This window comes from Undibacterium sp. TC4M20W, assembly GCF_049340245.1.
In the GTDB taxonomy this organism is placed as follows: Bacteria; Pseudomonadota; Gammaproteobacteria; order Burkholderiales; family Burkholderiaceae_D; genus Undibacterium.
Genome location: NZ_JBMPPI010000003.1, coordinates 173,014 through 230,684, shown reverse-complemented (window position 1 = coordinate 230,684; position 57,671 = coordinate 173,014). Strand labels below are relative to the sequence as shown.

At 48.7% G+C, this 57,671-nt stretch carries 53 protein-coding genes (2 of these 53 only partly in view); 17 read left to right on the top strand and 36 right to left on the bottom strand.

All coding sequences use genetic code 11. The features are described 5' to 3' along the window. The 7 genes from ispC to rpsB form a co-directional block, all read right to left on the bottom strand. On the bottom strand, positions 1 to 70 hold the beginning of the coding sequence (gene ispC, locus ACO0LL_RS05515) for a 1-deoxy-D-xylulose-5-phosphate reductoisomerase (RefSeq protein ID WP_422949878.1). 1,115 nt of this gene lie to the left of the window's left edge; 70 of the gene's 1,185 nt are visible here — the first part of the coding sequence; the start codon lies at positions 68 to 70; the stop codon falls past the left edge of the window. Between the two features lie 5 nt (positions 71 to 75). Next, the gene (locus ACO0LL_RS05510; protein ID WP_422949877.1) at positions 76 to 894 is read right to left on the bottom strand and encodes a phosphatidate cytidylyltransferase; all 819 of its coding nucleotides are present in this window, start codon (positions 892 to 894) and stop codon (positions 76 to 78) included. Continuing rightward, complete coding sequence (locus tag ACO0LL_RS05505; protein ID WP_422949876.1) at positions 894 to 1,673, bottom strand: isoprenyl transferase; 780 nt, start codon at positions 1,671 to 1,673, stop codon at positions 894 to 896. The genes ACO0LL_RS05510 and ACO0LL_RS05505 overlap by 1 nt, the downstream gene beginning before the upstream one ends. A gap of 34 nt (positions 1,674 to 1,707) precedes the next feature. Then, positions 1,708 to 2,268, bottom strand: a complete 561-nt coding sequence (gene frr, locus ACO0LL_RS05500) for a ribosome recycling factor (RefSeq protein ID WP_110253515.1) — start codon at positions 2,266 to 2,268, stop codon at positions 1,708 to 1,710. An 85-nt stretch (positions 2,269 to 2,353) separates the two neighbouring features. Further along, a complete protein-coding gene (gene pyrH / locus ACO0LL_RS05495; protein WP_422949875.1) occupies positions 2,354 to 3,070 on the bottom strand; it encodes a UMP kinase in 717 nt (238 codons plus the stop codon). Between the two features lie 257 nt (positions 3,071 to 3,327). Beyond that, positions 3,328 to 4,209, bottom strand: a complete 882-nt coding sequence (gene tsf / locus ACO0LL_RS05490; RefSeq protein ID WP_422949874.1) for a translation elongation factor Ts — start codon at positions 4,207 to 4,209, stop codon at positions 3,328 to 3,330. Positions 4,210 to 4,345: 136 nt separating this feature from the next. Beyond that, entirely contained in the window at positions 4,346 to 5,092 is a 747-nt protein-coding gene (gene rpsB, locus ACO0LL_RS05485; RefSeq protein ID WP_110253518.1) for a 30S ribosomal protein S2, read from the bottom strand. Between the two features lie 397 nt (positions 5,093 to 5,489). On the opposite strand from rpsB, the gene map reads away from it, so the two are divergent. The 3 genes from map to ACO0LL_RS05470 all read left to right on the top strand — a co-directional run bounded on the left by map (position 5,490) and on the right by ACO0LL_RS05470 (position 9,735). Further along, entirely contained in the window at positions 5,490 to 6,299 is an 810-nt protein-coding gene (gene map, locus ACO0LL_RS05480) for a type I methionyl aminopeptidase (RefSeq protein WP_422949873.1), read from the top strand. 49 nt (positions 6,300 to 6,348) lie between these two features. Then, entirely contained in the window at positions 6,349 to 8,901 is a 2,553-nt protein-coding gene (locus tag ACO0LL_RS05475; protein WP_422949872.1) for a [protein-PII] uridylyltransferase, read from the top strand. An 87-nt stretch (positions 8,902 to 8,988) separates the two neighbouring features. Further along, on the top strand, positions 8,989 to 9,735 hold the full coding sequence (locus tag ACO0LL_RS05470) for a pseudouridine synthase (RefSeq protein WP_422949871.1): 747 nt from the start codon (positions 8,989 to 8,991) through the stop codon (positions 9,733 to 9,735). A 75-nt stretch (positions 9,736 to 9,810) separates the two neighbouring features. On the opposite strand, the gene def is transcribed toward ACO0LL_RS05470, so the two are convergent. From def to smc, 5 genes are all read right to left on the bottom strand, one after another. Beyond that, positions 9,811 to 10,344, bottom strand: a complete 534-nt coding sequence (def, locus tag ACO0LL_RS05465; RefSeq protein WP_422949870.1) for a peptide deformylase — start codon at positions 10,342 to 10,344, stop codon at positions 9,811 to 9,813. A 73-nt stretch (positions 10,345 to 10,417) separates the two neighbouring features. After that, positions 10,418 to 11,296, bottom strand: a complete 879-nt coding sequence (galU, locus tag ACO0LL_RS05460; RefSeq protein WP_422949869.1) for a UTP--glucose-1-phosphate uridylyltransferase GalU — start codon at positions 11,294 to 11,296, stop codon at positions 10,418 to 10,420. A gap of 1 nt (position 11,297) precedes the next feature. Then, a complete protein-coding gene (gene ligA / locus ACO0LL_RS05455) occupies positions 11,298 to 13,355 on the bottom strand; it encodes an NAD-dependent DNA ligase LigA (protein ID WP_422949868.1) in 2,058 nt (685 codons plus the stop codon). A 12-nt stretch (positions 13,356 to 13,367) separates the two neighbouring features. Then, positions 13,368 to 14,450: a cell division protein ZipA C-terminal FtsZ-binding domain-containing protein gene (locus tag ACO0LL_RS05450; protein ID WP_422949867.1), complete on the bottom strand. Its 1,083-nt coding sequence runs from the start codon at positions 14,448 to 14,450 to the stop codon at positions 13,368 to 13,370. After that, positions 14,447 to 17,971: a chromosome segregation protein SMC gene (gene smc, locus ACO0LL_RS05445; RefSeq protein WP_422949866.1), complete on the bottom strand. Its 3,525-nt coding sequence runs from the start codon at positions 17,969 to 17,971 to the stop codon at positions 14,447 to 14,449. The genes ACO0LL_RS05450 and smc overlap by 4 nt, the downstream gene beginning before the upstream one ends. Before the next feature lie 302 nt (positions 17,972 to 18,273). Between smc and dapC the strand changes: the two genes are divergently transcribed. From dapC to ACO0LL_RS05410, 7 genes are all read left to right on the top strand, one after another. After that, complete coding sequence (dapC, locus tag ACO0LL_RS05440) at positions 18,274 to 19,506, top strand: succinyldiaminopimelate transaminase (RefSeq protein ID WP_422949865.1); 1,233 nt, start codon at positions 18,274 to 18,276, stop codon at positions 19,504 to 19,506. An 80-nt stretch (positions 19,507 to 19,586) separates the two neighbouring features. After that, entirely contained in the window at positions 19,587 to 20,414 is an 828-nt protein-coding gene (gene dapD, locus ACO0LL_RS05435) for a 2,3,4,5-tetrahydropyridine-2,6-dicarboxylate N-succinyltransferase (protein ID WP_110253528.1), read from the top strand. A gap of 59 nt (positions 20,415 to 20,473) precedes the next feature. Then, on the top strand, positions 20,474 to 21,616 hold the full coding sequence (locus ACO0LL_RS05430; protein WP_422949864.1) for a PilT/PilU family type 4a pilus ATPase: 1,143 nt from the start codon (positions 20,474 to 20,476) through the stop codon (positions 21,614 to 21,616). 3 nt (positions 21,617 to 21,619) lie between these two features. Further along, complete coding sequence (locus ACO0LL_RS05425) at positions 21,620 to 21,991, top strand: ArsC family reductase (RefSeq protein ID WP_422949863.1); 372 nt, start codon at positions 21,620 to 21,622, stop codon at positions 21,989 to 21,991. Positions 21,992 to 21,993: 2 nt separating this feature from the next. Further along, positions 21,994 to 23,121 (top strand): succinyl-diaminopimelate desuccinylase, encoded by a 1,128-nt coding sequence (gene dapE, locus ACO0LL_RS05420; RefSeq protein WP_422949862.1) that lies wholly within the window; start codon positions 21,994 to 21,996, stop codon positions 23,119 to 23,121. A gap of 31 nt (positions 23,122 to 23,152) precedes the next feature. Continuing rightward, complete coding sequence (gene prmB, locus ACO0LL_RS05415; protein WP_422949861.1) at positions 23,153 to 24,055, top strand: 50S ribosomal protein L3 N(5)-glutamine methyltransferase; 903 nt, start codon at positions 23,153 to 23,155, stop codon at positions 24,053 to 24,055. 108 nt (positions 24,056 to 24,163) lie between these two features. Then, positions 24,164 to 26,149 carry an ATP-binding cassette domain-containing protein gene (locus tag ACO0LL_RS05410; protein WP_422949860.1) on the top strand — a complete coding sequence of 662 codons (1,986 nt, stop codon included), beginning with the start codon at positions 24,164 to 24,166 and terminating at the stop codon, positions 26,147 to 26,149. Between the two features lie 44 nt (positions 26,150 to 26,193). Here the strand turns inward: ACO0LL_RS05410 and ACO0LL_RS05405 are convergent, their stop codons facing one another. Beyond that, a complete protein-coding gene (locus ACO0LL_RS05405) occupies positions 26,194 to 27,000 on the bottom strand; it encodes a zinc-dependent peptidase (RefSeq protein ID WP_422949859.1) in 807 nt (268 codons plus the stop codon). Between the two features lie 209 nt (positions 27,001 to 27,209). Here ACO0LL_RS05405 and ACO0LL_RS05400 point away from each other — a divergent pair, with 209 nt between their 5' ends. Together ACO0LL_RS05400 and ACO0LL_RS05395 are read left to right on the top strand one after the other, a co-directional pair. Continuing rightward, a complete protein-coding gene (locus ACO0LL_RS05400) occupies positions 27,210 to 27,437 on the top strand; it encodes a DUF6500 family protein (protein ID WP_422949858.1) in 228 nt (75 codons plus the stop codon). Positions 27,438 to 27,525: 88 nt separating this feature from the next. Continuing rightward, entirely contained in the window at positions 27,526 to 28,641 is a 1,116-nt protein-coding gene (locus ACO0LL_RS05395; protein WP_422949857.1) for an NADH:flavin oxidoreductase/NADH oxidase, read from the top strand. A gap of 54 nt (positions 28,642 to 28,695) precedes the next feature. On the opposite strand, the gene ACO0LL_RS05390 is transcribed toward ACO0LL_RS05395, so the two are convergent. The 3 genes from ACO0LL_RS05390 to ACO0LL_RS05380 all read right to left on the bottom strand — a co-directional run bounded on the left by ACO0LL_RS05390 (position 28,696) and on the right by ACO0LL_RS05380 (position 32,688). Beyond that, a complete protein-coding gene (locus ACO0LL_RS05390; RefSeq protein WP_422949856.1) occupies positions 28,696 to 29,166 on the bottom strand; it encodes a DUF1870 family protein in 471 nt (156 codons plus the stop codon). Between the two features lie 45 nt (positions 29,167 to 29,211). Continuing rightward, the gene (locus ACO0LL_RS05385; RefSeq protein ID WP_422949855.1) at positions 29,212 to 31,884 is read right to left on the bottom strand and encodes a polysaccharide deacetylase family protein; all 2,673 of its coding nucleotides are present in this window, start codon (positions 31,882 to 31,884) and stop codon (positions 29,212 to 29,214) included. Between the two features lie 111 nt (positions 31,885 to 31,995). Then, the gene (locus ACO0LL_RS05380; RefSeq protein ID WP_422949854.1) at positions 31,996 to 32,688 is read right to left on the bottom strand and encodes a DNA alkylation repair protein; all 693 of its coding nucleotides are present in this window, start codon (positions 32,686 to 32,688) and stop codon (positions 31,996 to 31,998) included. Between the two features lie 186 nt (positions 32,689 to 32,874). Here ACO0LL_RS05380 and ACO0LL_RS05375 point away from each other — a divergent pair, with 186 nt between their 5' ends. Genes ACO0LL_RS05375 through ACO0LL_RS05365 form a run of 3 tightly spaced genes read left to right on the top strand, consistent with a single transcriptional unit; the run spans position 32,875 to position 36,800 of the window. Next, positions 32,875 to 34,965: a ferritin-like domain-containing protein gene (locus ACO0LL_RS05375; protein WP_422949853.1), complete on the top strand. Its 2,091-nt coding sequence runs from the start codon at positions 32,875 to 32,877 to the stop codon at positions 34,963 to 34,965. Between the two features lie 9 nt (positions 34,966 to 34,974). Further along, positions 34,975 to 35,913 (top strand): DUF692 domain-containing protein, encoded by a 939-nt coding sequence (locus ACO0LL_RS05370; protein WP_422949852.1) that lies wholly within the window; start codon positions 34,975 to 34,977, stop codon positions 35,911 to 35,913. Then, complete coding sequence (locus ACO0LL_RS05365) at positions 35,910 to 36,800, top strand: DNA-binding domain-containing protein (protein WP_422949851.1); 891 nt, start codon at positions 35,910 to 35,912, stop codon at positions 36,798 to 36,800. Before ACO0LL_RS05370 ends, ACO0LL_RS05365 begins: the two co-directional genes overlap by 4 nt. 25 nt (positions 36,801 to 36,825) lie before the next feature. On the opposite strand, the gene ACO0LL_RS05360 is transcribed toward ACO0LL_RS05365, so the two are convergent. The 4 genes from ACO0LL_RS05360 to ppsA all read right to left on the bottom strand — a co-directional run bounded on the left by ACO0LL_RS05360 (position 36,826) and on the right by ppsA (position 43,097). Then, complete coding sequence (locus tag ACO0LL_RS05360) at positions 36,826 to 38,769, bottom strand: SPFH domain-containing protein (protein WP_422949850.1); 1,944 nt, start codon at positions 38,767 to 38,769, stop codon at positions 36,826 to 36,828. A gap of 142 nt (positions 38,770 to 38,911) precedes the next feature. Next, complete coding sequence (locus ACO0LL_RS05355; RefSeq protein ID WP_422949849.1) at positions 38,912 to 39,862, bottom strand: SPFH domain-containing protein; 951 nt, start codon at positions 39,860 to 39,862, stop codon at positions 38,912 to 38,914. A gap of 60 nt (positions 39,863 to 39,922) precedes the next feature. Then, on the bottom strand, positions 39,923 to 40,357 hold the full coding sequence (locus tag ACO0LL_RS05350) for an NfeD family protein (protein WP_422949848.1): 435 nt from the start codon (positions 40,355 to 40,357) through the stop codon (positions 39,923 to 39,925). Positions 40,358 to 40,679: 322 nt separating this feature from the next. Continuing rightward, the gene (gene ppsA / locus ACO0LL_RS05345; protein WP_422949847.1) at positions 40,680 to 43,097 is read right to left on the bottom strand and encodes a phosphoenolpyruvate synthase; all 2,418 of its coding nucleotides are present in this window, start codon (positions 43,095 to 43,097) and stop codon (positions 40,680 to 40,682) included. 242 nt (positions 43,098 to 43,339) lie between these two features. On the opposite strand from ppsA, the gene ppsR reads away from it, so the two are divergent. After that, on the top strand, positions 43,340 to 44,188 hold the full coding sequence (gene ppsR / locus ACO0LL_RS05340) for a posphoenolpyruvate synthetase regulatory kinase/phosphorylase PpsR (RefSeq protein WP_422949846.1): 849 nt from the start codon (positions 43,340 to 43,342) through the stop codon (positions 44,186 to 44,188). On the opposite strand, the gene ACO0LL_RS05335 is transcribed toward ppsR, so the two are convergent. From ACO0LL_RS05335 to ACO0LL_RS05260, 16 genes are all read right to left on the bottom strand, one after another. Further along, positions 44,182 to 44,979, bottom strand: coding sequence for a TrmH family RNA methyltransferase (locus ACO0LL_RS05335; RefSeq protein WP_422949845.1), 798 nt, complete (start codon positions 44,977 to 44,979; stop codon positions 44,182 to 44,184). The genes ppsR and ACO0LL_RS05335 overlap by 7 nt on opposite strands. Beyond that, complete coding sequence (gene rnhB / locus ACO0LL_RS05330; RefSeq protein ID WP_422949844.1) at positions 44,980 to 45,585, bottom strand: ribonuclease HII; 606 nt, start codon at positions 45,583 to 45,585, stop codon at positions 44,980 to 44,982. Next, positions 45,578 to 45,829, bottom strand: a complete 252-nt coding sequence (locus ACO0LL_RS05325) for a glutaredoxin family protein (RefSeq protein WP_422949843.1) — start codon at positions 45,827 to 45,829, stop codon at positions 45,578 to 45,580. Before ACO0LL_RS05325 ends, rnhB begins: the two co-directional genes overlap by 8 nt. 143 nt (positions 45,830 to 45,972) lie before the next feature. After that, positions 45,973 to 47,457, bottom strand: coding sequence for a DegQ family serine endoprotease (locus ACO0LL_RS05320; protein WP_422949842.1), 1,485 nt, complete (start codon positions 47,455 to 47,457; stop codon positions 45,973 to 45,975). Positions 47,458 to 47,469: 12 nt separating this feature from the next. Beyond that, complete coding sequence (locus ACO0LL_RS05315; protein ID WP_422949841.1) at positions 47,470 to 48,486, bottom strand: MucB/RseB C-terminal domain-containing protein; 1,017 nt, start codon at positions 48,484 to 48,486, stop codon at positions 47,470 to 47,472. 2 nt (positions 48,487 to 48,488) lie between these two features. Then, entirely contained in the window at positions 48,489 to 49,157 is a 669-nt protein-coding gene (locus tag ACO0LL_RS05310; protein ID WP_422949840.1) for a sigma-E factor negative regulatory protein, read from the bottom strand. 75 nt (positions 49,158 to 49,232) lie between these two features. Next, positions 49,233 to 49,835 carry an RNA polymerase sigma factor RpoE gene (gene rpoE, locus ACO0LL_RS05305; RefSeq protein WP_422949839.1) on the bottom strand — a complete coding sequence of 201 codons (603 nt, stop codon included), beginning with the start codon at positions 49,833 to 49,835 and terminating at the stop codon, positions 49,233 to 49,235. A gap of 135 nt (positions 49,836 to 49,970) precedes the next feature. Then, entirely contained in the window at positions 49,971 to 50,489 is a 519-nt protein-coding gene (locus ACO0LL_RS05300) for a protein YgfX (protein WP_422949838.1), read from the bottom strand. A gap of 43 nt (positions 50,490 to 50,532) precedes the next feature. After that, positions 50,533 to 51,774: a beta-ketoacyl-ACP synthase II gene (fabF, locus tag ACO0LL_RS05295; protein ID WP_422949837.1), complete on the bottom strand. Its 1,242-nt coding sequence runs from the start codon at positions 51,772 to 51,774 to the stop codon at positions 50,533 to 50,535. Between the two features lie 33 nt (positions 51,775 to 51,807). Beyond that, positions 51,808 to 52,047 carry an acyl carrier protein gene (acpP, locus tag ACO0LL_RS05290; protein ID WP_110253556.1) on the bottom strand — a complete coding sequence of 80 codons (240 nt, stop codon included), beginning with the start codon at positions 52,045 to 52,047 and terminating at the stop codon, positions 51,808 to 51,810. 152 nt (positions 52,048 to 52,199) lie between these two features. Continuing rightward, a complete protein-coding gene (gene fabG / locus ACO0LL_RS05285; protein WP_422949836.1) occupies positions 52,200 to 52,952 on the bottom strand; it encodes a 3-oxoacyl-ACP reductase FabG in 753 nt (250 codons plus the stop codon). Further along, a complete protein-coding gene (fabD, locus tag ACO0LL_RS05280; RefSeq protein ID WP_422949835.1) occupies positions 52,949 to 53,890 on the bottom strand; it encodes an ACP S-malonyltransferase in 942 nt (313 codons plus the stop codon). Before fabD ends, fabG begins: the two co-directional genes overlap by 4 nt. 55 nt (positions 53,891 to 53,945) lie before the next feature. Then, positions 53,946 to 54,932 carry a beta-ketoacyl-ACP synthase III gene (locus ACO0LL_RS05275; RefSeq protein ID WP_422949834.1) on the bottom strand — a complete coding sequence of 329 codons (987 nt, stop codon included), beginning with the start codon at positions 54,930 to 54,932 and terminating at the stop codon, positions 53,946 to 53,948. Further along, the gene (gene plsX, locus ACO0LL_RS05270) at positions 54,929 to 56,023 is read right to left on the bottom strand and encodes a phosphate acyltransferase PlsX (RefSeq protein WP_422949833.1); all 1,095 of its coding nucleotides are present in this window, start codon (positions 56,021 to 56,023) and stop codon (positions 54,929 to 54,931) included. Before plsX ends, ACO0LL_RS05275 begins: the two co-directional genes overlap by 4 nt. Positions 56,024 to 56,288: 265 nt before the next feature. Continuing rightward, entirely contained in the window at positions 56,289 to 56,471 is a 183-nt protein-coding gene (gene rpmF / locus ACO0LL_RS05265) for a 50S ribosomal protein L32 (protein WP_008449924.1), read from the bottom strand. A 124-nt stretch (positions 56,472 to 56,595) separates the two neighbouring features. Further along, complete coding sequence (locus ACO0LL_RS05260) at positions 56,596 to 57,120, bottom strand: YceD family protein (protein ID WP_422949832.1); 525 nt, start codon at positions 57,118 to 57,120, stop codon at positions 56,596 to 56,598. Between the two features lie 116 nt (positions 57,121 to 57,236). Between ACO0LL_RS05260 and ACO0LL_RS05255 the strand changes: the two genes are divergently transcribed. Further along, positions 57,237 to 57,671, top strand: partial view of a Maf-like protein gene (locus tag ACO0LL_RS05255; protein WP_422949831.1) — the 5' portion only. 177 nt of this gene lie beyond the right edge of the window; only the first 435 of its 612 coding nucleotides appear in the window; it begins with the start codon at positions 57,237 to 57,239; the stop codon falls past the right edge of the window.

Here is a 57,671-nt window from a genome sequence, read left to right as displayed (position 1 = left end):
CCACATCCAAAGTCGATACGCCTATGGAGCCGGTAGAACCTAATATGCAAAGCTGTTGTTTTTTCTGCATGTATTTTATCGCCACAAATCTACCAGGGCTGCCAGGGGAAGCACAGGTATCAATGCATCTATCCTGTCAAGCACACCACCATGCCCGGGCAGGAGGTTGCTACTGTCTTTCATGCCGACGCGGCGTTTCAATGAAGATTCAAACAAATCGCCCACTACGCTTGCCGCAGTAATCAAAGTCATGGCGCCAACAAAGATGAGCCAGCCTTTTCTGGCAACTAATTGCGCAGTGAAAGTATTTTCCAAAGCAGGGACAAAGCTTGTCGCTGCCGCCAATAGCAATACGCAGATCCAACCACCGATAGCACCTTCCCACGATTTACCCGGAGAAATTGTGGGAGCGAGTTTGCGCTTGCCAAAAGTTTTACCAGAAAAATAGGCGCCAATGTCAGCAATCCAGACGATGGCCATGACCGAAAACAGATACATCGGTGAACGCTGAAAGAACACCGCAATCGCGATGAAGCAGGCAAAAATACTGATGCCATACAAAGTACTCAGCATGCCACTGGAAAAATTATGCGTTTCCGGCAAGCCCCTGGCTAGCGTGGGGACCAACCTTAAAGCCCAGAATGCCGTGCTCAGCGCAAACAGCAGAGGGTGAGAAAAGTCTGCCAGATGAAATAAACAGTAAATCAGCAAGCCAACCCAAAGCGCTGCCATGATGATAGGGCCGGGCTTTTTAAACAAGCGCTGGCATTCCCACATGGCAGCAGCAAAAAACACCACCGCCAGCACAGAGAAAGCATAAAAATTGGCCGAATACAGCACTGGCAACAAAATGGCCAGCAGAACCAGAGCAGTCAGGACACGGGTTTTAAGCATTACTTGCTTTCTTGCTGGGCAGATTGTTCTGACACCTGGGCACTGGTGCGTCCAAAGCGACGTTCACGGTTTTGATATGATGATATGGACAAATCCAGAGCAGCCGCATCAAAATCAGGCCAGAATGTATCGGTGAAATACAACTCACTATAAGCCAGTTGCCAGAGCAGAAAATTGGAAATGCGTGTTTCACCGCCGGTACGGATAAACAAATCTGGCTCAGGTGCATAGGCCATCGACAAATACGCAGCAAGCTGGTCTTCTGTTATTTCCTGATCAGCCTGCCCTGCAGCTCCCCGCTCTTTTTGCAGGCGATTCATGGCCTGCATGATGTCCCAGCGGCCACCGTAATTGGCACAGACCGTTACAGTCAGCCCCTGATTATTGGCGGTTTTTTCCTCTGCAGCAGCTATCATTTTCTGCAATTGCGGGTCAAAGCGAGTCAGATCACCGACCACTTTCAGGCGTATATTATTAGCGTGCATTTTCGCCACTTCTTTTTCAAGAGCGGTCACAAACAAACGCATCAATAGCGAAACCTCTTCAGCCGGCCTGCGCCAGTTTTCCGAACTGAAGGCAAAAAAGGTCAGGTAAGAAACACCGCGGCGGGCACAGGCTTCAACGATGCCCCTGACCGCTTCAACGCCCTTTACATGCCCGGCGACACGCGGCAAAAAACGCTTGGTTGCCCAGCGCCCGTTGCCGTCCATAATAATAGCGATATGTTTAGGAATTGCGCCAACTGCCGGAATTTCCTTGGTGGAACTTGTATGGGTCATGTAAATCCAGAATGTGTTGATACGCGGGCGACGACTATACTGTCAACACTTCTTTTTCTTTGTCAGCCAGCAGCTTATCGACTTCGGCAACAAACTTGTCCGTCAACTTCTGGATATCATCCTGCGCACGGCGCTCATCATCTTCAGAACATTCTTTCTCTTTCAGCAATTTCTTCAGAGACTCATTGGAGTCGCGGCGAATATTGCGGATAGCGATTTTGGCGCTTTCACCTTCAGTTTTAACCAGCTTGACCATTTCCTTACGGCGCTCTTCCGTCAGCGGTGGCGTTGGCACGCGTATCAGCTCGCCTTGCGAGGATGGATTCAAACCAAGATCAGCATCACGAATCGCTTTTTCAATTGCATTCAACATTTTCTTTTCCCAAGGCTGCACACCAATCGTGCGCGCATCGATCAAAGTCACATTGGCAACCTGAGTAATATGAGTAGGTGTACCGTAATAATCAACCTGGACATGATCCAGAATGCCGGTATGGGCACGGCCAGTGCGTACTTTAGACAAATCAGCCTTTAAAGTCTCGATGGACTTTTGCATACGCTGGTCAGAACTTTTCTTGATATCTGCTACGCTCATCGCGCTCTCCTGTACATCTGGGCACGAGCGACGGCTGCGGCCGCGCTCCTTGCCGAATTAATATGAAACAATCCGAAGTGCAGGATTATACGTGCACTAAGGTGCCTTCGTCTCCCCCCAAAATGACATTCTTCAATGCACCCGGTTTAATAATGGAAAATACCTTGATCGGCAGTTTCTGATCACGGCAAAGTGCAAAGGCAGTCGCATCCATGACTTGCAGATGACGGGCAATAGCCTCATCAAAAGAAATCGTTGTATAACGCGTTGCTGCAGGATCTTTTTTAGGGTCGGCTGTATAGACACCATCAACCTTGGTTGCCTTCAAGACGATTTCAGCGCCGATTTCCGAACCGCGCAAAGCAGCTGCAGTGTCGGTAGTAAAGAAAGGATTGCCTGTACCTGCAGCAAATACAATGACTTTACCTTCTTCCAGGTATTGCAAGGCTTTTGGGCGTACATAAGGCTCTACAACCTGGTCAATGGCGATAGCTGACATGACGCGCGAAGTCAGTCCGACCTGGCGCATGGCATCGGATAAAGCTAGGGCATTCATAACTGTCGCCAGCATACCCATGTAGTCTGCGGTTGCCCTGTCCATGCCTTGTGCACCAGGCGCAACGCCACGGAAGATATTGCCACCGCCAATAACGATGGCTAGCTCCACGCCCATTCTCGATACTTCGGCCACATCGGCCACCATGCGCTCTATCGTCGCACGATTAATGCCAAACGGATCATCGCCCATCAGGGCTTCGCCAGAGAGCTTCAAGAGCACACGCTTGTAAGCAGGTTTTGTCATGATAGGACTCCTTCTGGTAGTTTAAATAGTTTAAAAGAAATGCGTACTGGATGAAACAGCCTGGATAAGACTCTTCAATAACCATTTGATTTGTAAACTAGCCCGGTCAGGCAATACACAAAACAAATGGAGCACCACTCGCTCATAACACGCTCATATTTACACCTGAATACATAAATTTGATGCTCAGACACAAATACTTACAATCGCCAGATTTAAAAAAACGGGCCTTTCGGCCCGTTTTTTTATTTCGCCAATTACGCTTGTTTTGCTGCAGCCACTTGCGCGGCCACTTCAGCGGCGAAGTCATCTTGCTTCTTCTCAATGCCTTCACCAACAACAAACATGGTGAACGCTTTGACAGTTGTATTAACAGATTTCAACATCTGCTCAACTGTTTGCTTGTCATTCTTAACGAATGTTTGATTCAGCAAAGAAACTTCTTTCAGGAATTTCTGTACGGAACCTTCAACCATTTTTTCAGCGATATCTGCAGGCTTGCCAGATTCAGCTGCTTTCAGAGCTGCTACAGAGCGCTCTTTTTCGATCAGTTCAGCAGGCACCTGGTCAGAAGACAGGGATACTGGCTTCATCGCAGCGATATGCATTGCTACGTCTTTACCAACTTGCTCATCTGCGCCGTCAAATTCAACAACCACGCCGATACGTGTGCCATGCAGGTAAGAAACCAGTTTGGCAGTTGTGTCAAAGCGGACAAAACGACGGAAAGACATGTTTTCGCCGATTTTACCAACCAGTGCTGCGCGCACTTCTTCAACTGTCTTGCCATCCAGTGGCAATGCACCCAAAGCTGCGATATCAGCAGGATTGTGTTCAGCGATCAGTTTTGCACAAGTATTTGCCAGCGCCAGGAAATCATCATTCTTGGTCACGAAGTCTGTTTCGCAGTTAACTTCGATCAGGGAACCAACATTGCCGGAGATGTAGGATGCGACAACGCCTTCTGCCGTAATACGGGAAGATGCTTTAGAAGCCTTGCTACCCAGTTTTACACGCAGAATTTCTTCCGCACGGTCCATATCGCCTTCTGCTTCTGTCAGCGCTTTTTTGCATTCCATCATTGGCGCATCTGTTTTTGCGCGCAGTGCACCTACCAAAGCTGCTGTAATCGCTGCCATGTCATTCTCCTAGTTCAAAGGTGTTTAAAAAACACCGATATCAAATTTTGTTTAAAAAAAAGGGCGAACGACTGTTGCCCCATTTTTTGTTTCAAGCCGCCACTAGCAGCTTGAAACCATGTGCCAGAACAGGCAATTAAGCTTGTTCTACTTCTACAAACTCATCAGAACCTGGTTTAACAGCTTCCAAAACTTCGTTTACTGCGTTTGCACGGCCTTCCAGGATGGAATCGGCAACACCGCGAGCATACAAAGCGATTGCTTTGGAGGAGTCATCATTACCTGGGATGATGTATGCAACACCTTCTGGGGAGTGGTTGGTATCAACCACGCCGATAACCGGGATACCCAGTTTCGCTGCTTCAGTGATTGCACCTTTGTGGTAGCCAACGTCAACCACGAAAATTGCATCAGGAACGCCGCCCATATCCTTGATACCACCGATGGATTTTTGCAGCTTGATCATTTCGCGCTGGAACATCAGGGCTTCTTTTTTGGACAGTTTCTCAACAGAACCGTCTTCGATGGAAGCTTCCATGTCTTTCAGGCGTTTGATGGATGTTTTGACTGTTTTGAAGTTAGTCAACATACCACCCAACCAGCGTTGATCAACGAAAGGCATGCCAGCACGTTGTGCTTCTGCTGCGATGATGTCACGGGATTGACGCTTGGTGCCAACCATCAACACTGTGCCGCGATTGGAAGACAATTGACGGATGTACTTCATCGCGTCCTGGTACATTGCCAGTGTTTTTTCCAGGTTAACGATATGAATCTTGTTGCGATGGCCGAAGATGTACGGTGCCATTTTTGGATTCCAAAAACGGGTTTGGTGACCAAAGTGCACACCAGCTTCAAGCATTTCACGCATTGTTACAGACATAATAACTCCAGGGTTAGGTCTTGAATCCAGCCAGTGATCTGAGCGAATTAATATTTACTATTAATTTAAACGCTGCAAGACACCCTTTTCGACCGGATTCGATTGATAAAATATTAATTAGCAAGTATCGCATTTCTATACATCTACAAGCTAACCATCTATTCTACTATGAAAATCGCATTTCCCTCAAGTGCTGTCTTCAGCCGCATGGTATAGCAAGCATGTCAGGCCGATACGGCAGCGCCCTTCATGGACTATAATTCCGGTTCTGCAACACTTTCGCAATTTTACTCAAACCAAGATTTTAGCGGACAAGCAAACCTGAGCCTGGCCAGACATACGTAGGGGCCACGCCATTTGCTTGTTACGCAAATCCGGGTCAACGACAAGAAAACGTATGGAAGCTATTACTATCAAAACGCCGGAAGATATCGCCGGCATGCGCATCGCTGGCAAACTGGCTTCGGAAGTTCTCGATTACATCACGCCTTTCGTTAAAATTGGCGTGACAACTGGTGAACTAGACCGTTTATGTCACGAATTCATGACTAATGTGCAAGGCACCATCCCTGCCCCGCTGAATTACTGCCCGCCAGGCTATACACCTTATCCCAAAGCCATTTGCACATCGGTCAACGATGTTATTTGCCACGGCATACCGGGCGACAAGGTTCTCAAGGATGGCGACTCCGTCAATCTTGATATTACCGTCATCAAAGATGGCTACCATGGCGATACCAGCCGCATGTTCCTGATTGGCGAACCCAAGATCATGGCCAAACGTCTCAGCGAAATCACCTATGAATGTATGTGGCTGGGTATAGACAAGATCAAACCAGGTGCACACCTAGGTGATATCGGACACGTCATACAGCAGCATGCCGAAAGAGCTGGCTACAGCATAGTGCGCGAGTTTTGCGGCCATGGCATAGGCAAGATATTCCATGAAGCACCGCAAGTCATGCATTACGGCAAACCTGGCACCATGGAAAAACTTTTGCCCGGCATGATTTTTACGGTAGAGCCCATGGTCAATGTCGGCCGCCGCGAAATCAAGGAAATGCCGGATGGCTGGACCATCAAGACCAAGGACCGCAGTTTGTCAGCGCAATGGGAGCATACGGTGCTGGTGACGGAAACCGGTTATGAAGTACTGACTTTGTCGGCAGGCTACCCGCCTATTCCAGACTTCATCAAACTCGCTTAAATCAAACTTAAATCAAACTTAAATCAAACCCGATTAAGACCCTGGCCACATGCAGACACCGGCACTCTCTTTCAAGGAAGAACTGAAATCAGCGCAACTGATCGTCATCAATGCGTTCAAGGAGAATCACAAGGCAGAGCAACTGCTGCATGATTTGTGCCGCAATGTCGATCAGCAACTCAGTAAAATCTGGCGTCACTTTGAGTTTCCGAAAGAGGCAGCACTGGTCGCTGTAGGTGGCTACGGACGTGGTGAGCTTTTCCCCTACTCTGACGTTGATGTGTTGATACTATTGCAGGAAAGGCCTGATGCCGCCTTGCGAGAGAAGCTGGAAAAACTGGTGCAGCTGTTCTGGGACATAGGTCTTGATATTGGCCACAGCATACGTACCATTGATGAATGCCTGCAGGAATCTGCAGCTGACATCACAGTACAAACCAGCCTGCTGGAAGCACGCCTAGTTACGGGCAGCCGTAAATTATTCAAGGAAATGCAGCAACGCTATACGGAAGCCCTGCATCCACAAAAATTCTTCCAGGAAAAATTACTGGAACTACAACAGCGCCATGTCAAATACGAAGACACACCGTATAGTCTGGAGCCGAATTGCAAAGAGAGCCCGGGGGGACTCAGGGACTTGCAAGTCATACTCTGGGTGGCCAAGGCAGCCAATCTGGGTAACTCCTGGCGTGAACTGGCAGAGCGCGGCCTGATCACCGATGTCGAGGCGCGTCAGTTAAAGCGTAATGAGCGTGCCTTCAAGGATATACGCATACGGCTGCATATTTATGCAGGGCGCCGTGAAGACCGTTTGATTTTCGACGTGCAGACAGCAATAGCAGAAACCTTTGGGTTCAAGACCACAGAGTCAAGGCGCGCCAGCGAGCACTTGATGCAACGCTATTACTGGGCAGCCAAGGCAGTTACACAGCTAAATACGGTGTTGCTGCAAAACATAGAAGCCGTATTGTTTCCGCAACCCTCTGTGCCACGCCCCATCAATGAGCATTTCAATGAAGTAAATGGCTTCATCGACATTGCCAGGGACGATACCTTTGAAGCCAACCCATCGACCATACTGGAAGTATTTCTGGCAATGGCCAGACATGGAGAGCTCAAAGGCATGACGGCCAGGACCTTGCGTGCACTATGGCATGCACGCCTGTTGATCGATGCTGAGTTCCGTCACGATATTTTCAATCGATCATTGTTCCTGCAAATCCTGCAGTCGCCACAAGGGATTACTCATGCTCTGCGGCGCATGAACCAGATGAGTATCCTGGGGCGTTATTTGCCTAATTTCCGCCGCATCATCGGTCAGATGCAGCACGATCTGTTTCATGCCTATACAGTAGATCAGCACATCCTGATGGTAGTGCGCAATTTGCGTCGCTTCACCATGCCCGAGCATGCACATGAATACCCGTTTTGCAGTCAGTTGATGGCAAATTTCAATCAGCCATGGGTTTTGTACATCGCAGCCTTGTTCCATGATATTGCCAAGGGCCGTGGCGGCGATCATTCCATTCTTGGCATGGCTGATGCAAAAAAATTCTGTTATGACCATGGCCTCAGCAAAGCCAATACCGAGCTGATTATTTTCCTGGTACAAAACCATCTGACCATGTCGCATGTGGCGCAAAAGCAGGACTTGTCGGATCCGGACGTGATACAAAATTTTGCCAACATCGTCAAGGATGAACGCCACCTGACAGCACTGTATTTGCTGACGGTATCCGATATACGTGGCACCAGCCCCAAGGTTTGGAATGCGTGGAAAGGCAAACTGCTGGAAGACCTGTACCGCATGGCTTTACGGGTACTGGGTGGAGAAGCGCCGAGCAAGGACAGGGAGCTAAAAAATCGCCAGGAAGATGCGTTGAAAGCCTTGCGCCTGTATGGCCTGGCACCTGACGCGCATGAAAAATTCTGGCATCAACTTGATGTTGCTTATTTCCTGCGCCATGATGCATCTGATATCGCCTGGCAAACACGTGCTTTGCACGATCGCATCGATAGCCAGACACCTGTGGTGAAATGCCGCCTCTCACCTATCGGTGAAGGTTTGCAGATCACAGTCTATGTCAAAGACCAGCCTGACCTGTTTGCGCGCATTTGCAATTATTTTGACGGCAAGAACTTTGGCATTCTTGATGCAAAAATTCATACTAGCAAAAATGGCTATGCTCTGGATACTTTTCTGGTCATAGAACCGGCTTTTGCCAATAATTATCGTGACATCATTAATTTGATAGAGCACGAACTGACAGAGATACTGACGCGCCAGACTCCGCTTTCACCACCTAACCGTGGACGCCTGTCGCGCATGTCACGCACCTTCCCTATCGTGCCTACAGTCGATTTGCGGCCGGATGACCGTGGCCAGTATTATTTACTGTCGATCTCTGCAAATGACAGAAATGGCTTGTTATATGCCGTGGCAAATATCCTGACCAAGTATAAAATCAATTTGCATACAGCAAAGATCATGACCCTGGGCGAAAGGGTAGAAGATGTTTTCATCGTCGATGGCCAGGCCTTGCAAGGTGCACGCAGCCAGATACAGTTTGAAACCGACTTGCTGGATGCACTCAGAATTTAAACGCTGGCAACGCTATATTACAACCGAATAATCAACACCCTCGTCTGATCCGCAACTACTCTCAGGCGAGACTACTTTAAAAGCATCATGACTGAACTTGTAAGACTCTCCAAACGCATGTCCGAACTTGGCCTTTGCTCCCGCCGTGAGGCTGATGAATGGATAGCACGCGGCTGGGTCAGGGTTGATGGCAATGTCATCTCCGAACTGGGCAGCAAGGTATTACCGCATCAAAAAGTGACCGTGGAAAGACAGGCCGCGGCAGAGCAATCAAAACGCGTCACCGTCCTCATCAACAAGCCCGTTGGTTTCGTCAGTGGTCAGGCTGAAGATGGTTATACACCAGCAATCGCCTTGATCAAGCCAGAGAACCGCTGGGCGGAGGATGAAGTCGATACCCAGTTTCACCCTACCCAATTACGCAGTCTCGTGCCTGCTGGCCGGCTGGACATTGACTCCGTTGGTTTGCTGGTATTGACCCAGGATGGCCGCATCGCCAAGCACCTGATAGGTGAAACCACCGTGGTGGAAAAGGAATATCTGGTACGCGTGCAATACAGTAAACCTGGCCGCCTGCCAGATGCAGATTTACGTCGTCTGAATCATGGTCTGTCACTGGATGGCAAGAAACTACTGCCTGCCAAAGTCACCTGGCAAAATGAAGATCAGTTGAATTTCATCCTGCGTGAAGGTAAGAAGCGCCAGATCAGGCGCATGTGTGAAATGGTAGGTTTGAGAGTGATAGGCCTGAAACGCGTTCGCATAGGCAAGATCAAGCTGGGTAAATTACCAGAGGGGCAATGGCGCTACCTCCGGGAAGATGAGCAATTCTAATTAGCACTCTTTAGCACTCTTCAAAAAACAAAAGGGCAAGAATCGAAATTCTTGCCCTTTTGTTTTGAAATCAACTCAATCGTCGTCGTTAGGATCAAGCTCTGGAAACAAAACTTCAGTAAAACCAAATTGTGTCAGATCACGTATGCGCATGGGATACAAAATGCCATTCAGATGATCGCACTCATGTTGCACGACGCGGGCATGGAAGCCATCTACGTCACGTGAAATTCGTGTACCGAATTGATCATAGCCTTCATACCGCAGAGCACTCCAGCGCGGCACCAGGCCTCGCATGCCTGGCACAGACAAACATCCTTCCCATGCGTCATCAGTCTCTTCAGACAAGGGTGTCAGTACAGGATTGATGAGCACTGTCTCAGGCACAACAGGTGCATCAGGGTAGCGCGGATTATTTTTGAAGCCAAAAATCACCAGTTGTAAATTCACACCAATTTGCGGCGCTGCCAAACCAGCACCATTGGCGGCAATCATGGTCTCGAACATATCCCTGGTGAGCTCATGCAATTCTGGAGTATCAAACGCAGTGACTTGCTCGGCAACCCTTAACAGTCGTGGATCGCCCATTTTCAGGATAGGATGAATCATGGTGCACCAAATGTAATAAGAGTAAATGACTTAATGCAAATACGGCCAGTTTATAGCTGGCCGCAGAATTGCATTATTTATTCAGGGATTGCAGGAACTCGGTAAATTCTGCACTGGTTTCCTTGTGTTTCAAACCGAGAGCAACACTGGCTTTCAGATAGCCGAGCTTGGAGCCGCAGTCATAACGCGTCGCATTTGGGCGGAAGGCATAGACCGGGAAGTCTTTCAACATGGCAGCAATACCATCCGTCAATTGAATTTCACCACCGGAGCCCTTACCCAGGGTTTCCAGATAAGAGAAAATACGGCCAGACAAAATATAGCGACCAACCACCGCCAGAGTCGATGGGGCAACGTCAGGCATAGGCTTTTCTATTATGCCCTGCACTCTTTCGAGGCTCTCGGTATATGGTGTGCCACTGACAATACCATATTGACGGGTAAATTCACGGGGTACATTTTGTACTGCGATGATGCTGCCACCTTCGGCTTCGTACTGACGTGCCATCTGTGCCATGACAGATGGCTGACCTGCATCCGCGTCCATCAGATCATCTGCCAGCAAGACAGCAAAAGGATCATCGCCAATTACCGGACGGGCGCACAATACCGCATGGCCCAAACCCAGAGCTGCTGTCTGGCGGATATAAATGCAGTTGATGTTCTTGGGAATGACGTTCCTGACCAGATCCAGCAAGGCTTCTTTGCCTGCTGCTTCCAGTTCGCTTTCAAGCTCATAGGCTTTATCGAAATGATCTTCAATTGCACGCTTGTTGCGGCCAGTAATAAATACCATTTCTGTAATGCCTGCCTCAACTGCCTCTTCAACCGCATATTGAATCAGCGGCTTATCAACGATAGGCAACATCTCTTTAGGTTGTGCTTTCGTGGCAGGCAAGAATCGGCTACCCAGACCAGCTACGGGGAATACTGCTTTTGTAATTTTTCTCATTTCAGCTCCTGGAACAAAGTTGAAGCAATTCTGCTTCTGTCAATATAGTTAAACCCAATTCTTGCGCTTTTACCAGCTTGCTTCCCGCATCATCACCGGCAACCAGATAGCTGGTTTTTTTTGATACTGAACCTGAAACCTTGCCGCCCGCTTTTTCTATGATCTCTGTCGCCTGATCACGGCTTAGCGTAGGCAAGGTACCTGTCAATACCAGCGTCTTGCCAGCCAATACCTGCTCACCTTTTTCCTGGACTTCTATCTCCGGCCAATGTATGCCAGATGCCAGCAATTGCTCCACCAACTCCACATTAAGTGGATCAGAAAAGAAGCGGAGTATAGACTTGGCAACCACAGGGCCGACATCCGATACTTCCAGCAACTGCTCTTCCGTCGCTTTCATCAATGCATCCGTATTACCGAAATGCGCAGCCAGATCTTTTGCCGTAGATTCACCAACATGGCGTATACCCAGTGCATAGATAAAGCGCGGAAAACTGGTCAGTTTCGATGTTTCCAGCGCACTCAATACATTTTGCGCAGATTTCTCTGCCATGCGGTCCAGTTCAACCAGCGCGCGCAGACCAAGCTTATACAAATCTGCAGCAGTTGTAACGACATTCTTATCGACCAACTGATCAATGAGCTGCTCTCCTACACCATCAATATTCATTGCCTTACGTGAAGCAAAGTGCGACAGGCCACCCTTGCGTTGCGCAGTACATTTTATCCAGCCACCGCTGCAACGGGCAATCGCTTCATCTTCCGGCTTTTGTATGGGCGAGCCACAAATCGGGCATTCCACCGGCATGACAAACTGGCGCGAATCTGCCGGACGTTTTTCCAATATGCTGGCAACGACCTCAGGTATGACATCACCTGCGCGGCGTACAGAAACCGTGTCACCTATCCGTATATCCTTGCGCTGTATCTCTTCTTCATTGTGCAAGGTGGCGTTGGTTACAGTCACGCCACCAACAAAAACAGGGGCCAACCTGGCGACAGGTGTGATCGCCCCGGTTCTACCGACTTGCACTTCTATATCCAGTACAGAAGTTAAAGCTTCTTGCGCCGGGAATTTGTGAGCGATTGCAAAACGTGGCGCGCGTGATACAAAACCAAGCGACTGCTGGCTGGCAAAGTCATTGACTTTATAGACCACGCCATCAATCTCATAATCCAGGTTATCGCGCCTGGTTTGAATAGACTTGTAAAATTCCAGCAAACCAGATGCACCACTGACCAAGGCATTTTCTTCGCAGACAGGGATGCCTGCCTGTTTATACCAGTCCAGTAAAGCGCGATGAGAAGGAGGCATGCTCATGCCTTCCAGCAGGCCTATGCCATAGGCAAAAAAACGCAGGCTACGCTGAGCAGTAATTTTTGAATCAAGTTGACGCAGGCTGCCAGCAGCAGCATTACGCGGGTTGGCAAACTCTTTGGCACCCGCATCACGCTGGCGCTGATTGAGTTTTTCAAAATCGCGCTTGAACATCAATACTTCACCGCGCACATCCAGTATCTTTGGCGGATTGTCTACCCGCAAGCGCAAGGGGATGTTACGTATGGTGCGAATATTTTCGGTAACATCTTCGCCTGTGAAGCCATCGCCCCGCGTCGCTGCCTGCGTGAAAACGCCGTCGACATAGCGCAGATTAATGGCCAGGCCATCAAACTTCAAATCTATTGCATAGACAATTTCATTTTGAATATCCAGCCCTTCACGGGCGCGGCGGTCAAAATTGACGACATCATCATCTTCAAAGCCATTATTCAACGACAACATGGGCACAGCATGCTGCACCTGGCCAAATTCTGGCAACGGTGCCCCACCTACCCTGCTGGTGGGTGAATCGACGGTTTTTAATTCGGGATGGGTTTCTTCCAGCCGCTGAAGTTCTGAAAACAATCTGTCATATTCAGCATCGGGCACACTGGGATTATCCAGTACGTAATAGGCATGTGCATACCGGTTCAACTCTGTGCGCAAGTGTTCTGCTTGTGCCGCTAGTGTTGAAGTATCTGCCGCCTTGGCGGCAGCATCCAAAAGATCATTCTGCATGTCTGGAATAAATTAACTAAATAATCGCTGGGCACGCAAAGAACCAGCAGGAATCTGCGCCTCTGCCATTGCTGCATAAAATTCATGAACCTGGCCGGATATCTCATCGAGTGCCAATTTGGAAATGGGCTGATTGCCGTCATCCACGACTGTGCCACCCAGACGAGTCGCTAAAGAGCGTGCACAAGCTGCCATGGCACCAAAGCCATCGCGTGCAGGGGCAACACAAGGCACATCCAGCAACAGGGTCAGACGCGAAGTCATGGTCTCGCTGACGCTGACATTGGTCGATAAAGTGAACAGACTGCCACCATCGCCATCAGGCATCATCAAACGACCATCAGGACGCTGATCAAAGCCCATTTTCTCCAATGCTGCGAGCAAAGTATTCAAGGCCCATGGTGCACCGTTGGCAGCGATATTCACGCTCAGCTGTGCGTCATGCTCGGCGACGAATTGATGCAATTCGCGGGCGTTGACCATGACCTTGTTCATATCCGGGATATCCGGGTGTGCACTGAGATTGTCAGCAATCGCCCGCAGTTTCATGATGAATTCAGAATATTCCAATTCATTCAAAGGGCCATTGCGGCTGACCATTTGCACGCCTGCAAACAGGCAGGTGTAAGCCCCACCAACGGCAATCACATCGCGCTCACCGCTGTGGCTTTGGCCTATGAAATGCACGGGTTTTTTACCCACATATTTAAGGTCTGCAATTTCTGCCAGAATTTTTTCACCACGTACCGGTGTTTCAAACTCCAATGGAATCACGCAATCGATTAATTCATCAACTGGCAATTCCTTATCCTGTATTGCTACTGGGGCTTCCATTTCAGTGGCAGTATCTGCATGCATGGGCTCATGATGTTGCGGCACATCGTCAACAGGCTGCACATCGCCATCCAGGCTAGGCTCATGCCTGACTATGGATTCAGCGGGCGCATCAGGATTCATAAGGACATCATCATGTCCATCGCCAAATGCATTTTCAACAGTTTTCTTGGCTTTGTATTCTTGCCATTTATTAAAAATCAGGACGCCGACCACCAGCGTTCCACCTATCGCTAACAAACTAATTTGTAGATCTGTCATGCCGCTTGAACCTCAGTAGCAAAATTGACGGCAGATTCCATATCTACCGCCACGATTCGTGAAACCCCCTGTTCTTGCATGGTGACACCAATCAATTGTTGTGCCATTTCCATCGCAATCTTGTTATGGGAGATAAATAAAAATTGTGTGTTTGCCGACATGCGTTTCACCATATTACAGAAACGCTCGGTATTTGAGTCATCCAGCGGCGCATCAACCTCATCGAGCAAACAGAACGGCGCAGGATTCAACTGGAACATGGAGAATACTAGCGCAGTTGCTGTGAGGGCTTTTTCACCACCAGATAGTAAGTGAATGGTTGCATTCTTTTTGCCAGGAGGCTGCGCCATGACTTGCACGCCAGAATCCAGAATTTCATCGCCCGTCATGATCAGTTTCGCCTGACCACCGCCGAATAAAATCGGGAAAAGCTCAGCGAAATGGTGGTTCACCTTGTCAAAGGTATCTTGCAACAAATCGCGTGTTTCAATATCAATCTTGTGAATGGCATCCTGCAAAGTCGTGATTGCCTCAGTCAGATCAGCATGCTGTGCATCCAGGAAAGTCTTGCGCTCAGTTGCCTGCGCCAACTCATCAAGAGCGGCCATATTCACGGCACCCAAAGCAGCAATCGCATTGGTCAGGCGGGTAACTTCGCCCTGCAAATAAGACGGCTTGAGATCATCATGCAGTTTTTGCGCCAGGACTTCTTCATCGACTTCAAAATTGCGTAATTGTTCCGAGAATTGTTCCTGGCTCAGACGTGCAGCCTGTTCTTTCAATTGCAATTCAACGATACGGTCACGTTGTGGTTGCAGGCTACGCTCCACCTGCATTTTGGATTCTTCGTGATGACGCAGCTGCTGCGTCAGTTGATCCAGCTCATGACGGGCATTTGCCAGCGCCACTTCCTGTGAGCTGCGTCTGTCCAGCAAATCTTGCAAACCAGCTTGTGCAGTCTGGTCGTCCATGGATTCCAGCTCAAGCTGCCCCTGCTGCATGCTGGCAAATAGCTGTGCGGATTGTTCCAGCGCGGTCGCGATACTGCGGCGCAATTCTTCCATCTTGCTGCGGTGGGATTTTTCTGCAAAAGCAGCTTCTTGCGCAGCAAGTTCCAGATCGCGCAGACGCTGTCTGGCTTCATTCAATTGCTGCTCTTTTTCCAGATAAGCGGTCTGGCCTTCTTCATGGGTTTCCTGCAGCTCCGCCAGGTCCATGTCCAGTTGCTCAAATTTTTGCTCGGACTCGGCACGGATTTGCTGCTGTTCACCCTCTTGCGCAGCGATTTCTGCCAGATCACTGCCTATCTGGGTGCTGCGCTGATTAAAGCGTTCCTGCACTTCAGACAATTTCATGAATTCGATTTGCAGACTATGGGTAGTCTGTGTAAGGCTACCCACACGCTGGCGCAAGTCTTGCAATTGCTGCGTAGCTTGGGTGTAAGCAGATTCCGAACGTACGGCACGGGTTTTGGACTCGTCCGCCAGCATGTGCTTGGCGCGGCATTGCTTGGTGATGTTTTCTATCTCTTGTTGACGTCCCAACACGCCATCTTGCTCAGAATCCGCGGCATAAAAACGCACACTGGAGCGGGCAATGACATGGCCCTGTTTGGTGATAAAACAGGCACCGGCTGGTAACTTAACCCTGTCCATGAAGGCGGATGTAATATCGTCAGCGATGTACACCTGATGTAACCAGTCTTGCATCAAACCACGCAAGCCTGCATCATTGAGTTGCAACAAATCGATGAAAGGCTTGAAGCCAGCCAGAGGAGTAACTGTTTCTGCCACGATAGTCGGTGCACAGACAGCCAGCTTGGCAGGTGGCGCATCACCAAAAAAGGCCTTTGCCCAGTCCAGGTTCGACATTTCCAGCGCTGCGGTACGTTCGCGCAAGATGGATTCCAGAGCAGTTTCCCAGCCAGCTTCGATATGCAGTTTTTGCCAGATTTTTGGCAAACCACTCAATTCGTGCTTTTCCAGCCATGGCTGCACCTTGCCCTGACTCTGTACTTTTTCCTGTAATTGCTTCAGGGCTAGCAGGCGAGCTTCCAGTTGCGCATATTCAGCACTGTCCTGGTTCACTTGCTGTTGTGCCTGTTTGCGCTCATCTTCCAGCAAAGGTAAGCGCTCTTGCGCTTCTTCCAGCTGCATGGTGAGCTCTTCCAGCACCTGCTTTTTTTCTTCCAGTTGCATCGACAAATTGTCCAGATGCGTCGTATCCGGCAATACCAGGCCCTGTTTTTCCTGCATCAGGCGCTCGCGTCGGGTTGCCAGGGTGTTCAGGATATTTGACGCATTACGCTGATGCGCAGATTCCAGCTCTATCTGCTGCTGCATCTGCATGATTTTGGCGCGTGATTCTGTCGTCTTCAGTTGCGACTCACGCCATATTTGCTCCATCGCGGGCAGCTTGTCTTGCTGTTGCTGGCTGACTTCCAGTGCCTGCTCGGCGCGCATGGCCAGCTCCTCAACATGGATTTCGCCTTCAGACAAATCATCCTGGAATTGCCGACTCTGGTTTTGCCATTGATCGCGCTGCGCAGTCAGTGACTGCAATTGTGATTGCAAACGGCTGCGAGATTCGATGACGAATTTGATTTGCGCTTCCAGGCTGCCAATCTCGGCATTGGTCTGGTACAAATGACCTTGCGCCTGATGCATGCGGTCGCCGACGGCATAGTGGGCCTGGCGCATTTGTTCCAGCTCCAGCTCTACATGGCGCAGCTTGGCTGTTTGCTCTTCCAAATCAGTCTGAGTCTTTTCTATTTCGGCAAAATGCTTTTTTTGCTCGTTTTCTGCTTCTTTTTTACGCAGCAACCACAGCAGCTTTTGCTTTTCTTCCTGATCAGTCTGCAATTCGCGAAATTTATTAGCAACAACTGCTTGCGCACCCAGCCTGTCCAGGTTGTTATTCAATTCGCGCAGGATGTCTTCAACACGTACCAGGTTTTCATGGGTGTCGTGGATACGGTTTTCTGTCTCGCGGCGGCGTTCTTTATAACGGGAAACACCGGCAGCCTCTTCGAGGAAAATCCTTAATTCTTCCGGACGGGCTTCAATGATGCGCGAAATCATGCCCTGGCCGATAATCGCATAGGCGCGCGGCCCCAGACCGGTACCAAGGAAAATATCCTGGATATCGCGGCGGCGCACTGGCTGCCCATTAATGTAGTAAGTAGACGTGCCGTCACGCGTCAAGGTACGCTTGACGGCAATTTCACCGTATTGGCTCCATTGACCTGCAGCTTTGCCCATGCTGTTATCAAAAACCAACTCTACCGACGAGCGGCCAGCGGGTTTGCGGTGGGTAGAACCGTTAAAGATAACGTCCTGCATGGATTCGCCACGCAACTCAGAAGCTTTGGATTCACCCAAAACCCAGCGCACGGCATCAATAATATTGGATTTACCGCAACCATTAGGGCCGACAACACCAACCAGTTGGCCAGGAACCTGAAAATGGGTGGGATCTACAAAAGATTTAAATCCCGCTAATTTAATAGAAGTTAATCGCACTTTATATAATTTTATTATCTTTTGCAGTCAAATCTACCGCGTATCGTATATATGCCAAGGCCATCAATGCCAGCCGCGTTCCTGTATCGCTGCATAATACCATCGTAAGAGCAAAATTTTCAGTTTTCAAACTTATGACACAATTTACATATTAATCAGTATTTCACGCAAGTACAGGTGAAAGCCTTTCTCTATAGAATCCTCAGGACGCTATAATACGGATTGCAATTAAAAAGCAGCAAACTCAAGCAGACCAAAGAAATAAGCTAAAAAGCCTGTTTAGCGTCGACAACAATTCGAAAATGACATTTAATCCCTATCTCAGTAAGTTGCAGCCGTATCCGTTCGAGAAACTGAAGCGCCTGTTTGCCGATGTTGTGCCAAATTCCAAATTTCCAGCCATCAGTCTGGGCATAGGCGAACCCAAGCACCCTACTCCCGCCTTGATCAAGGATGCTATTGTCGACAATATGGCAGGCTTGGCCAGTTACCCATCGACTGCTGGCTCTGATGCCTTGCGCAATTCCATTTCTGCCTGGCTGGGACGTCGCTACAATATACCGCCGCTGGATGCAGCAACTCAGATCTTGCCTGTCATCGGTTCACGCGAAGCGCTGTTTGCCCTGGCGCAAACCGTCATCGACCCCAGCGCCTGCAAAAATGGCTTGCCATTAGTGGTGTGCCCTAACCCGTTTTATCAGATTTACGAAGGCGCAGCCTATCTGGCCGGGGCTGAGCCCTATTTTGCCAATGCTGACCCTGACCGCAATTTCGCACCTGACTACAAGAGCATCCCTGAATCAGTGTGGCAGCGCGTACAGCTACTGTATATCTGTTCACCGGGCAACCCTACGGGCGCAGTATTGAACCTGGATGACTGGAAAGAGTTATTTACCCTGTCAGATCGTTATGGTTTTGTTATTGCTGCCGATGAATGCTATTCCGAGATTTATTTTAAGGCCGAAGCACCGTTGGGCAGCTTGCAAGCCGCACGTGAACTGGGCAGGAATGATTATCAACGCCTGATTACCTTGTCCAGCCTGTCCAAACGCTCGAATGTACCTGGCATGCGCTCTGGTTTCGTCGCGGGAGATGCTGAAATCATCAATAAATTCCTACTGTACCGGACTTATCATGGCAGCGCCATGAGCCCTAACATACAGGCTGCCTCGGTCGTTGCCTGGAATGATGAAGTACATGTGCAAGAAAATCGCGACAAGTACATACGCAAATTTGCCCAGATCACGTCGATTTTGCAAGAAGTGCTGGACGTGACACTGCCTGACGCTGCCTTTTACCTGTGGGCAAAAATTCCTGATGCCATGGGTTTGTCGGATACAGAATTCGCCCGCCGCCTGTACGAGGAATATAATGTGACAGTTCTGCCCGGCAGTTATCTGGCGCGCGAAGCCCATGGCGTCAACCCTGGGCAAAACCGCATACGCATGGCTTTGGTGGCTGAGCCTGAAGAATGCCTGGAAGCGGCACAAAGGATAGTCAGCTTTTGCAAGAATTTTACTCCGGCAGCAGTCTGATACTGCAGCCAGACAGCAGACAGCAGACACAAGATTATTTCGGTTTTTATTTTTTACATTTCCATTTGAAGACACTCAACATGACTCAACAATTACAGCAAATCATTGATCAAGCCTGGGAAGACCGCACAAATTTCTCACCAAAATCTGCTCCTGCAGAAATCCGCGAGGCAGTTGCCCATGTATTGAGCGAACTTGATGCAGGCACCCTGCGCGTTGCGCAAAAGATTGAAGGTAGCTGGCAAGTCAATCAGTGGATCAAAAAAGCTGTATTGCTGTCTTTCCGCCTGGAAGACAATATCACTATGCCTTCTGGCGAGCACATGCAGTTCTTCGACAAAGTGCCAACCAAGTTCGCCAATTACACGGCTGAAGACTTCGTCAAAGGCGGCTTCCGCGTAGTACCACCAGCAGTTGCACGCCGTGGCAGCTTTATTGCCAAAAACGTGGTGTTGATGCCTTCTTATGTCAATATCGGCGCTTATGTCGATGAAGGCGCGATGGTTGATACCTGGGCGACTGTCGGTTCTTGCGCGCAAATTGGTAAAAACGTGCATTTGTCCGGCGGCGTTGGTATCGGTGGCGTACTGGAACCTATGCAAGCCAACCCAACCATCATTGAAGACAATTGCTTCATCGGTGCACGTTCAGAAATCGTAGAAGGCGTGATCGTTGAAGAAAATTCCGTGATTTCCATGGGCGTGTATATCGGCCAATCCACCAAGATTTATGACCGCGCGACAGGTGAAGTCAGCTATGGCCGCGTACCGTCAGGCTCTGTCGTAGTTTCTGGCAATTTGCCGTCTGCTGATGGCAAATACAGCCTGTATTGTGCAGTGATCGTGAAACGTGTCGATGCACAGACACGCTCCAAAACCAGTATCAATGAATTGTTGCGCGGCGCTTAAGCACTTTTGCGTTTTTTTGTATTTTTATTTTAATAATTAGCTCAGCTTAGGGACACATCATGGCAGCGATGGAGAGGTTATTTCAATTGATGAAGGAAAAACATGCATCTGACATGTTTTTCGCGATGAATTCGCCCATACACTTGAAAATCAATGGCAATCTGCTCCCTATCAATCAGCAGAAAATGGATCAGGCAAACATCCTGTCGCTGCTCAGCGAGGTAGTAGAACCTGAACATATGGAGCAACTGGAAGCTGAAAACGAGCTTAATGTCGGTATCGGCGCTGCTGGCATAGGCCGCTTCCGTCTTTCGGCGTTCCGTCAGCGTGGCTCTATCTCTGCTGTGTTCCGTTATGTGCCCGGTGATATTCCCAAGCTCGACACCTTGCATCTGCCGCCAGTACTGGCTGAGCTGATTATGGAAAAACGTGGTTTGATCTTGCTGGTCGGCTCTACCGGCTCAGGCAAATCAACCACGATTGCATCCATGCTGGATCACAGGAATGAAGTCAAGACTGGTCATATCCTGACACTGGAAGACCCGATAGAATTTCTGTTCCGCAGTAAAAAATCCATCGTCAACCAGCGTGAAATTGGTAGCGATTCTGAAAGTCTGAAAACTGCGCTGAAGAACTCATTGCGTCAGGCACCTGATTGCATCCTGATTGGTGAGATCCGCGATCTCGAAACCATGATGGCAGCGATTGCCTATGCACAGTCCGGCCATCTGGTATTGGCGACCCTGCATGCGAATAATAGTTATCAAGCTTTGAACCGTATCATCAGTTTCTTCCCCATGGAAACACGCAGTGCATTGTTGCTGGATTTGTCGTCTTCCATACGCGCGATTATCTCGCAGCGCCTGATACGCGCTATAGACGGTGGTCGTGCACCGGCGGTCGAAATCATGCTTAATACCCGTTACGTGGCTGAGTTGATAGAACAAGGCGATATCTTCCAGATCAAGGAAGCGATCGAGAAAAGTTTGTCGCCTGGTTCGCAAACATTTGAGCGCGCCCTCATGCATTTGATACGTGAAGGCCTGATTACGCAGGAAGAAGGCCTGGCGAACTCTGACTCTGCCAATAACCTGTTATGGCTGCTGAACAATGAAGCATCCACTGCCGTAGCAGCAAAGCCAGAACCGGAACCAGAAACCAAAGAAGAAGCTTCTTTCACAGAATTTACCCTGAACGTATAAAGTATGACGCGAAGCATTACCCTGTTTGGCATCTCAAACTGTGACACCGTTAAAAAAGCCCGTACCTGGTTGCAAGAGCAGGAACTGGCTTTTGAATTCCATGATTTCAAAAAACAAGGCCTGGACCGTGCCGCCATACAAACTTGGCTGGAGCATCAAGGCCTGGATGTACTGATCAACCGCAAAGGCACAACCTGGCGCGCACTCAACGATGCAGAAAAAGCGTCTGCTGAAGATACGGAACAGGCCATTGCTCTGATGCTGGATAAACCATCTGTCATCAAACGCCCGGTATTGCTGATCAATAACGACGGCAAATCACAAGTGAATGTCGGTTTCTCTGTGCCACAGTACCAGTCCATTTTTCATAAGTAAACATGAGTAAAACACTAGCCCTGACCGAACAGCTGATTGTGCTGGATTCGGTCACTCCTGAAGATAAAGGCTGTCAAAACACTTTGATCGCCCTGCTGGAACCTCTGGGCTTCCAGTGCGAAACCATACAGTCTGGCGATGTGACCAATCTGTGGGCCAGACGTGGTCAGGCCCAGCCTTTGCTGGTGTTTGCTGGCCATACTGATGTCGTACCTACCGGCCCCGTCACAAAATGGCAATCTGCCCCATTTACACCTACTCACAGAGATGGCAAGCTGTATGGTCGCGGTGCGGCGGATATGAAAACTTCGATTGCCGCTTTTGTGGTGGCAACAGAAGAATTCGTAGCTGCTCACCCAGATCACAAAGGCTCCATCGGCTTCCTGATCACCAGTGATGAAGAAGGCCCGGCTACGGACGGTACAGTGGTCGTTTGCGAAAAGCTCAAAGCTCGTGGCGAACAACTCGATTATTGCATCGTTGGCGAACCAACTTCAGTAGATAAACTGGGTGACACCATCAAGAATGGCCGTCGCGGCACAATGTCAGGCAAGCTGATAGTCAAAGGTGTACAAGGCCATATCGCCTATCCGCAACTGGCAAAAAACCCCATTCACCTGGCAGCCCCTGCCATGGCTGAGCTGGTTGCAGAAGTCTGGGATGAAGGTAATGAATATTATCTGCCTACTTCCTGGCAAATGTCGAATATTCATGCCGGCACAGGTGCATCGAACGTGATACCTGGCGAAGCCGTTATTGATTTCAATTTCCGTTTCTCTACCGCCAGTACAGCCGAAGGCTTGCAGCAACGTGTGCATGCCATACTCGACAAACATGGTCTGGAATATGATCTGAAATGGACAGTCGGTGGTCATCCTTTCCTGACACCCAAAGGCAGCCTCAGCGATGCACTGGGTGATGCGATACGTGCCGAAACAGGCATAGAAACCGAACTCTCTACTACCGGTGGTACATCTGATGGCCGTTTCATCGCCAAGATCTGCCCACAAGTAGTGGAATTTGGGCCACCCAATGCCAGCATCCATAAAATTGACGAACACATAGAGCTGCAATACATAGACCCGCTCAAGAACATTTATCGCCGCACTCTGGAAAACCTGCTGACCTGATCAGCTTACCACTGGCCGATATGGAAACAATATGACTACACCCGCTACTACCTTTCTGACCCTGCGCGATCTGTTGCGCTATGCTGTCACCCGTTTCAACAAAGAGAAACTGTTCTTTGGCCATGGCAGTGCCAATGCCCTGGATGAGGCCGCTTATTTGCTGCTGCATACTTTGCATCTGCCACTCGACAAGATTGAGCCTTTCCTTGATGCGCATTTATTGCCATCAGAGATAGATGCCGTTTTGCGCGTGATTGACAGACGTGCAGTAGATCGTGTGCCTGCTTCCTACATTACCAATGAAGCATGGCTTGGCACTTACAACTTCTATGTGGATGAACGCGTCATCGTGCCGCGCTCCTTCATCGCTGAACTGATACCTGAACATTTTTCACCGTGGGTGACAGATCCGGAAGCCATCAGCAACATCCTTGAACTGTGCACCGGTTCTGGCTGCCTGCCCATCATGCTGGCAGATATGTTCTCTGAAGCGCATGTGGATGCAGTCGACATTTCCAAAGATGCGCTGGAAGTGGCAAAGCGTAACGTGGCAACCTATGAATTGCAGGACCGCATTACCCTGATCGAATCTGACCTGTACAGCAATGTGCCGAACAAGAAATATGACCTGATCATCACCAACCCGCCGTATGTAAATTCTGGTTCCATGGCCAAACTGCCCAAGGAATACACGCACGAGCCGCAAATTGCTCTGGCTGGCGGCGATGATGGTATGGACCTGGTGCGCAAAATAGTCGCAGGTGCGGCTCAACGCCTGACTGAAGATGGCTTGCTGATGGTGGAAATTGGCAATGAACGTGCCTTCGCCGAAGCCGCCTTCCCGGAACTGAATCTGACCTGGTTAAGTACCAGCGCCGGTGATGACATGGTATTTTTGGTAGAGGCTGACCAACTGAGCAATTTCACTGCATAAATCAGTGTAGTACAGTGCAATAAACATAATGAAGACGGGCAAAACCAGTTTTGCCCGTTTTTCCATTTTTTCGCATCAACAATAGCATTACCCATTAATTAAGTTTATATGATACGTCTTCAACAAGTCGTCCTGGCGCGCGGCATCAAACCATTATTTGACAGCGTCGATGTGACGCTCAATCCCGGCGACAAAATAGGCTTGATCGGCTCCAACGGTGCAGGCAAATCCAGTCTGTTTGCCATGTTGCGCGGTGAATTACACCCTGACCAGGGTAGCATCGATTTCCCAGCCAAATGGCAGCTTGCCCACGTTGCGCAAGAAACACCACCACTGGAACGCAGTGCCATCGATTACGCAATAGATGGCGACGTCGCCTTGCGCAAACTGGAAGCACAACTGGCTGAACTGGAAGCGCAACCAGAAAGCTATGAAAACGGTATTGCCATCGGCAATATGTATGGCGCACTGGCCGATGCTGATGCTTATACTGTGCGCCCACGCGCAGAACAATTGCTGCTGGGCCTGGGCTTCAAGATCAATGAACTCGAACAATCAGTTGCCAGTTTTTCTGGTGGCTGGCGTATGCGTTTGAATCTGGCACAGGCACTGATGTGCAAATCCGATTTGCTGTTGCTTGATGAACCAACCAATCACTTGGATCTGGATGCCATCATCTGGCTGGAAGACTGGCTCAAGCGTTATGAAGGTACCTTGATCATTATCTCCCATGACCGCGACTTCCTCGACGGCGTGGTAAATGTCATCGTGCATATTGATGAACGCAAGCTCAAGCGCTATGGTGGTAACTATTCCGGTTTTGAACGTCAGCGTGCAGCCCAGTTGGAACTGGCGCAAGGCATGCTGGAAAAACAAAACCGCAAACGCGCCCATCTGCAATCTTTTATTGACCGTTTCAAGGCCAAGGCATCCAAAGCCAAGCAGGCACAAAGCCGTATCAAGGCCTTGGCGCGCATGGAAGAAATGGCGCCTTTGCGCGCTGCGGCCGAGTTCTCTTTTGAGTTCCGCGAGCCACTGAGCGCCCCGAATCCCATGCTGGTGATGGAAGATGTGGATTGCGGCTATCGTACAGAATCAGAAACTGATCACAGTTTCACCGAGAAAAAAATCGTGGGCGATGTCAAGTTCACGCTGCAAATCGGTCAGCGCATTGGCCTCTTAGGTGTGAATGGTGCAGGTAAATCTACACTCATCAAAACCATCGTCGGCGACATCGCACCATTGAACGGTGTCATGCAAACTGGCAAGGGTTTGTCCATCGGTTACTTTGCCCAACACCAGGTAGAAATGCTGCGCCATGATGAATCACCTTTGTGGCATTTGGCCCATATTGCCCCTGATGTACGTGAGCAGGAATTACGTAACTTCCTTGGTGGCTTCAACTTCCCTGGCACCATGGTGAGCAGCCCTATCAAACCATTCTCTGGCGGTGAAAAAGCCCGCCTTGCTCTGGCAATGATAGTCTGGCAGCGCCCCAACCTCTTGCTGCTCGATGAACCAACCAACCATCTGGATCTGGAAACCCGCGAAGCCCTGACTGATGCCCTGGCGCAGTTTGAAGGCACGCTCGTCGTTGTTTCACATGACAGGCATTTGCTGCGTGCAACTACGGACCAGTTCATCATTGTTGCTGACGGCAAGCTGCAACCATTTGATGGCGATCTGGACGATTACAAAGACTGGCTGTTCAAAAACAAACTGGAAAAAGCCAACCCTGCCCTGCCAGAAAAAACCAAGGCGCAGGAAGCTGCTTTGCCACAAGCCAAACCCATCCCCGTTGTCAAGGTCGATGACAAGGAACAACGCAAACGCGATGCCGACGAACGTACACGCCTCGCCAATCTGCGCAAACCAATAGAAACACGCATCAAACGTCTTGAAGAACAGATGGCCAAGTTGAACATCAAAAAGAAAGACATTGATGCACAGTTGGAAGATGGTGATATCTATAACGATGCCAATAAGGAAAAGCTGAAGACACTGTTACTTGACCAAGCTTACGTCGTCAAGGAGTTAGGGCAGATAGAAGCTGACTGGCTGGAACAGCAGGAATTTCTGGAAGCAGTAGAATAAAGCAAAGGGGCGCATACAGCGCCCCTAGTTTTTTGATTCAAGGATTAAACCCAATCACATGGGTCAACCTGGTAATAGACCCGCAACTGTTCATACAAGGCTGGATGATATTGAGCAAGGTCGCGGCTTTTCTTGAAGAAGGCTTCAGTCACGACAGCAAAAAACTCTGCCGGATTGGTCGCACCATAAGGATCAATGACGGTAGTAATATCATTGGCTATCGCATGATGCAGTAGTGCATACTCTCTTTCCATCAACGCCGACCATGCCTTGTAAGCTGCGGCAGACTTTAAAGCTGGAGCGCCATTGGTCGTTCCCGTTTCGCTATCAAGCTGGTGAGCAAATTCATGGATAACCACATCCTGCCCCCGCGCTTCATTGTCGGGATTATGCGCAACCTGATCCCAGGCGAGGATGACCCTGCCATCACTCCATGATTCGCCACTGAGTCCCTGATTGGTATGCGTGACGATGCCATCGCTATTCATTTGAGTCCGGGGCGCCACAAATGCTGATGGATAAACCAGCACATGCGTAAGCTGCGGATAAACATCTGATTCACGGTTCAACAATAGCAGGCAAGCTTTGCCCGCGATCGTCACCCTGATTTCATCAGTAATAGTCAAGCCCCCACAACCAACAAAAGTTTTTTGATAGAGAAACTGACGTATGCGCTTCTTCAACTGCATTTGCAGATCAGTCGGCATGCGCGTATAGCCCGGCAGGTTTTTGCGCAAAATTTTCGAATAATTCAGCGGAAAAGCCTGGGATAACACATGCCGCAAGCGCAGCCTGGGCAAGACAACGATGCCAAGTACCAGTAAAACAATAATAAGAATTAACCATTCCATGTCGACAACCTAATCAGGATTGCGAATGTGATTTGCATCTGACATTCGTTGATCAGATGCAAATGGGCGCGACGAAGTCAAACTCAATAGCAATTAATATATAAGCTCATGGCCCTTGAAAATCAGCTTATCAGATCGCATGGCATTAAAGAATATGAATCAGATAATTTTGTGAGAAGATTCAATTTGTAAATATGGAGTTAAAAGAAATGATGAGAGATAGCCTCAGAAAAAAGATCATCGAAATATGTAATAACAAAATAGAACAAAAAGGCAGCAATGTTGGTCTATCCTTTTACGCCTTCTTTGCCAACAAAAACGATGACCCGCAATTACTGATGGAAGCTGCCACATGGTGGATCATGGAAAACAAGTTTGATCACTTCGAAAAGGCAGTCAAGATCAAGACCATCGTTGAAGCTCTGGAAGCAAGCTGAAGAATGAGCAGCTCCCTGCAGCAAAAGAAAAGCGCAGGCATAATAAAGAAATCAGATTATTTCTTTCATTCAGGCATTTCTCAAAGACATGAGCACTCTCTTCTCCCCCATCAAGCTTGGCTCGCTAAGTTTAAAGAACCGCATCATCATTGCCCCCATGTGCCAGTACTCTGCAGAAGATGGCAAAGCGACTGACTGGCATCTTATTCATCTGGGTGGGCTTGCCTTGTCAGGTGCCGGTTTATTGATACTGGAAGCCACAGCTGTAGAAGCGATAGGCCGCATTTCTCCCGGTGACCTGGGTTTATGGTCAGATGAAACAGAAGCTGCGCTGGCGAAAGTATTGACTTCGATACGCCAGTATTCTGCCATGCCGATTGCGATACAGCTTGGTCATGCCGGACGCAAAGCATCCAGCCAGGCACCATGGCATGGTGGTCAATTGATTGCACTTGAAGATGGTGGCTGGCAAATGGTAGCGCCTTCTGCTGTGCCGCATGCGCAAGCTGAGCGCGCACCATTGGCATTGGATGAGGCCGGCCTGCAACGCGTGAAACAGGCTTTTGTTGATGCGGCGGTACGCGCACACCGCCTGGGTATTGATGCAATTGAGATTCATGCAGCACATGGTTATTTGCTACATCAATTTTTATCCCCCATTTCCAATCAGCGCACAGATCAATATGGTGGTTCAATGGAAAACCGTTTACGGTTTCCCCTGGAAGTATTTGATGCTGTGCGGGCAGCAGTTCCTAAAGACAGCATGGCAGTTGGCTTGCGTTTATCGGCAACAGACTGGGTGGAAGGTGGTCTGGATATCTCGCAAAGCAAACTCTTTGTCCAGCAATTGCAGGAGCGTGGCTGTGACTTTATCCATGTTTCCAGCGGCGGGGTTTCACCTGCCCAGAAAATCCCACTGGGGCCTGGTTATCAGGTTCATCTGGCAGAAGAAATCAAACAACATTGCAGCATACCTGTCATCGCGGTAGGTCTCATCACGGATGCTCATCAGGCAGAAGAAATTATTACTGCCGGCAAAGCTGATGCCATCGCCATCGCCCGTGGCATTTTGTATGACCCACATTGGCCCTGGCATGCAGCGGCGCAATTAGGCGCGACAGTGGATGCACCAAAGCAGTACTGGCGCTCTCAACCGCGTGATCAGAAAAACCTGTTTGGTGACACCCGCATAGGGCAAAGATAAACAAGAAGTAGGTGACGTCACAAAGCTGCGGCACTGTAGCTTTGTGACGCGTGATCAGGCGCTTACCCGCTCTTCTGCCCATTGATTACGCATGGAGTCACTATCCGGGCGCCGGCCCAGCCAAGCTTCATAGGCGCCTGTATCAAACTGTACAACGTTGCAGTTTTCTACCGAAATCAGATGCGCAACCACAGACTGCTGCGGCCTCCACATGATCGATTCACGATATGGCAAGGTGCACCAGTCTTCAAAGCTGTCATACCAGACTAATGCTACTGGTTTTTTGCTGACTCCGGGCGGCATTTGCTGGTAGTAGGTTTTTATCGCTGCCTGCGTATCTGTAATTGCCTTCTTGCGACACACCATGAGGTAATTAATCATGGATATCACATCTTGCGGTATCTTTTGCGCGCCTGCTTCCCAGTTGCTCCAGGTGCGGACTGAGACACCGCCAATCAGTTCTGCCGCTTCGTGCTGGCTGAAATGCAGCAAACTGCGCATTGCCTTCAAACTTACACCATTCATATTTATTCTTTACTCAAAATTTAATTGCTACTAATGAATAAAACCTCAGTTCAGTTTTTTTAGCGCTTCTTTGACATAATTGGCATTTGAACTATTTGGTGATAATTCCAGAAAGCTTGTGTAAGCTTTTTTGGCTTTCTCATTTTCATTCAATAAGGCCCTGGCATCACCCAAATTCAGGTAAGCAATTGAGCGGGAAGGATCAATCTGTAAAGTATTTTCAAACCAGCGCGCTGCTTCTGCATATTTTTGCTGTTTGAAATAGACAAAACCAAGGTTGTTTGCCGCCAGACCAAAGTCAGGTCTGTATTTCAAAGCCTCAGTAAATGCAGCTTCTGCCTGAGCATATTGCTTCTCTTTATATAATTGTAGCCCATGGTCATTGGCTCTTTGTGCCAGTTGCCTTGATGATCCATCCACCATTTTTGGTGCAGCAATTTTTTGTTCACCACCATTGAGGTTCTTGATGACGATGGGCGTGTCACTAGCTGCTTTGCTCACCGCACCATCAAGCTTGTTGTTGAGAGCAATGGCATCAGCTGATAGCTGGTTGGTTTTGGCATTCAAAAATTCGCCTTCACCACGTATTTCAAAAACAAACTCCCCGCCTTCAGAGCCTGGCAAACTGCCAAATGCAGGCGTTTGTTGCGATACGCTTGATACCGCAGGCGCAATATAGGCTGCCAACTCTGTCGCGGTGATCATGCCATCACCATTCATGTCGGCCTTGCCACTCAGTGCCTGTAGCAAGGTCCAGGTAAAGACAGAATGACCATTAGGTCCGCCGTCAGCAACCAGTTGATCGGCACCACCCGCCGTCAGCATCTGGCGTCCCAGACGCTTGCTATTTTCACGCAGGAATGCGCTGGTACCTCCACCGCGCGTCAGCCCCAGCCCGCTATAACAGGCATCCATGACAAACAAAATATGTTTGGCATTGAGGCTCTCGGCAATGTTCTGCAAATCTGTCATGGGAATGGCATCGACAGACAATTGCTCAGGGTCAGAATCAACGGGAATGATATAACCCAGGTTACGTCCGGAACTTAGCTTTCTGGTTGCGCCATGGCCTGCAAAGAAGACGAAGACCCTGTCATCTTTTTTCAATTGCCCATGTCCCAGTTTTTCATGGAACAAGGCGAGGATATTATTGCGGGTCGCATCTGCATTGGTCAGCGTCAATACCTTGTCGTTGGCGAAACCCATGCGATTGATCAAAGTATCGCGGATAGCATTGGCATCTTGCACTGCATATTGCAGCTTGGGCCATTTTGCATAGTCGTTGATACCAATGACGATAGCCCAGCTATTTTGATAGTCGGTACTGATACTGACTTTTTCTGGCGTTGGCTTGCCACCCTTGGCAATTTTGAAGTCCGTGCCATCCCATGAGGCAAAGCTATAGCCATCAGCAATCAGTTTATCGAGTACCAGCGGCAAGGCCTTAACCGTGCGTTCATGGATATCGTGGAAGAGAATAATACCGCGTTGCTCTTTCTCCAAAGTGCCAAGTACACGCCCTGCAATCGAATTGGGCACAGGGTCAGCCCAGTCCAGCGAATCAATATTCCACATGACTGAACGCAAGCCCAGTTTGTGCAGGATTTGCATGCCTTCTTTATTCTTTGCACCATAAGGGAAGCGGAACAAGGATGAACGTGCAGGGTCTATCGCCTTCAGCAATTTATCTGTCTGCTCAATTTCTGCAGTCAGATTATTGCCGCTTTGCTTGGACAGCAAAGCGTGGCTGAAACTATGATTAGCCAGCACATGGCCTGCACTCAATAGTTTCTTGCTGGTTGCAGCATTTTTATTCAGCGATTCCTTGCCCTGTGCATCAACACTTCCGACGTTCTTACCCACCTGGAAGAACACGCCTGGCACATTGTATTGCTTGAGTATCGCTGCAATTTCATCGGTATAGGTAGCGTGTGGGCCGTCGTCGAAAGTCAACACGACGGTTTTTGGTGGTAAGCCCTGACCGAAAATTTCCTTGTCTTTTTCATCGGCAGCTTCCGGTTTTTCCGGGTAAGGCAGGATGAAGCCGTAATCCTTGAGGATTTGTTCGCGATTATACAGCTTGCGCAGTTTGGCGATGTAATCATCCCAGCGCTCACGCTTCAGTTCTATGGAGCGGGATTCAAAACGCGAGAAAATTTCTTTAAGTTCTTTGTCGTATTCTTTTTCGATTTCACTGAGTGCATTCAAGTCGTCAGTAACGCGCTTGTGCAGCTTGATAGCTGGCAGCGTCTGTTCTGTCGCTATCAATGTTTGCATCTTCAGCAAAACTTCGCGGAACGCGAGACGGTCTGCATCGTATAAATTTTCACCAGATTCTATATAGGTCAGGATGGTGTCAAAGCTGGCTTCGCGCCTGGCATTGCTGAGTGACTTCAATTTACTGAAAAAAACGTCCAGATCATTAAGCCTGACCAGATTTTCATGGAACAAAGCCTGCCCTACCCGATTTGCTTCATTGCGCTCTTTGGCATTCAATTTTTTCTCGTCAGCCAGCAAGATGATGATTTTGCGATAAGCAACCAACAAGCCATTCAGGTCTTCTGGCAATTTGGCTGGATCAAATGCATCCTTTTGCTCAGCTTGGGAAGCTACTGCTTTGCTCTCCGGAGACTGGTTAGTTTTTTGTACGACGAAATAAGAAGCAACAGCCACGCCGATGACGGTGATGGCAGACAAGATAAGTTTTTGAGGTTTCATCAGGAGAAATGCAGGCTGGCAATTAACAAACAAGCGATATCATATTGCAAATGCCATGCAGCATGGTTGCTTAATGTGCTGCTGCGGAAGGAACTGCACAGTTTTTTGTAACTATTTTCCTAATTTCTCCAGGTTTTTAGCAGCTTCGCGGTAGGTCAGCCCAGAAAACAGGCTCTGATTTTCTTGCAAAAAGTCTCGTATGGCAGCGGGATCATGCCAGGCATAGTCACGCAAGGACCAGCCTATCGCTTTACGAATGAAAAACTCTTTTTCATCTGCCAGCGCCAGGGCATAGGTAAATAATCTGTTCACGTCGGTCTGTTCGCGCCAGCCTAACTGATGCAATAAGGCGATGCGCCTTACCCAAAAATCGGGATGCCCAAGCGCTTTGTCCATGCCAGATTGCATATCCCGGCTCGCCGTCAAATTTTGCCGCAATACGTCGCCGACGACACCGGCCAGACCATCGACAGTATCCCACCAGGATTTTTGCTGTACCAATGCGAGCAAGGCTGGCACATCTTTCAAACGTAAGCGCCGGTAATGCCTGGCCAGAATATCCACTGCCAGATACTGATATTCGCGCTGTTCACAGTCCCACAAGGCATTTGCGATCTGTAAAAGTTCATCCGCATCAGCCACTTTCAATTGCCGGATAATATCTACGCACGCCTTGCGCCTTTCAGGTGCGGGAATACCCAGAAATTCAAAACGATTTTTCATATAGGCACGCATGGCCTGTGCCCTTACCGGGTCTGCAAGCGACGATAAGCTAAGCTGAGATTGACTGATAATTTCTTTCATACCGATTGCTCCAAAAATTGTGAAGATGCCGCAAAAAAACAAACCATCTTAAAAGAATCAGATGCACTCAAATACTTTCAAGCACATATTCTTTTATGTTAAAGTCATTACGTTTTGTTCATTTTTTACTGCCGCATTTCGTCTGCACATCCCCCAATCATATCAAGCCAGCGCAGGAGTCGTCTCATGTTCGCAGCCATACCTGAAGCACCGCAGCACGCCATCAAGAATCGTCCCTTATCAGAATTCAACACCGATGCAGCCGCCGTAAGAGCCATTGCTCAGGCGACTGTCAGCGTAGAATTGTTTACGATACCGTTGTACATGAATTCCATGTATTCGATCTACGGCACGCATCAGATCAATTCCAAGGGTAACAATTATTATAAAGGCCGCCAATGGCCAGGAATGGCGACCACGGCAGACGCCAGTACAGCTAATGAGCGTGGCTTCAATGTCATCTTCAGCGTATTCATACAGGAAATGCTGCATTTGCAGATGGCAGCGAATATCGCCACGGCGATTGGTGTCAGTCCCAGTTTTACTGAAAATTCAGGTCTGCAAAACAGTGAGCGTGGCTGGATTTGCTACGGTCCGGACACACACAAAATACCCTGCATAGTTGATCTCAGAGATACCAATAGTTACAAGGATGTCAGGGTCAATCTGGAGTCGCTGAATAACAACCAGATAGAACTGTTTTTGGCAATCGAGCAGCCAGAAAAGCAGGCTCGCGAAGAATTGCGCCACAACGCCGACAAGTATTTCCCGGATATACCTTTGGCGAACTGGACTCCGGACAAGGGCTTTGCTGACTTGCCACTGTTCGGCACCATTGGCTATATGTATGAATGCTATGCCAAATACATCAGCATGGAATATACGGATGGCCAGACACTGTGGCAAAAACTGTTTGATAACAATGCGGTGCAAAAAGACATGTTCAATGTCCACAGCACACCTAAACAGCCAAACGAAAGTCACCCCAAAAAAGAATATCCGCAATTTGATACTTTGTTTGGCCCCGAAGATCTTGATGGCGGCATGGCAGGTTCGCAAAACAAGGCCATCGACATGATGTGCGCGATTACTGATCAGGGTGAAGGTAATTCTGCAGGGATCAAACACTACCGCCGCACTCAATTACTGCGTGCCGTACAGCCTGATTATCGCGAATCTGATGAAGGCTTGATCGCTGATTACCCCGCCTATGATGGTGATGGCAATGAAGCGAAATCCAGAGATGCTGCGGCACGCTTCCACAGTGCAGCATTTGATCACTATGAGCGCTTCCAGGACATCCGCAAGGAGATGGAGCATCCTGGTGAGAGCGCCGCTGATCATTTGCTGACCTGGGAGCAATGGCATGCAGTTGCAGGCAATCACTGGACAGCTGCCATGCTGACCAATAAGGAATATGATGCGGCGTCAGCGCCACAAAATATCCCTACACCTGATGACGTTGCCGGTGCACTGAATCGCCTGAAAAGCGAAGGCGCAAAAACCGTGCAGATGTTAAGCAGCGTATCTGCAGGCGCCATTTATGGTATTACCTCGGTACTGGACGAGTACTGGGCAAACAAGGAAACGAACTTCCCTTATCCATCCATGGTTGGTTCAGGCGACCGCATGTCGATTTGCTGGGCGATCACAGGTTGCTCACCAGATTTGTCAGTCAGTGTCCCGCTACCAGACAAGAATCTTTTGTACCATTCTTGCCAGGGTCTGGATTTCAACGCCAACAAGGTGACGGAATCAGAAGAAGCAAATAATCAATGTGCTGCAATTGCGGTTTATCATAGCTGCCGTGGTTCAAATGGTTGCAAGGCCCAGGGTGGTTGTGGTTTTGCCCAGATAGATATGGTTGTTAAGCCGGAAAAAGAAGCGGAAAAAGAAGCTGACAAAAAATCGCTTGTAGCAGCAACTCCAGACCGCGGCTCGCATGGTATTTGCGGCGCTCCTCCAGGACCGCCACCCACAGGCACCTTATATAGCGCAGCTAGCGACAACCGCTGTAAAACTTATGGCGGCTGTGCCGTGCCTATCTCTGCATCGCAACTGTTCCCTGCAAGCGGCACAATGACTTTGTATACTTTTGATGATGCGCCACCACATGCAGAGCATCTATTGAACAAGAACATCAAATTCAAGCAAGGTGACAGTGTGTTTGACACGGCCTGGGCGGCCTACAGCACTGTAATGACCACTCGCCACAAAAAACCAGGGGAAATGCCCAAGCCAAATGATTTGCGCCTGGCTTTACCACCATCAACCTGATGATTAAGCATGCCTGAGCAGTACTCTACGCATACTTTGCAGCCACGTCTGGGCCTGCCCAACCTGGGCCTGGGCGTTGGTCTGCGCAACACTCACTTTGAGCACATACTTGAACATGGCGCCGGAGTAGCATGGTTTGAAGTGATTACAGAAAACTTCATTGATAACCATGGTTATGCACGCCACGTTCTGGAACGCATAGCGCAAACCTGTCCTATCGTCATGCATGGTGTTTCGCTATCGATAGGCAGTACAGACGCACTGGATTTCGACTATCTAAAAAAGCTCAGGCAACTGGCAAAGGAATTGCAGCCTGCCTGGGTATCAGATCATTTGTGCTGGACAGGTGCCGCAGCGATGAATACCCATGATTTGCTGCCGCTACCCTTGAATGAGGCCACGCTAGCGCATGTGGCTGAACGTGTACGCATAGTGCAAGATTTTCTGGAACGTCCGCTAATTATAGAAAACCCCAGTACCTACGTAGAATTCGAACAATCAAGCATGGCAGAGGATGAATTTCTAAGCCGTTTAACCGAAATAACCGGTTGTGGGCTGCTGCTGGATGTCAATAATGTCTATGTGTCTGCCTACAATCACGGCTTTGATGCTGAACGTTATATGCGCAACCTGCCTGCCGACCGTATAGTGCAAATTCATCTGGCGGGGCCAAGTCATCATGGCGACTACATGATAGATACGCATGATCAGCCTGTGCCAACTCCGGTCTGGCATTTGTATGCGCTGGCGCAGACATTGACGGGTGGTGTTTCCACGCTACTGGAATGGGATGCCAATATCCCGGCTTACCCAGATTTACTGGCAGAACTGTACAAGGCACAATTGGTCATGACTGGTCATTTTCCAGAGATGAAAATCAATGCTGCATCGGGTACGAGCATTTCTACGCGTGTGCATTTTCAACTGGAAGAACTCAGCACTTCATGAGCCAGCCTGCACCTGATCCATCGCTATCGCAATTACAGCACTGGTTTTTAACAGTGATGACTGCACCTGGCGGTCTGGCAAGAGGTTTATCGCTGGCACAGGAACATCTGGGATTGGAAGAGTCGAGCGTAATCAAGATCGAGCCAGGCAAGCAATCACGTATGCATATTTATGCCCATGGCTACATCTTGCGTTTACAGGAATGCCTGCAAGCTGACTTCCCGGTTCTACATCGTTTGATGGGCGATGAATTGTTTAATTTTTTTGCCCACAACTATATCTGGCGACATCCTTCCAGTGCGCCGTCTTTGTATGATTTAGGTGCTGGTTTTGCCAGCTTCCTGCTGCAGAGTCAACCCAAAAATACAGATGGAGTAAAGGCTGGTGAAACAGACCTGCTATTGCAGTTTCCGGTTGAGATAGCACGAATGGAACGGGCATTTACCGAGGTAATACGGGCACCTGGACTGGAGAATAACCGTAATATCAAATCCCACAATGCGTTTGATCTGCTGATGGGTTCACATGCAGACATCCATATCCCGGCTTGCGTACGGCTACTAAAAACCAGTTTTCCTTTACTGGCATACTGGGAGCAGGCAAAACATACGCCTGCGGATCAGGATTTATCAACTCCGCCACAACCAGAAACCAGTTATCTTGCATTTACCCGCCAGAATTACCGTGTGCAACTGATCCCCCTGCTTCCATGGCAATATCATTTTTTACAGGCTGCTTGCACCAATCCAGATATACATGAGTGCGCAGTAAGGTCATCACAAGAAACCGGCCTGGATATTAAAGCACTGCTGGCAGATATTTGTCTGTGGCAGCCACAAGCCCAGGCGCTTGGCCTGCTGACGACAGAAGAAGTGGCTTTGACCTGATCAAAGCCACTTCTCCAATACAAGACTAACCGGCATTTATAATTGCTGTCCTACCCTCCCCTTTATTCAGCAAGTCTTTTGCAGCCAGTGCCAAGAAAGCATCGACGGCAGAGCTGCTGCCACTGCCACCAGTCTGTATGCTTGGCACCATGGCGATATGGCCTTTTTCTATCGCTTCAGCAAAGCGCAGCAAGACTGTTTGCTGGAATTGCAGTTCTGGACCACCGTAGGCTTCTACGTTCAATTCAGTTGCTTTCGCCTGCGCTTCACCTATTTGCTGGATTTGGTAAGCCTCAGCATTGGCCAGGGTACGTTTGGCATCTGCTGCGCCAGAAGCAACCTGACGTGCTTCTTCTGCCGCCTTGATGGCTTTTTGCACAGCGGCACTACCGTGATTTTCTGCAATCTTGACGGCTAGTTCTGATTCGGTAATGGAGGTCTGTTGTTTTGCGCGGGCTTCTGCTTCGCGCAAAATACGTTCTTGTACTGCTGCGGTTTCCTTGGTTTTATAAGTTTCCAGTTGCTCTCTCGATACCTGGCGCTCACGCAATTGCTTCAGGATGACTTCAATCTGGGTATCACCATTCTTGGCGCGCGGTGTGCCTATCAAGACTTCATTCAGGGTCAGGTTATAGCCTTCAAAATTCTTGCGCATTTCTGCTTTGGCGCGCTCCTGTATGTCTGAGCGTTCCTGCAGTAATTCAATGAGGGTCTTGCCCTGCCCTATGTTCTTGAAGTACGCAGCCACCATGGGGTCCAGTGTCTGTTCTACCAGCTTCTGGATATCACCAAATCTTTGTATGACCAGCGGTGCCATTTTATAGTCGATATTGACGACCACCGACAAAGGCAAGTCAGGCTCGAATGCATCTTTGGTAATCAATGACACTTCGCTCAGATGTTTGTCGAGTTCATGTGAACCCACCTGACCAGACTGCCATTTCAAGATGAAGTTAGTTGTTGGCACATCAATGACACGTTTGGCATATGGATTCAATGCATATTTGCCTGGCAACAGTGGCGATACCTGGACACCTTTTTCATCACTGCTGACTAACTCACCATGACGGTATGCGTCGCCAGTCACATCATTGCCAGCCTTACCGGTATAAGACACGACAACACCGACATAGCCAACTGGCACTACACGCTTTTCCACTATTTCATAGCTGGCAAAACGTGCGTTCAGATAATAGGTACCTTCCACCAATACCTGCAACTGACGACCTTTGTAGCCACCAGCCTCGATAAACACTTCAGGATTTTGGAAGTCATGATGATAGTTGCGACCTTCGTGCGGATCAGCGCCGACCACCGGAGCGACGATAGTACCCTCGGGCAAAGACTGTCCTTCATGCGTGGTGATGACTGCCAGTTTATCGTCGCGTATCACCAAGGGCAGGAAACCGTTACGTGTACGCAGTTCATCCAGCATTTCTGCCAGTTGGCCAACCACAATGCCATCGTTACTGATATTGCCATCACCAGGCAAAGGCAAGGCATAGACGCGTTCAGCAGTCAGCACCACGAATTGTGCCAGGTTGATTGCGTAGGTACCTTCACGCAGTATCTTGCGTTGCAAGCCTTTTTGACCAGCATTGGTCAGGAAGCTGCGGACATCGGTAAAGTCATTGGCCTCCTTATTGCAAGCCAGGTTTTGGGTAGGTGCCATGGCTTGCCCATCGCGGGCAAATACATAGGCCAGAGTGCCTTGCTGTATGGTTACCAGATCATGTCTGTGTATGGAATATTGAAACGGGAAAAACATATGAAAACCACCACGCAAGACTTCAGGCTGGAAACCAGCCTCGCCATTCAGTGCAATAAATCCATGCTGGACGGAACCACTGGCTGACCATTTCTTTTCGACGATACCGATTTTTTCATTCGAGATATACACAAGCACATTACTGCTATACAACAGCAAAATAAGAACAACAACGATGCTTGCCAAAATAATTTCAAACATACTTAGCCTCTTCTTTTTTAAAATTCCGGTTTGTTCCGGACATGCAGCAGCGCTACTGGCATCTGGTGGATGCCAGCAGTACAACGGGGATTTGTGTGGGTAGTGTTACGATAATGAGGAGCCTGTCACACTCCTCATTAGATCAGACGGGTCGTCGTGGCGACTCGATGACGGCAGGTTTTTGAGACTTGACAACTTGCATGGCAGTGGCGATCAGGCCACTCATATCACCCAGATTGGCCGGGATGATAATCGAGTTATTGGTTTTAGCCAGATTGGCAAATGCTGCGACATATTGCTCAGCCACTTTCAGGTTCGCGGCATCAGAACCACCTGGTGATTGTATTGCTATGGCAGTCTTGCGTATCGCTTCTGCGCTGGCTTCCGCAATCGAAAGAATAGCTGCAGCCTGACCTTGTGCGCGGTTGATCGATGCCTGTTTTTCACCTTCAGATTTGGCAATCGACGCTTCACGCTCACCTGTCGCGATATTGATCTGCTCTTGCTTGCGGCCTTCTGACGCAGCGATCAGTGCACGTTTTTCACGCTCAGCAGTAATTTGCGCCTGCATCGCATGCAAAATTTCTTTTGGTGGTGTCAAATCCTTGATCTCATACCGCAAGACCTTAACGCCCCAGTTGGCTGCAGATTCATCAATCGCGTTCACGATCGTCGTATTGATGTGGTCGCGCTCTTCAAAGGTTTTATCCAGTTCCATTTTACCGATGACAGAACGCAAGGTGGTTTGTGCCAATTGTGTAATCGCCGCAATATAGTTTGAAGAACCATATGAAGCGCGCATGGCATCGGTAATCTGAAAATACAAGATACCATCCACTTGCAATTGCGTATTGTCCCTGGTGATACAAACCTGCGGCGGTACATCCAGCGGGATTTCTTTCAGTATGTGTTTATAAGCGATGCGATCAACAAAAGGCACCACGATATTTAAGCCTGGCCCCAGCGTGGCATGATATTTACCCAGACGTTCCACTACCCAGGCATGCTGTTGTGGTACGACATTGATGGTCTTGAAAACAAATACCATTGCCAACACTAATAAAACCAGAGCGACGCCACCTATATTTTCCATATCCTTACCTTTATTGTTATTTAGACTGTCTTGTATTGATCTATATTGATTTTTGTACTGCTATGAAGGTTTCACTATCAAACGGCTACCTTGTATTTCTTCAATCACATAAGCACCGGGATAGCCTGCCGAGTGCTGTAATTCAACATCCCACATGGCACCGCGATACATAGTTCTCGCGGCAAACTTGCCATTACCTAATTCCTTCCATTCATTGACTTGCAAGGTTTGACCGATATCCATATTCACATTCGGGTCACGGGCCGCATTGGCATTTTCTTTCCAGCCATATTTGCTCTTGTGTAAGGCTGCAGTTGCGAGTGCGCCAACAACAGCCGCTACGATCATCTGGCTTTCTGTGCCCAATTGGAAAACAGCAGCGACAGCCCCTGCCACCAGACCAATTGAAATCATCAATAAGTAAAACGTACCCGTGAACAACTCAAATATCACGACTACACCCGCCAGTATCATCCACATCATCCATCCGCTCATATTCTTATTCTCCTTATCAATTTTTGTATTTATAAATTCTGCTACTTTTGCATTTTCCACGACTGGCTTATATTTTTCATCGGTAATCGCCGTAGGAATTTACCCACAAAAAAGCCCCCGTTACCTAGCGTGGTAACGAGGGCTTTTCCAGGAATTTTGTTGAAGTATTGATTTTCTTTTTCTTTAGTTTCGACAACGGTAGTCTAGTCTTAATTTAAAAATATACAAGGGCTTCAATCGACTTATGTTGCGGCGCACCAACAAGAAAAAACGGGAATTCTTTTGCAAGAAATTCCCGTTTTTACTTCAAGACCAGAACTATTTATTTTCCAACTGCAGCCAGTTTCTGCCAAGTATCAATCACAGAATCAGGATTCAAGGAAATTGATTCTATTCCTTCTTTCATCAGCCATTCAGCAAAGTCAGGATGATCAGATGGTCCCTGACCACAGATACCAACATACTTGTCAAGTTTGCGACAAGCAGCGATGGCGCGTGACAGCAAGGCGCGCACTGCAGGGTCACGTTCATCAAAATCTGCTGCCAGCAATTCCATACCCGAATCGCGGTCCAGGCCCAGCGTCAGCTGCGTCAAGTCATTGGAACCGATAGAGAAGCCATCAAAGAATTGCAGGAATTCTTCTGCCAGAATTGCATTCGATGGTACTTCGCACATCATGATCAGGCGCAGGCCATTTTCACCACGTTTGAGGCCATTTTTTGCCAGCAGATTCACGACTTTTTCAGCCTGACCCAAAGTACGTACGAAAGGAACCATGATTTCTACATTGGTCAGGCCCATTTCATTACGTACACGTTTCATTGCCTGGCATTCCATTTCGAATGACTCGGCAAAATCCGGTGCCAGATAACGCGCAGCACCGCGGAAACCCAGCATAGGATTTTCTTCATCCGGCTCGTAGCGCGATCCGCCTATGAGTTTCTTGTATTCATTTGACTTAAAGTCAGACAGGCGAACGATGACTTTCTTGGGCCAGAATGCAGCAGCAATAGTGGCGATGCCTTCTGCCAGTTTATCTACATAAAAAGCTCTTGGAGAGGCATGTCCACGTGCAACAGATTCCACTGCTTTTTTGAGGTCAGCATCAATATTCGGGTATTCCAGTATGGCTTTTGGATGTACGCCGATATTATTGTTGATGATGAATTCCAGACGCGCCAGGCCCACACCTTCATTTGGTACTGACTGGAAGTCAAACGCCAGTTGAGGATTACCGACATTGAGCATGATTTTCAAAGGCAGCTTGGGCAATTCACCACGCAACTCTTCAGTGATTTCCGTTTCCAGCAAACCATCGTAAATCTTGCCTTCATCACCCTCAGCACAAGAGACTGTGACCAGGGTGCCGTCTTTGAGCACGTCCGTTGCATCTTCACAGCCAACTACTGCAGGCACGCCCAGTTCACGGGCGATGATTGCTGCGTGGCAGGTACGGCCACCGCGGTTGGTGACAATCGCGGCAGCGCGCTTCATGACGGGTTCCCAGTTGGGGTCTGTCATGTCGGCAACCAGTACGTCGCCGGGTTGTACTCTTTCCATCTCGGATGGATCATGAATCACGCGCACGCGGCCCGCACCTATCTTTTGACCAATAGCACGGCCAGAGGCTAATACTGTGCCGCTGCCTTTGAGTTTGAAGCGCTGCTGCGCATCAGTGGCCTTTTGCTGGGATTTGACTGTCTCTGGGCGAGCTTGCAGGATATACAGCTTACCGTCACGGCCATCCTTGCCCCATTCGATGTCCATAGGGCGACCATAATGTTTTTCGATGATGGTCGCATATTTGGCCAGCTCTACTACTTCAGTGTCATTCAGGGAATAACGGTTGCGCAATTCCACTGGCACATCGACTGTTTTGACCGAGCGGCCTGCCTTGGCTTCACCAGTGAATTCCATCTTGATGAGTTTGGAGCCAATATTGCGGCGGATAACTGGCAGTTTACCCAGTTCCAGCATAGGTTTGTGGACATAGAATTCATCAGGATTAACCGCACCCTGTACTACGGTTTCGCCCAGACCATAGCTGGACGTGATAAACACCACGTCCTTGAAACCGGATTCTGTATCTATCGTGAACATGACGCCAGCGGCACCCAGGTCAGAACGTACCATGCGCTGTACACCGGCAGACAAGGCCACTTCGGCATGGGTAAAGCCTTTATGGACACGGTAAGAAATTGCCCTGTCGTTATACAGTGAGGCAAATACATGCTTCATTGCCTCCAGAATATTGTCAATTCCGACAACATTCAAGAAAGTTTCTTGCTGACCAGCGAAAGATGCATCAGGCAAATCTTCTGCGGTAGCTGAAGAACGCACGGCAAATGACATTTCAGCCGTAGAGTCAGAGACCAGCTTGTTGTAAAACTCTTCTATCTCTGTCAGCAAGCGTGGCTGAAATGGCGTGTCGATGATCCATTGACGGATATCTGCACCGGCTCTTGCCAGTTCCTTGACGTCGTCGATATCAAGCCCCTCAAGACGGTCGGCAATGCGTTTTTCCAGTGGCAAACCGCCATCAATACTATGCGTCAGGAAATCGCGAAAAGCTTGTGCCGTGGTGGCAAAACCACCAGGAACCCGCACACCGGCAGTTGCCAGTTGGCTGATCATTTCGCCTAAAGAAGCATTTTTCCCGCCGACGGATTCAACATCCGTCATGCGTAAATGCTCAAACGAGGCAACATAAGTTGCTTCAGTAATTGCTGCGTTGGACATAACAACCTCTTTTTGATGGTAAGAAATCTTTGCTGTTCCATGCTATTTAAAGCCGTGCTGCTTCGTATCCCGCTGATTTTTTGTTATTCTTGAGGCGAGCTACGCTGGACATGCTGTTGCAGCATTTTACATTGTGTCCTGCAAGATTTATCCAAACGGAATAAGAATTTGCAGTCTTTTTTGTTTCTAAGAGTACAAATATATTCCGTCCAGTCTATTGTCATTATTCATATAAAACTATTATGTCAGATACTCCCCAGCAAGCACGGCCTGCAGCTAACCGTACCGTCTTTTTCGTCTCTGATGGTACTGGTATCACTGCGGAAACCTTCGGTCACTCGGTATTGACGCAATTTGACCTGAAATTCAAGCAAATTCGCCTGCCTTTTATCGATACGCTGGAAAAAGCCCACGAAGCCGTGCGCAAGATAAATGATGCCTATACGGCTGAAGGCAATCGCCCCATCGTCTTTTCCACACTGGTCAAAGCTGACCTCGCTGGCGTTGTTTTTAAATCCAAGGGCTTGCACATGGATTTGATACAAACCTTTGTGTCACCGCTGGAACAAGAATTGGGTGTCAAATCCACCCACACCATAGGGCGCAGCCACAATATTACGGACTCTGAAGAATATAAAAACAGGATAGAAGCCATCAATTTCTCTTTGGCACATGATGATGGTCAATCCAACAAAAATTTATCGACGGCAGATGTGATACTGGTGGGCGTGTCGCGCTCAGGAAAAACCCCAACTACCTTGTATCTGGCCATGCAATATGGCATCAAAGCGGCAAATTACCCATTGATTCCTGATGATTTTGAACGCGGCAAGTTGCCATCGGCATTGCCTGAATTTAAAGGCAAGATTTTTGGCTTGAGCATTGCGCCTGAACGCCTGTCAGAAATTCGTAATGAACGTCGCCCCGGCAGTAAATATGCTTCGCTGGAAAACTGCCGCTATGAAGTCAACGAGGCGGAGCTGATGATGAAGCGCGAAGGCATACGCTGGCTGTCATCCACTGCAAAATCGATAGAAGAGATTTCAACCACGATTTTGCAGGAAATTAAATCTGACGTACGGATTTACTGATTTTTTGTCGCCAACTGCTGCCGGACTTGCTCAAAAAAGCAGATTGCGGCACTGGCGGCTACATTCAGTGACTCTATCGCCGCTTGCTGGGGTATGGTCACTGTGCTTGTAGCCATGGACATCAATTCAGGTGAGACGCCCTGCCCTTCATGACCAAACAGCCAGACTACTTCCTGATTCAAATTACTTTGATAGATAGTTTGCCTGGTATGAGAGCTGGTGGCCAGCACTGGTATCGTGGCTTTACTTAGCAATGCTGGCAAATCGACATTTTCAAAAATATTCAACAAAAAATGTGCACCCATGCCTGCACGCATGACTTTGGGCGACCAGGCGAATGCGGTACCGGGGCTGCAAAATACATTTTGTATACCCGCCGCCGCTGCGCTGCGCAGGATGGAGCCGAGATTACCAGGGTCCTGCAAATTATCCAGTATTACAGAAGAGGCCGCCAAGGCCGCTGGAAATTCAGGTGCTGGCGTGGCAATGATAAACATCACACCTACCCCATGCTCAACCTGGCTGAGAGCCTTGTACAAGGCATCCGGCAAACAAATGCATTGCGTTCTGTGCTGCTCGCTTTGCGCCAATACAGCGGCCACCTCGGCATGATGCAGGCTGCTTTCTGCAACGATGCAATATTCTGGCGCGCCAAGATGCTGAAAATAGGCTTCACACAGATGTACGCCATCAAGCAAGGTGCGGCCAGCCTTGCGCCTTGCCTGCGAACTGGTGGCAAGCTGTTTGAATTCCTTGTAGAGAGGATTGTCGCGGGAAGTAATCGATTTCATTTATTTGAGTAAAGCTTTGACAGGCGCATAAGATTTTCTGTGTATCGGTGACACACCATGCTCACGCAAGCGCTCCAGATGCAAGGCTGTAGGGTAGCCCTTGTGTTGATCCAGCGCGTATTGAGGGTAAGTTTCATGCAACTGCATTAAGACATGATCACGTGCCGTTTTTGCGAGTATGGATGCAGCCGATATTGCCGCCACCTTGTCATCACCCTTGACGATGGCTTCTGATGGAACTGGCATGACCGGGCAACGATTGCCATCAATCAGTGCCAGTGTTGGTGTGACAGACAGGCCTTCAACTGCACGGCGCATGGCCAGCATGGTCGCCTGCAGGATATTAAGTTCATCAATTTCCTGTTCAGAGCATTCAGCAATGCACCAGGCTAGCGCGTGTTCCTTGATCTCTACCGCCAGCAGCTCACGTTTTGCTTCACTGAGTTTCTTTGAATCGCGCAAGCCTGCGATCGGGCGATTTGGGTCGAGGATCACAGCTGCAGCCATGACAGGGCCGGCCAATGGCCCCCTGCCCGCTTCATCGACACCGCAAATCACTTCATTTTCATAATCAAACAGAGATAAACCAGGTGTCAGGTCATGCATGGAAAAAAGCTTTCAGTGCTGCGGGATCTAAATAATAGTGGCAAATTCTTTGCTGACTCTGGCCTTCTTTCTGGCCTACCAGGACGGGCACCAGCTCATCATACAAGGCCAGCACCTCATCATCCTGATCGACATCGACCACCCTGACGGTGAAGCCATATTCAGGGCTATAGGCTTGCAGTTGTTCGAGCATGTCATCGCAAAGATGACAATAACTGCGTGAATAAAGGGTAAATTGAATCATCATTCCTGCCTAAAGTGGTTGAGATTGCTAACATCATGCGCGTATTGCATTCTCCATGCCTGCATTATAAGTCGCCAATATCAGACCTACAAAAGAAAAAAGGCCACCCGCAATGCAGGTGGCCTTCAATTTACTTGAAAAGTTTATTGACTTGCAGGACGCACTGTCACGAACTGAGATACGTCGCCACGCTTAACCAAAAGTAAAACTTGTTTCTTTTGATCAACTTTCGCTATAGCAGCTGTGAATTCCTTGGCGTCTTTAATATCTGAATTACCGATACGTATGATGATGTCGCCAGCTTGGAGGCCAGCACGGGCAGCGCCACCTTCGACATTTTCAAGTATCACACCGCCGTTGACATGAGCATCGCGCTTCTGCACTTCTGTCAGGTCAGTCACTGTCAATCCAAATACATTGGCAGCGGATTCATTTTTTTGTTTTCCTGTTTTTGCGGGCGTTTTTTCTGCCTCCACTTCAGCAACAGTCACCACTATATCTTTTGCTCCACCTCTCCGCCATACAGTCACTATTGCCTTGCCGCCAGGTTTTATGTCACCAATAGCGCGATTCAAATCAACTGCTTTTTCAATGACGGCACCGTTAACTTTAATAATCACATCACCAGCTTCAATGCCAGCCTTTTCCGCTGGAGAACCCGGCATGACGCGCTGTACAGATGCACCCTGCCCTTTCGGGAGATTCATACTTTCAGCAACGTCTTTGGCTACATCAGCATGCTGAACACCAAGGTAACCACGTACAACCTTACCGATAGATTTCAATTGCTCAACGACACTCATGGCATCATCGATAGGAATAGCAAATGAAATACCCATATAACCACCAGAACGGCTGAAAATTTGGGAATTAACACCAATCACCTCGCCACGCATATTGATAAGCGGGCCACCAGAATTACCTGGATTAACAGCCACATCGGTTTGTATATGACGCAGGAAATCACCGGTGTCCCGCGCTTTGGCTGAGATAATGCCAGCAGTCACTGTGTTTTCAAGATCAAACGGTGAACCGATGGCAATCACCCACTCACCTGCCTTGATTTTATCGGAATCACCTATGGTGACGCGGGGCAATTTGTTTCCGTCAATTTTCAAAACCGCTATATCTGTACGGCGATCAGCGCCAACAACTTTTGCCTTGAATTCACGCTTGTCTGTCAGTTTGACATAGACTTCGGAAGCACCCTCAACTACGTGCGCATTGGTTAAAACATAGCCGTCTTGGGAGATAATGAAGCCAGAGCCGATACCGCGTGGCACTTCTTCCTCTTGTTGCTGAGGCGCCTGTTTGCGGTTTTTCGGCGTGGGCTGCTGTTTTGGGGTTGGCATCGGCACACCAAAGAAGCGACGTAAAATCTCAGGCATCTGGTCATCTCCAGCAATGCCGCCATTTTGTCCAGCCGGAACTTTTTCTGTGGTCCTGATATTCACAACAGCCGGGCCAGATTTCTCGACTAGCTCAGTAAAATCAGGTAAGCCAACTGTAGATGCTGCCTCTGCCACTGGGTTGGCATTGATTGTAGTCGGCGCTATAAAACCCACGCAGGCACTCAAGACCAGGGTGGAAGCAATTTTTTCAATTGGAAAAAGTTTATTCGCTTTCATGGTGTCATTCGCTTATTTAGGTTTAAAATCAATTGAGTTCATTACTTGCCGGATCGCGCTGGCGGGTACTTCACCCACGACTGTGAGCCAGTATTCTGCATGGCGCTTGCCCATAATGGTCATGGCACCTTGTTGCAAACTGCCTTCAGTACGGTTTTCGCTATCCGGTTCAATAAAAACGGAAATCGCTGCCAGGCCATCAGAAAAAATCATTTGCACTACCTGGTGCGATTTGATCGCTGTTCCATCGCTGTTTTTTGCATTGCCGGCAGCGGGGATCAGCCGTTTCATCTCGCGGGTTTTCTTGAAACCGGCTGGCAGGGATTTCACAACCCATCCTGAATGAATATTGGATTGCACCGTCAGATTTTCAACCTGCCACTGTGCAGTATTTTGAAAAGTAGGTCTTACCCTCTGCTTGTCGATGTCGCCAATAGTCAGTTGAGTAAAAGCGATTTGCTCTATGACTTCATTTTTGGTATTGACCGTTTGCGCACGCAGCAGCAAGCCAGAATTTTTTTCTACGCAGAGTCGATAACCATAGCGAAAGCCATCACGGGGGTCCAGCAAGTATGTCTGGCAATCAATACCTGCCACGCGACTGAGATCAGCTTTTTTTATGGCGTAAGATTCTGGGAGAGATTGCGCATTCGAGGTCAGCAAGGCGGGGAATACTTCTTGTGTCGCATTTTTCTCTATCTGCAGGGTTTTGCTGTCAGGGAGATAGCAGGTTACTTCTTCGTTTTTTCGCAAATATTCACGAGGTTGACCATCAAGAATTTCCAGTTTTTCGAGTTCATTATTCCCATCAAGAACATGAGTGATTCTGGAAGTTCTGATTTGATTGGCCTGCTGATAAACAAAAGTACCTGAGTAATTCATTTTCTGTGCTGAGGATTGCATTTTACGCAATACACTATGCACTTCACGCTTATCGTCTATCGTGTCTTGTGCCATTGCTGGTGCCCATAAACCAAGCAGGCACGCAGACCCAGCCAATGCGATATTAAAACGCCATACGCACATCATATTTATTTTTCCGCAGCAGATGAAACAGCGTTAGCGTGTGTAACGTATTGCGCTCCGTTATTGATGGCAGGAGAAAAACGCTGATGCGCCATCAGATAGCTGTCAATTCTGGGATCGCGCAACATATCCAGTTCTGCGACTTTTTTATCGCTGCCCTGTGCGAGCTGGGCAGGCTGACTGGTCTGCTCATTTGCTGCCAGGGTATTGGCGCTCTGGTTGTTGCTATGATTGGCTAGCTGCACACTACCCGGGTTTGTCGCTCTACTGCTGATCTGAATCGCAGCATCAGGCTTAGTCTGAAAGGACTGCAATTGCGGGATCATGATAAAAGCAAACACCGCAGCGGCCGCCATACTGGCCACGGCTGCATAAGTGCCCAGGAACTTGTGTTTTCTTTGCTTATCCTGAGTGTCTGTTTTTTGCATGGCGCGTGGTGCCAGGATGACGGGTTCAGCATTCAATTTTGCAGAAAACCGCTGAGAGAAATCAGCACTGAAAGTGACCGCCAATTCTTCTGAACGCAGCACATCGCCGATCTGGTGATAAATTTCCCATGCATCCTTGCTTTCTGCTTCATTTAAACTCGCAAGCAGGGAATCCAGCTGAGCATCACTCAATTCGCCATCTGCCATGGCTGAAATGCTCTCATGTTGATTTGTGCTTTTGTTCATCATTTTCACCTTTTACCACTATTTTTAAATTCGTTTGCACTACTTTTCATTTGGATACAGACTTTGACCCATGCTTTACCAGCGTTGTTCCAGTGTCGTACCCAACAAGGGTCGCAATTTCTCTGCAATCGCTTCTCGCGCCCTGAATATTCTGCTTCTGACTGTCCCTATCGGACATAGCATGACTTCTGCAATTTCATCGTAGCTCAAGCCCTCTATCTCGCGCAGGGTGATTGCATTACGCAATTCTTCCGGCAAGGTTGACATGGCCAAATTGACGGTCTCAGCTATCTGTTTGCTCGCCAGTAAGGATTCCGGCGTATTAATATCTCTTAGCCCATCTGCATCAACAAAGGACTCAGCTTCATCCACATCAGATTCTGTTGATGTGGGGGCTCTGCGCCCTTGCGTAACCAGATGATTTTTCGCCGTATTTACCCCGATACGGTATAACCAGGTATAAAAAGCCGATTCACCACGAAAATTCGGTAACGCCCTGTACGCCTTGATAAATGCTTCCTGTACTACATCTTCCGCTTCTGCGTGGTCATAGACGAGCCGGGACACGAGCCGCATTAATTTCCTTTGATATTTGGAAACCAGAAGCTCGAATGCTTTTTTGTCACCACGCTGGACGCGCTCAACCAATAGCTGATCAATTTCGCGTTCTGTCGTCACTCATTCATTCCTAGATTTGCATGGGAAGAGAAAAGCCCGCCCCAAATGCATGTTATTACCGTCAACATACGCGATTTATATACTGTCAGAGTCCGCATGATTCCTAAAAGTTCCTCAGCAGAAGTAAAATTCACGTCAACTCGCCTGATGTTGACTAATCCATATCAAGCTCACTCTTAATGCCTGGAATGCAGCAGGGCTCAATGAATCTGGCAGTATAAGCAACTTATGTTCCTTGCCAGCTTCATCGAGCAAAAAAATTGATAAAAAGTATGGCCAAATACGGGTTTTGTGACTTAAACGCACATTCAATCCCGTTAGTGCCCCTGTTTCCATCAACTGCATATCTGTTTTCACATTTCTAGTCATTTTTTGCTGGGGCAGCAAATGCAAAATTATTTCCCCCGTTGCAGAAATACTCAGTTGCCGGCTTTGTTGCATACGCCGCCAATATCTGAAAACAAGGCAGCAACTGCTGCAAAATGAACTGCTGGCAATCAGGCAAATAAAAACCAAAGGTAGTGCCTTGTAGCTCAATAAAAGCCAGATACTCAAATGCACTAGTGTCAGCATGCAAAAGCATGCCAGCAGCAGCCCTCGTGAAGCACGGGTATTGATATGTAGCGCTATCGTCATGGCAAAAAAAAATGGCACTTCATTCCATCAGAAATGAAGTGCCAGGACTAATTATTTAAAATCAGACTTTTGCAAATATCAGCGTGCCATTCGTTCCGCCAAAACCGAACGAATTTTTCATCGCATAATCTATGCGCATATCACGTGCAACATTTGCACAATAATCGAGATCACAAGCCGGATCCTGATTAATGATATTCATGGTCGGTGGTGAAACCTGGTTGTGCAGAGCAAGAACCGTGAACAAGGATTCCAGACCACCAGCACCGCCGAGCAAATGCCCTGTCATCGACTTGGTCGAATTGATGGTCATTTTGTAGGCATCGTCAGCAAAGGTCGCCTTAATCGCATCCGTTTCGTTCTGATCACCAATGGATGTAGATGTACCATGCGCATTCAGATAACTGATTTGCTCAGGATTGATCTCAGCATCTTTCATGGCATTGATCATGCTACGGCGCGGGCCATCCATGGTCGGTGTGGTGATGTGATAAGCATCACCACTCATACCAAAGCCTATGACTTCGGCATAGATCCTGGCACCACGCGCTTTGGCATGTTCATACTCTTCCAGTACCATGACACCTGCGCCTTCACCCAGAACAAAACCATCACGGTCTTTGTCCCACGGACGAGAGGCTGTAGCAGGATCGTCATTTCTGGTAGAGAGTGCCCTTGCCGAAGCAAAACCACCCAGACCCAGAGGAGAAATCGTTGATTCGGCACCACCGGCAATCATCACGTCAGCATCGCCGTATTCAATCATGCGGGACGCAGAACCGATGCAATGCAGGCCTGTCGTGCAAGCCGTGACAATGGACAGATTAGGGCCCTTCAAACCATACTTGATCGACAGATTGCCAGAAATCATATTGATGATCGAAGCCGGAACAAAGAAAGGGCTGATACGACGTGGTCCACGCGCAATCAAGGTTTCCTTAGTCTCTTCTATCAATGGCAAACCGCCAATACCTGAACCTACGATGACGCCAATACGCTCTGCATTTTCTTCGGTGACGACAAGACCAGAGTCTTGAAACGCCTGCATCCCTGCGGCAATGCCGTAGTGAATAAAGGTGTCCATATTGCGCGCTTCTTTTGCCGGAATATAATCCTCGACATTGAAGCCCTTCACCTCACCTGCAAAATGCGTAGTGAAAGGAGTTGCATCAAATTTGGTAATCGTTGCGATGCCGGATTTACCTGAAGTGATGGCACTCCAGGCATCTGCAACAGTATTGCCGACTGGCGAAATACAACCGAGCCCGGTTACAACGACTCGACGTTTAAGCGAACGACTCAAGCGCTTCTCCTGGATTTGAAAAAATTCGACTAATTAAGCCTTCAGATGGGCTTTAGCGTAGTCAATCGCTTGTTGAACAGTAGTGATTTTCTCAGCTTGTTCGTCAGGGATTTCCATTTCGAATTCGTCTTCGAGTGCCATCACCAGTTCAACTGTGTCCAAAGAGTCTGCACCCAAATCATCTACGAAAGAAGATTCGATTTTGATGTCAGCTTCAGCGACGCCCAGTTGTTCAGCGACGATTTTCTTAACGCGTTGTTCGATATCGGACATGTGTGTCTCCAGTGAAAAAATCAAAAAAATAAGGGCCTACAGAAAGGTGCGCGCATTTTAGCAGGTTTGTGAGCAAAAAAAGCAAGCCTCTGATCCCCGGCAACAACTCCTGCTATTTTCGTCGAAGTTGCCTATAAAAATCAACAAAATGATTAGGCCAGGTACATCCCGCCATTCACATGCAGTGTCGCTCCAGTGATATACCCAGCATCTGGCGATGCCAAAAACACGGTTGCTGCGGCAATATCTTCAGGACGACCGAGTTTTGCGAGTGGAATTTGCTGCAAAATGGCCGCTTTTTGGTCTTCATTCAAGGCCCTGGTCATGTCAGTATCGATAAAACCAGGGGCAATACAGTTAACCGTAATATTGCGGCTGCCTATTTCCCTGGCCAATGCACGGCTCATACCTGCTACACCGGCTTTGGCAGCAGCATAGTTCATTTGCCCAGGATTACCAGAAGAGCCCACAACAGAAGTAATATTGATGATACGGCCATGCCTGGCCTTCATCATGCCACGCAATACAGCGCGCGATAAACGTGCGACTGAAGTCAGATTGGTCGTGATAACACTATCCCACTCCTCTTCTTTCATGCGCATGGCCAACTGATCCTGAGTAATGCCGGCGTTATTGACCAAAATGGACAAGCTGCCAAATTCCTTCTGGATTTCATCAACGAGGCCGGCAGTACGCTCTATGTCATTGACATTGAAAGCCACACCCTTGCCTGAGCCCGGCGCCAACTCTTCCAGATAAGCAGTAATTGCCGCCGCACCAGATTCCGTCGTCGCAGTACCGATGACTTTAGCGCCTGCCTTGGCCAGGCCAATAGCGATTGCCTTGCCTATGCCGCGGGATGCACCAGTAACCAGTGCCACTTGATTTTCTAATTGTTGAGTCATTTCAAGAGTTCCAATACTTTTTCCAAACTTGCCTGATCAAATACAGTGTCGCCGGTCAATTCTGACTGAATACGCTTGGTCAGGCCGGTCAAAACCTTGCCCGGACCGCACTCAATCACATGCGTGATGCCATCGGCATGCATCTTGTTAATGGTTTCTACCCAGCGTACCGGGCTGGCGGCCTGCCTGACCAGCGCATCCTTGATAGCCAAAACATCGCTCAGAATGGCAACATCGACATTATTAATCAATGGAATTGCCGGCTCAGTAAATGGGATGCTGGCCAGATAGTCACGCAACTTGTCTGAGGCAGGCTTGAGCAGGGATGAATGAAAAGGCGCAGACACCGACAAAGGCAAGGCACGCTTCGCACCTTTTGCTTTAGCAATCTCGCAAGCACGATCCACCGCAGCTTTACTGCCAGCAATGACCACTTGTGCTGGCGCATTGAAATTTACAGCCTCAACTACTTCACCCAGCACTGCAGCCATTGCCTCAGCACAGGCTGCCAGCACATCTTCGTCCGACAAACCCAGAATGGCAGCCATGCCACCCTGTCCTACAGGCACGGCATCTTGCATAGCTTGCGCACGAAAGCGCACCATAGGCACAGCATCTTTAAACGCAATAACGCCAGCAGCTACCAGGGCGGAATATTCACCCAGGCTATGACCAGCCACCAGCTTGGGGGCTGCGCCGCCAGCGGCGATCCAGGCGCGGTAGCAAGCTACGGCTGCTGTCAGCATGACTGGCTGGGTATTGGTAGTCAGGTCCAGCGCTTCTTTTGGACCCTCATTAATCATTTTACCCAAATCCAGTTGCAGCGCATCAGATGCTTCAGCAATGGTTTGTTGCACGACAGGATTATCAGCAAAGCCATTCAACATGCCTATCGCTTGCGAACCCTGCCCTGGAAATACAAATGCAAATTGCGTCATTTCTTATCTCAAATGTTTATTATTGATTGTTTAATTCTTTTTGCTTAGCTACTGCTTACATCTTGACGATGGCCGCACCCCAGGTAAAGCCACCACCCACACCTTCCAGCATCACTGTATGACCAGGCTTGACCCGGCCATCACGCACTGCCAGATCCAATGCCAGCGGTATCGATGCGGCAGAGGTATTGCCATGCTGATCAACTGTGACGACTACTCTATCCATAGGCATGCGCATTTTTTTTGCGGTGCTTTGCATGATGCGTATATTTGCCTGGTGCGGTATCAGCCAGTCGATCTGATCTGTCGTCAGGCCAGCGATTTCGAGTGCTTCGTTGGCGACCTTTTCCAGCAAATTGACTGCCAGTTTGAAAACGGCCTGTCCATCCATATACAAAAATGCACTGCCCTCAACTACGCCACTCTGGACATTGCCTGGCACGCATAAAATATTGGCATAGCTGCCATCCGCATGCAATTTGGTCGCCAGAACACCCGGCTCGTCCGAGCGCGACATGACGATTGCGCCGGCACCGTCACCAAACAGTACGCAAGTAGTGCGGTCTTCAAAATTCAGGATGCGGGAAAATACCTCAGCACCAATCACCAGCACGTTTTTATGGTTGCCCGCCTTGATCATGCTATCGGCAATGGACATGGCATACATAAAGCCACTGCACACAGCCTGCACGTCAACAGCTGCCGCACCATTGGTGATGCCCAGCTTGTTTTGCACTACGCATGCAGTACTAGGGAAGCCGCCGAGAAAATCAGGGGTTGAAGTAGCCAGCACGATCAGATCAATATCATTGGCCTGCATCTTGGCAGCATCCAGTGCAAGCTTTGCAGCTTCCACTGCCATATCACTGGTCGCAACAGAAGGCTCGGCATAATGACGGAAGGAAATCCCGCTACGGGAAAATATCCATTCATCCGAAGTTTCTATGCCCTTCGCTGCCAGTTGATCCGTTAATTCCTGATTACTTACTTTTTTGGGAGGCAAATAACTGCCAGTCCCTATAATTTTGCTATAGAAAGTCATGCGGTTTTCTGTACCAAGAGTTCATTATTGTCTGGAGCAACTATTCCGGCAACTGCCTCAGCCTCAGCCATAGGCATCAATTTTGCCATTGAAGTTGCAATGCGTGACAATACATCATTTTTCGCGGCATCGAATGCGCGCTGTATTGCCCACTCATAACTATACTTGTCTGCGCTGCCATGGCTTTTAAATACCAGTCCACGTAAGCCTAGCAAACTGCCGCCATTGTAGTTGGATGGATTCATGGTGCGCGAGATGGATTTCAAGGCACCACGCGCAAATATGGCGCCCAGCATATTCAGGGGATTGCTCTTGAAGGCTGCCGTCAGGGTAATTTTTACAAAACGCCCCATGCCCTCCGCAGCTTTCAGGGTGACATTACCGACAAAACCATCACAGACGACGATATCGGTCGTGCCTTCAAAAATATCATTACCTTCGACATTGCCATAAAAATTCAACAAGCCACGTTCGTGATCGGCACGCAGTAATTGGGCGGTTTTTTTGACGACATCATTACCCTTGATATCTTCTTCACCCACATTCAGCAAGCCTATGCTCGGTTTATCTTTGCCTTCCAGCGCAGATACCAGGGCAGAACCCATGATGGCAAACTGATGCAGATGCAAAGGTTCGCAATCGACGTTCGCACCCAGATCCAGCATGTAAGTGGGGAGATTTTTTTGATTTGGCAAGATACTGCAAATTGCCGGACGGTCAACGCCTTGCATGGTTTTCAGCACATAGCGGGAAACCGCCATCAATGCACCAGTATTGCCTGCAGAAACACAGGCCTGGGCAGCGCCTTCCTTGACCTGGCTGATGGCGACACGCATGGAAGAGTCTTTTTTGCGGCGCAAGGCAACTTCTATCGGGTCATCCATCTCCACCACTTCTGTGGCATTGATAATTTTTAAACGTGTATGGCCGCTGGCATGGAGCTTCTTCAACTCGGCCTGAATGATAGATTCAGAGCCCACCAGGAGAAATTCGACATCAGGTTCGCGATTGGCAAAAGCAACGGCTGCTGCCACTGTAACTGCCGGGCCATGATCTCCGCCCATGCAGTCTATGGAAATTTTAATTGTCATGTAGTGGTACGAAACTTCAATCTGAAACAGCGAGTGTATCAAACCGGAACAGACATCATCCCGAATTAATTTTTCAAAAGCAGGATTATCTCAAAAATTCAAAGACTCACCGACAACAATTCAATCAAAAAAGTAAATTAAGGGTTCGCTTGATTCTGCAAGAGTGAAATAGACATGCAGCAGACAAGTTATTTCAGAAGGTTAACGCAAAAAAGCGGCGCCAAGTCAGAGACTCGTCACGCCGCTTCTTTACCAGGAACAGAGATTACTCGTCGTTCTTGGTTTTCAATACTTTACGACCACGGTAAAAGCCATTAGGGCTGATGTGGTGACGCAGATGTGTTTCACCAGTTGTTGGCTCGATACCCAGTTGCGGTGCAACCAGGAAATCGTGGGAACGGTGCATGCCACGCTTGGATGGGGATTTTTTATTTTGCTGAACTGCCATGATAACTCCTAATACTTCAAAAAATGTTTCTAAAATTTAACACGCCTGGTTGAAGAATGCGAACATCAGCAACCAAGAATCCCTAACAATACTTCGACCTGAGTGTTTTTTCAGAATAATGCCACTAGGTACGCCCATTAATTTTCTTCAGCACGGCAAAAGCTGATTCTTTTTTGCCGACTTCCGCGTCAATCGCTGCAGTAGTATCTGCTGAAGCCAACGGTAGATCCGGGCATACTGCATGTTTGGGCGATTGGGGTATTGCCAGTAGCGCCTCATCCTCTATCAAATCCATGATATTGAATGTTTTGCTACCTACTACAACATCGATCTCGTCATCTTCAAGCAATGCTTCAATTTCATCTGCATTTTCTTCGTTTTTGGCGAGTACCAATATGGATTCAGAGTCAATATCTAATGCAAATGGTGTCAAACAACGCTGACACATCAACTGTACCGTACCATTCACAGACAATTGCAACTGCGGATGGCCCAGCTTGTCTTTGCCACCCTGCAGAGACCAGTTCAACGCACCTTCGGTGCTTGCACTTTCTTCTGACAGGCGAGGTAAATCTGCGACTAAAATGCTTCCCGAACGCTGCTCTTCGAGCCGGGAGAACGTGAAAGCGTCAATCACAAATGCTTGCATAGGATTATTTGAACCCAGAAAACCTGCGATAATAACAGGATTACACCTAAGTAGTCAAAGAATTGGCGTGATTTTTTCGCGTAATGGCTATGAAAACCATGGAAAATGTTTTCACAATGCAAATAAATAAGCAGCAAAGCAGGTTGATACTGGCATCAAGCTCCGTTTACCGCCGTGAATTGCTAACAAGACTGCAATTCAATTTCGAAAGTATAGCACCTGAACTTGATGAAAGCCCAGGTCCGGGAGAAAGCCCCGATCAAACCGCCCTGCGCCTCGCGCAACAAAAGGCTGAGGCAATAGCAAAAAATCAGCCGGAAGCCATTATCATAGGATCAGACCAGGTCGCTACGCTGGACGGCCTGCAAATTGGCAAGCCAGGCAATCATGAAGCGGCGCTAAAGCAATTGCAGCTCATGCGCGGACGTGAAGTGGTATTCCATACAGCTCTGTGCGTACTAGACAATCGTCAAAGCGCCCCCTCCCCTCTGCAAATTCAGGACGTGTGCACGATGGTCAGGTTCAGGGACTTAAGCGATGCAGAACTGGAT

Bases quoted from the DNA above. Each gene is read 5' to 3' on its own strand.
- ACO0LL_RS05350 (WP_422949848.1), bottom strand. From the start codon at position 40,357: ATGAGCGGATGGATGATGTGGATGATACTGGCGGGTGTAGTCGTGATA.
- ACO0LL_RS05275 (WP_422949834.1), bottom strand. From the start codon at position 54,932: ATGACTTTCTATAGCAAAATTATAGGGACTGGCAGTTATTTGCCTCCC.
- ACO0LL_RS05390 (WP_422949856.1), bottom strand. From the start codon at position 29,166: ATGAATGGTGTAAGTTTGAAGGCAATGCGCAGTTTGCTGCATTTCAGC.
- galU (WP_422949869.1), bottom strand. From the start codon at position 11,296: ATGAGAAAAATTACAAAAGCAGTATTCCCCGTAGCTGGTCTGGGTAGC.
- ACO0LL_RS05320 (WP_422949842.1), bottom strand. From the start codon at position 47,457: ATGAAAGCGAATAAACTTTTTCCAATTGAAAAAATTGCTTCCACCCTG.
- ACO0LL_RS05510 (WP_422949877.1), bottom strand. From the start codon at position 894: ATGCTTAAAACCCGTGTCCTGACTGCTCTGGTTCTGCTGGCCATTTTG.
- tsf (WP_422949874.1), bottom strand. From the start codon at position 4,209: ATGGCAGCGATTACAGCAGCTTTGGTAGGTGCACTGCGCGCAAAAACA.
- ppsR (WP_422949846.1), top strand. From the start codon at position 43,340: ATGTCAGATACTCCCCAGCAAGCACGGCCTGCAGCTAACCGTACCGTC.
- ACO0LL_RS05400 (WP_422949858.1), top strand. From the start codon at position 27,210: ATGATGAGAGATAGCCTCAGAAAAAAGATCATCGAAATATGTAATAAC.
- ACO0LL_RS05380 (WP_422949854.1), bottom strand. From the start codon at position 32,688: ATGAAAGAAATTATCAGTCAATCTCAGCTTAGCTTATCGTCGCTTGCA.
- plsX (WP_422949833.1), bottom strand. From the start codon at position 56,023: ATGACAATTAAAATTTCCATAGACTGCATGGGCGGAGATCATGGCCCG.
- ACO0LL_RS05315 (WP_422949841.1), bottom strand. From the start codon at position 48,486: ATGATGTGCGTATGGCGTTTTAATATCGCATTGGCTGGGTCTGCGTGC.
- ACO0LL_RS05405 (WP_422949859.1), bottom strand. From the start codon at position 27,000: ATGGAATGGTTAATTCTTATTATTGTTTTACTGGTACTTGGCATCGTT.
- rnhB (WP_422949844.1), bottom strand. From the start codon at position 45,585: ATGCATGACCTGACACCTGGTTTATCTCTGTTTGATTATGAAAATGAA.
- acpP (WP_110253556.1), bottom strand. From the start codon at position 52,047: ATGTCCGATATCGAACAACGCGTTAAGAAAATCGTCGCTGAACAACTG.
- ACO0LL_RS05385 (WP_422949855.1), bottom strand. From the start codon at position 31,884: ATGAAACCTCAAAAACTTATCTTGTCTGCCATCACCGTCATCGGCGTG.
- ACO0LL_RS05450 (WP_422949867.1), bottom strand. From the start codon at position 14,450: ATGACAGATCTACAAATTAGTTTGTTAGCGATAGGTGGAACGCTGGTG.
- fabD (WP_422949835.1), bottom strand. From the start codon at position 53,890: ATGACGCAATTTGCATTTGTATTTCCAGGGCAGGGTTCGCAAGCGATA.
- rpsB (WP_110253518.1), bottom strand. From the start codon at position 5,092: ATGTCTGTAACAATGCGTGAAATGCTTGAAGCTGGTGTGCACTTTGGT.
- ACO0LL_RS05325 (WP_422949843.1), bottom strand. From the start codon at position 45,829: ATGATTCAATTTACCCTTTATTCACGCAGTTATTGTCATCTTTGCGAT.
- prmB (WP_422949861.1), top strand. From the start codon at position 23,153: ATGACTACACCCGCTACTACCTTTCTGACCCTGCGCGATCTGTTGCGC.
- ACO0LL_RS05410 (WP_422949860.1), top strand. From the start codon at position 24,164: ATGATACGTCTTCAACAAGTCGTCCTGGCGCGCGGCATCAAACCATTA.
- ACO0LL_RS05375 (WP_422949853.1), top strand. From the start codon at position 32,875: ATGTTCGCAGCCATACCTGAAGCACCGCAGCACGCCATCAAGAATCGT.
- ACO0LL_RS05335 (WP_422949845.1), bottom strand. From the start codon at position 44,979: ATGAAATCGATTACTTCCCGCGACAATCCTCTCTACAAGGAATTCAAA.
- ACO0LL_RS05360 (WP_422949850.1), bottom strand. From the start codon at position 38,769: ATGTTTGAAATTATTTTGGCAAGCATCGTTGTTGTTCTTATTTTGCTG.
- ACO0LL_RS05475 (WP_422949872.1), top strand. From the start codon at position 6,349: ATGCAGACACCGGCACTCTCTTTCAAGGAAGAACTGAAATCAGCGCAA.
- ACO0LL_RS05365 (WP_422949851.1), top strand. From the start codon at position 35,910: ATGAGCCAGCCTGCACCTGATCCATCGCTATCGCAATTACAGCACTGG.
- ACO0LL_RS05310 (WP_422949840.1), bottom strand. From the start codon at position 49,157: ATGAACAAAAGCACAAATCAACATGAGAGCATTTCAGCCATGGCAGAT.
- ACO0LL_RS05395 (WP_422949857.1), top strand. From the start codon at position 27,526: ATGAGCACTCTCTTCTCCCCCATCAAGCTTGGCTCGCTAAGTTTAAAG.
- def (WP_422949870.1), bottom strand. From the start codon at position 10,344: ATGATTCATCCTATCCTGAAAATGGGCGATCCACGACTGTTAAGGGTT.
- dapD (WP_110253528.1), top strand. From the start codon at position 19,587: ATGACTCAACAATTACAGCAAATCATTGATCAAGCCTGGGAAGACCGC.
- map (WP_422949873.1), top strand. From the start codon at position 5,490: ATGGAAGCTATTACTATCAAAACGCCGGAAGATATCGCCGGCATGCGC.
- ACO0LL_RS05470 (WP_422949871.1), top strand. From the start codon at position 8,989: ATGACTGAACTTGTAAGACTCTCCAAACGCATGTCCGAACTTGGCCTT.
- dapC (WP_422949865.1), top strand. From the start codon at position 18,274: ATGACATTTAATCCCTATCTCAGTAAGTTGCAGCCGTATCCGTTCGAG.
- ligA (WP_422949868.1), bottom strand. From the start codon at position 13,355: ATGCAGAATGATCTTTTGGATGCTGCCGCCAAGGCGGCAGATACTTCA.
- frr (WP_110253515.1), bottom strand. From the start codon at position 2,268: ATGAGCGTAGCAGATATCAAGAAAAGTTCTGACCAGCGTATGCAAAAG.
- fabG (WP_422949836.1), bottom strand. From the start codon at position 52,952: ATGACTCAACAATTAGAAAATCAAGTGGCACTGGTTACTGGTGCATCC.
- ACO0LL_RS05260 (WP_422949832.1), bottom strand. From the start codon at position 57,120: ATGCAAGCATTTGTGATTGACGCTTTCACGTTCTCCCGGCTCGAAGAG.
- pyrH (WP_422949875.1), bottom strand. From the start codon at position 3,070: ATGACAAAACCTGCTTACAAGCGTGTGCTCTTGAAGCTCTCTGGCGAA.
- ACO0LL_RS05425 (WP_422949863.1), top strand. From the start codon at position 21,620: ATGACGCGAAGCATTACCCTGTTTGGCATCTCAAACTGTGACACCGTT.
- ACO0LL_RS05355 (WP_422949849.1), bottom strand. From the start codon at position 39,862: ATGGAAAATATAGGTGGCGTCGCTCTGGTTTTATTAGTGTTGGCAATG.
- dapE (WP_422949862.1), top strand. From the start codon at position 21,994: ATGAGTAAAACACTAGCCCTGACCGAACAGCTGATTGTGCTGGATTCG.
- rpmF (WP_008449924.1), bottom strand. From the start codon at position 56,471: ATGGCAGTTCAGCAAAATAAAAAATCCCCATCCAAGCGTGGCATGCAC.
- ACO0LL_RS05370 (WP_422949852.1), top strand. From the start codon at position 34,975: ATGCCTGAGCAGTACTCTACGCATACTTTGCAGCCACGTCTGGGCCTG.
- ACO0LL_RS05505 (WP_422949876.1), bottom strand. From the start codon at position 1,673: ATGACCCATACAAGTTCCACCAAGGAAATTCCGGCAGTTGGCGCAATT.
- ACO0LL_RS05430 (WP_422949864.1), top strand. From the start codon at position 20,474: ATGGCAGCGATGGAGAGGTTATTTCAATTGATGAAGGAAAAACATGCA.
- ppsA (WP_422949847.1), bottom strand. From the start codon at position 43,097: ATGTCCAACGCAGCAATTACTGAAGCAACTTATGTTGCCTCGTTTGAG.